The organism is Paraburkholderia sp. BR14374 (assembly GCF_040948685.1).
Taxonomy (GTDB): domain Bacteria; phylum Pseudomonadota; class Gammaproteobacteria; order Burkholderiales; family Burkholderiaceae; genus Paraburkholderia; species Paraburkholderia youngii.
In genome coordinates this window covers 56389-114059 of the sequence record NZ_JBFPKF010000021.1, presented here as the reverse complement: position 1 = coordinate 114059, position 57671 = coordinate 56389, and the positions used below count along the sequence as shown (strand labels likewise).

At 61.8% G+C, this 57671-nt stretch carries 46 protein-coding genes and 3 tRNA genes (2 of these 49 only partly in view); 25 read left to right on the top strand and 24 right to left on the bottom strand.

The window, feature by feature from the left end:
• The 6 genes in view from AB3X86_RS32260 to AB3X86_RS32235 are tightly spaced (at most 46 nt apart) and all read right to left on the bottom strand, a layout consistent with a single transcriptional unit that may run on beyond the window.
• Nucleotides 1-57, bottom strand: partial view of a glycosyltransferase family 4 protein gene (locus AB3X86_RS32260; RefSeq protein ID WP_368599094.1) — the 5' portion only. The gene continues 2364 nt to the left of window position 1, outside the view; the window shows 57 of its 2421 coding nt (coding positions 1-57); the start codon lies at nucleotides 55-57; the stop codon falls past the left edge of the window.
• A gap of 12 nt (nucleotides 58-69) precedes the next feature.
• Nucleotides 70-1101, bottom strand: coding sequence for a glycosyltransferase family 4 protein (locus AB3X86_RS32255; protein WP_368599093.1), 1032 nt, complete (start codon nucleotides 1099-1101; stop codon nucleotides 70-72).
• Nucleotides 1098-2423 carry a methyltransferase domain-containing protein gene (locus AB3X86_RS32250; RefSeq protein ID WP_368599092.1) on the bottom strand — a complete coding sequence of 442 codons (1326 nt, stop codon included), beginning with the start codon at nucleotides 2421-2423 and terminating at the stop codon, nucleotides 1098-1100. Before AB3X86_RS32250 ends, AB3X86_RS32255 begins: the two co-directional genes overlap by 4 nt.
• Nucleotides 2420-3673 (bottom strand): ABC transporter ATP-binding protein, encoded by a 1254-nt coding sequence (locus AB3X86_RS32245; RefSeq protein WP_368599091.1) that lies wholly within the window; start codon nucleotides 3671-3673, stop codon nucleotides 2420-2422. Before AB3X86_RS32245 ends, AB3X86_RS32250 begins: the two co-directional genes overlap by 4 nt.
• The gene (locus AB3X86_RS32240) at nucleotides 3670-4452 is read right to left on the bottom strand and encodes an ABC transporter permease (RefSeq protein ID WP_368599090.1); all 783 of its coding nucleotides are present in this window, start codon (nucleotides 4450-4452) and stop codon (nucleotides 3670-3672) included. The genes AB3X86_RS32245 and AB3X86_RS32240 overlap by 4 nt, the downstream gene beginning before the upstream one ends.
• 46 nt (nucleotides 4453-4498) lie before the next feature.
• Nucleotides 4499-5707: a glycosyltransferase family 4 protein gene (locus AB3X86_RS32235; protein ID WP_368599089.1), complete on the bottom strand. Its 1209-nt coding sequence runs from the start codon at nucleotides 5705-5707 to the stop codon at nucleotides 4499-4501.
• A gap of 206 nt (nucleotides 5708-5913) precedes the next feature.
• On the opposite strand from AB3X86_RS32235, the gene AB3X86_RS32230 reads away from it, so the two are divergent.
• The 12 genes from AB3X86_RS32230 to AB3X86_RS32175 all read left to right on the top strand — a co-directional run bounded on the left by AB3X86_RS32230 (nucleotide 5914) and on the right by AB3X86_RS32175 (nucleotide 19960).
• Nucleotides 5914-7752 (top strand): type I secretion system permease/ATPase, encoded by a 1839-nt coding sequence (locus AB3X86_RS32230; protein ID WP_368599088.1) that lies wholly within the window; start codon nucleotides 5914-5916, stop codon nucleotides 7750-7752.
• A gap of 14 nt (nucleotides 7753-7766) precedes the next feature.
• A complete protein-coding gene (locus AB3X86_RS32225) occupies nucleotides 7767-9131 on the top strand; it encodes an HlyD family type I secretion periplasmic adaptor subunit (protein WP_368599087.1) in 1365 nt (454 codons plus the stop codon).
• A gap of 1 nt (nucleotide 9132) precedes the next feature.
• Nucleotides 9133-10599 carry a TolC family outer membrane protein gene (locus tag AB3X86_RS32220; RefSeq protein ID WP_368599086.1) on the top strand — a complete coding sequence of 489 codons (1467 nt, stop codon included), beginning with the start codon at nucleotides 9133-9135 and terminating at the stop codon, nucleotides 10597-10599.
• A 190-nt stretch (nucleotides 10600-10789) separates the two neighbouring features.
• A complete protein-coding gene (locus tag AB3X86_RS32215) occupies nucleotides 10790-11182 on the top strand; it encodes a hypothetical protein (protein ID WP_368599085.1) in 393 nt (130 codons plus the stop codon).
• 441 nt (nucleotides 11183-11623) lie between these two features.
• The gene (locus AB3X86_RS32210) at nucleotides 11624-15034 is read left to right on the top strand and encodes a beta strand repeat-containing protein (protein ID WP_368599084.1); all 3411 of its coding nucleotides are present in this window, start codon (nucleotides 11624-11626) and stop codon (nucleotides 15032-15034) included.
• 220 nt (nucleotides 15035-15254) lie between these two features.
• Entirely contained in the window at nucleotides 15255-16226 is a 972-nt protein-coding gene (locus tag AB3X86_RS32205; RefSeq protein WP_368599083.1) for a hypothetical protein, read from the top strand.
• On the top strand, nucleotides 16223-17143 hold the full coding sequence (locus AB3X86_RS32200) for an acyltransferase family protein (RefSeq protein ID WP_368599082.1): 921 nt from the start codon (nucleotides 16223-16225) through the stop codon (nucleotides 17141-17143). The genes AB3X86_RS32205 and AB3X86_RS32200 overlap by 4 nt, the downstream gene beginning before the upstream one ends.
• 444 nt (nucleotides 17144-17587) lie before the next feature.
• The gene (locus tag AB3X86_RS32195) at nucleotides 17588-19156 is read left to right on the top strand and encodes a hypothetical protein (RefSeq protein ID WP_368599081.1); all 1569 of its coding nucleotides are present in this window, start codon (nucleotides 17588-17590) and stop codon (nucleotides 19154-19156) included.
• A 67-nt stretch (nucleotides 19157-19223) separates the two neighbouring features.
• A tRNA-Asn gene (locus AB3X86_RS32190) sits at nucleotides 19224-19299 on the top strand.
• Between the two features lie 3 nt (nucleotides 19300-19302).
• Nucleotides 19303-19378 (top strand) — tRNA-Gly (locus AB3X86_RS32185).
• 19 nt (nucleotides 19379-19397) lie between these two features.
• Nucleotides 19398-19472, top strand: a tRNA-Thr gene (locus AB3X86_RS32180).
• Nucleotides 19463-19960, top strand: a complete 498-nt coding sequence (locus AB3X86_RS32175; protein ID WP_368599080.1) for a hypothetical protein — start codon at nucleotides 19463-19465, stop codon at nucleotides 19958-19960. The genes AB3X86_RS32180 and AB3X86_RS32175 overlap by 10 nt, the downstream gene beginning before the upstream one ends.
• 6 nt (nucleotides 19961-19966) lie before the next feature.
• Here the strand turns inward: AB3X86_RS32175 and AB3X86_RS32170 are convergent, their stop codons facing one another.
• Both AB3X86_RS32170 and AB3X86_RS32165 read right to left on the bottom strand, forming a co-directional pair.
• Nucleotides 19967-20635 carry a Crp/Fnr family transcriptional regulator gene (locus AB3X86_RS32170; protein ID WP_368599079.1) on the bottom strand — a complete coding sequence of 223 codons (669 nt, stop codon included), beginning with the start codon at nucleotides 20633-20635 and terminating at the stop codon, nucleotides 19967-19969.
• Nucleotides 20636-20875: 240 nt separating this feature from the next.
• Nucleotides 20876-22639 carry a Rieske 2Fe-2S domain-containing protein gene (locus tag AB3X86_RS32165; RefSeq protein ID WP_368599078.1) on the bottom strand — a complete coding sequence of 588 codons (1764 nt, stop codon included), beginning with the start codon at nucleotides 22637-22639 and terminating at the stop codon, nucleotides 20876-20878.
• Nucleotides 22640-22907: 268 nt separating this feature from the next.
• Here AB3X86_RS32165 and AB3X86_RS32160 point away from each other — a divergent pair, with 268 nt between their 5' ends.
• Nucleotides 22908-23837, top strand: a complete 930-nt coding sequence (locus tag AB3X86_RS32160) for a Ku protein (RefSeq protein ID WP_176120492.1) — start codon at nucleotides 22908-22910, stop codon at nucleotides 23835-23837.
• Nucleotides 23834-24676: a tetratricopeptide repeat protein gene (locus AB3X86_RS32155; protein ID WP_368599077.1), complete on the top strand. Its 843-nt coding sequence runs from the start codon at nucleotides 23834-23836 to the stop codon at nucleotides 24674-24676. The genes AB3X86_RS32160 and AB3X86_RS32155 overlap by 4 nt, the downstream gene beginning before the upstream one ends.
• A gap of 28 nt (nucleotides 24677-24704) precedes the next feature.
• On the opposite strand, the gene AB3X86_RS32150 is transcribed toward AB3X86_RS32155, so the two are convergent.
• Together AB3X86_RS32150 and AB3X86_RS32145 are read right to left on the bottom strand one after the other, a co-directional pair.
• Nucleotides 24705-25850 (bottom strand): alpha-hydroxy acid oxidase, encoded by a 1146-nt coding sequence (locus AB3X86_RS32150; protein WP_368599076.1) that lies wholly within the window; start codon nucleotides 25848-25850, stop codon nucleotides 24705-24707.
• Nucleotides 25851-25903: 53 nt separating this feature from the next.
• On the bottom strand, nucleotides 25904-26356 hold the full coding sequence (locus AB3X86_RS32145) for a universal stress protein (RefSeq protein ID WP_176379765.1): 453 nt from the start codon (nucleotides 26354-26356) through the stop codon (nucleotides 25904-25906).
• A 680-nt stretch (nucleotides 26357-27036) separates the two neighbouring features.
• Here AB3X86_RS32145 and AB3X86_RS32140 point away from each other — a divergent pair.
• From AB3X86_RS32140 to AB3X86_RS32130, 3 genes are read left to right on the top strand one after another with little or no spacing between them, the layout of a single operon-like run.
• Nucleotides 27037-27810, top strand: a complete 774-nt coding sequence (locus AB3X86_RS32140; RefSeq protein ID WP_368367220.1) for an ATP-binding cassette domain-containing protein — start codon at nucleotides 27037-27039, stop codon at nucleotides 27808-27810.
• Nucleotides 27807-28847 (top strand): ABC transporter permease, encoded by a 1041-nt coding sequence (locus AB3X86_RS32135; RefSeq protein ID WP_312883569.1) that lies wholly within the window; start codon nucleotides 27807-27809, stop codon nucleotides 28845-28847. The genes AB3X86_RS32140 and AB3X86_RS32135 overlap by 4 nt, the downstream gene beginning before the upstream one ends.
• 29 nt (nucleotides 28848-28876) lie before the next feature.
• On the top strand, nucleotides 28877-29881 hold the full coding sequence (locus tag AB3X86_RS32130) for a substrate-binding domain-containing protein (RefSeq protein ID WP_176107395.1): 1005 nt from the start codon (nucleotides 28877-28879) through the stop codon (nucleotides 29879-29881).
• Between the two features lie 526 nt (nucleotides 29882-30407).
• Here the strand turns inward: AB3X86_RS32130 and AB3X86_RS32125 are convergent.
• Entirely contained in the window at nucleotides 30408-31418 is a 1011-nt protein-coding gene (locus tag AB3X86_RS32125; protein WP_368599075.1) for a dienelactone hydrolase family protein, read from the bottom strand.
• Nucleotides 31419-31822: 404 nt separating this feature from the next.
• Between AB3X86_RS32125 and AB3X86_RS32120 the strand changes: the two genes are divergently transcribed.
• Entirely contained in the window at nucleotides 31823-32296 is a 474-nt protein-coding gene (locus AB3X86_RS32120) for a carboxypeptidase regulatory-like domain-containing protein (RefSeq protein WP_176120497.1), read from the top strand.
• 63 nt (nucleotides 32297-32359) lie between these two features.
• On the opposite strand, the gene AB3X86_RS32115 is transcribed toward AB3X86_RS32120, so the two are convergent.
• The 7 genes from AB3X86_RS32115 to AB3X86_RS32085 all read right to left on the bottom strand — a co-directional run bounded on the left by AB3X86_RS32115 (nucleotide 32360) and on the right by AB3X86_RS32085 (nucleotide 43570).
• Complete coding sequence (locus tag AB3X86_RS32115; protein WP_368599098.1) at nucleotides 32360-34573, bottom strand: molybdopterin cofactor-binding domain-containing protein; 2214 nt, start codon at nucleotides 34571-34573, stop codon at nucleotides 32360-32362.
• Nucleotides 34574-34656: 83 nt separating this feature from the next.
• On the bottom strand, nucleotides 34657-35139 hold the full coding sequence (locus AB3X86_RS32110) for a (2Fe-2S)-binding protein (RefSeq protein WP_176120499.1): 483 nt from the start codon (nucleotides 35137-35139) through the stop codon (nucleotides 34657-34659).
• Entirely contained in the window at nucleotides 35136-36440 is a 1305-nt protein-coding gene (locus tag AB3X86_RS32105; protein WP_368599074.1) for a cytochrome c, read from the bottom strand. Before AB3X86_RS32105 ends, AB3X86_RS32110 begins: the two co-directional genes overlap by 4 nt.
• 106 nt (nucleotides 36441-36546) lie before the next feature.
• Nucleotides 36547-38136 carry an aspartate:alanine exchanger family transporter gene (locus AB3X86_RS32100; RefSeq protein ID WP_368599073.1) on the bottom strand — a complete coding sequence of 530 codons (1590 nt, stop codon included), beginning with the start codon at nucleotides 38134-38136 and terminating at the stop codon, nucleotides 36547-36549.
• 25 nt (nucleotides 38137-38161) lie between these two features.
• Complete coding sequence (ptsG, locus tag AB3X86_RS32095; RefSeq protein WP_368599072.1) at nucleotides 38162-39955, bottom strand: PTS glucose transporter subunit IIBC; 1794 nt, start codon at nucleotides 39953-39955, stop codon at nucleotides 38162-38164.
• Between the two features lie 22 nt (nucleotides 39956-39977).
• The gene (gene ptsP, locus AB3X86_RS32090) at nucleotides 39978-42524 is read right to left on the bottom strand and encodes a phosphoenolpyruvate--protein phosphotransferase (RefSeq protein ID WP_368599071.1); all 2547 of its coding nucleotides are present in this window, start codon (nucleotides 42522-42524) and stop codon (nucleotides 39978-39980) included.
• 827 nt (nucleotides 42525-43351) lie between these two features.
• Nucleotides 43352-43570, bottom strand: a complete 219-nt coding sequence (locus AB3X86_RS32085; RefSeq protein WP_368599070.1) for a hypothetical protein — start codon at nucleotides 43568-43570, stop codon at nucleotides 43352-43354.
• Between the two features lie 709 nt (nucleotides 43571-44279).
• Between AB3X86_RS32085 and AB3X86_RS32080 the strand changes: the two genes are divergently transcribed.
• Complete coding sequence (locus AB3X86_RS32080) at nucleotides 44280-45518, top strand: MFS transporter (RefSeq protein ID WP_368599069.1); 1239 nt, start codon at nucleotides 44280-44282, stop codon at nucleotides 45516-45518.
• A gap of 93 nt (nucleotides 45519-45611) precedes the next feature.
• On the opposite strand, the gene AB3X86_RS32075 is transcribed toward AB3X86_RS32080, so the two are convergent.
• The 3 genes from AB3X86_RS32075 to AB3X86_RS32065 form a co-directional block, all read right to left on the bottom strand.
• Nucleotides 45612-45950: a ribbon-helix-helix domain-containing protein gene (locus tag AB3X86_RS32075; protein WP_368599068.1), complete on the bottom strand. Its 339-nt coding sequence runs from the start codon at nucleotides 45948-45950 to the stop codon at nucleotides 45612-45614.
• Nucleotides 45951-46079: 129 nt separating this feature from the next.
• Complete coding sequence (locus tag AB3X86_RS32070; RefSeq protein ID WP_176368477.1) at nucleotides 46080-46658, bottom strand: DJ-1/PfpI family protein; 579 nt, start codon at nucleotides 46656-46658, stop codon at nucleotides 46080-46082.
• Between the two features lie 233 nt (nucleotides 46659-46891).
• On the bottom strand, nucleotides 46892-47365 hold the full coding sequence (locus AB3X86_RS32065; protein WP_368599067.1) for a MarR family winged helix-turn-helix transcriptional regulator: 474 nt from the start codon (nucleotides 47363-47365) through the stop codon (nucleotides 46892-46894).
• A gap of 235 nt (nucleotides 47366-47600) precedes the next feature.
• On the opposite strand from AB3X86_RS32065, the gene mhpT reads away from it, so the two are divergent.
• Nucleotides 47601-48830 (top strand): 3-(3-hydroxy-phenyl)propionate transporter MhpT, encoded by a 1230-nt coding sequence (mhpT, locus tag AB3X86_RS32060; RefSeq protein WP_368599066.1) that lies wholly within the window; start codon nucleotides 47601-47603, stop codon nucleotides 48828-48830.
• A 72-nt stretch (nucleotides 48831-48902) separates the two neighbouring features.
• On the opposite strand, the gene AB3X86_RS32055 is transcribed toward mhpT, so the two are convergent.
• Nucleotides 48903-49787: an amidohydrolase family protein gene (locus AB3X86_RS32055; RefSeq protein WP_176107411.1), complete on the bottom strand. Its 885-nt coding sequence runs from the start codon at nucleotides 49785-49787 to the stop codon at nucleotides 48903-48905.
• Between the two features lie 33 nt (nucleotides 49788-49820).
• A complete protein-coding gene (locus tag AB3X86_RS32050) occupies nucleotides 49821-50264 on the bottom strand; it encodes a MarR family winged helix-turn-helix transcriptional regulator (protein WP_368599065.1) in 444 nt (147 codons plus the stop codon).
• A 175-nt stretch (nucleotides 50265-50439) separates the two neighbouring features.
• Here AB3X86_RS32050 and AB3X86_RS32045 point away from each other — a divergent pair, with 175 nt between their 5' ends.
• The 5 genes from AB3X86_RS32045 to AB3X86_RS32025 all read left to right on the top strand — a co-directional run bounded on the left by AB3X86_RS32045 (nucleotide 50440) and on the right by AB3X86_RS32025 (nucleotide 57550).
• Nucleotides 50440-51267: a p-hydroxycinnamoyl CoA hydratase/lyase gene (locus AB3X86_RS32045; RefSeq protein WP_176107413.1), complete on the top strand. Its 828-nt coding sequence runs from the start codon at nucleotides 50440-50442 to the stop codon at nucleotides 51265-51267.
• Nucleotides 51268-51305: 38 nt separating this feature from the next.
• Nucleotides 51306-52757, top strand: a complete 1452-nt coding sequence (locus tag AB3X86_RS32040) for an aldehyde dehydrogenase (protein WP_176107414.1) — start codon at nucleotides 51306-51308, stop codon at nucleotides 52755-52757.
• A gap of 214 nt (nucleotides 52758-52971) precedes the next feature.
• Complete coding sequence (locus AB3X86_RS32035) at nucleotides 52972-54852, top strand: feruloyl-CoA synthase (RefSeq protein WP_368599064.1); 1881 nt, start codon at nucleotides 52972-52974, stop codon at nucleotides 54850-54852.
• Between the two features lie 17 nt (nucleotides 54853-54869).
• Nucleotides 54870-56654, top strand: a complete 1785-nt coding sequence (locus AB3X86_RS32030; protein WP_368599063.1) for an acyl-CoA dehydrogenase family protein — start codon at nucleotides 54870-54872, stop codon at nucleotides 56652-56654.
• Between the two features lie 143 nt (nucleotides 56655-56797).
• Nucleotides 56798-57550 (top strand): SDR family NAD(P)-dependent oxidoreductase, encoded by a 753-nt coding sequence (locus AB3X86_RS32025; protein ID WP_176120515.1) that lies wholly within the window; start codon nucleotides 56798-56800, stop codon nucleotides 57548-57550.
• Nucleotides 57551-57578: 28 nt separating this feature from the next.
• On the opposite strand, the gene ppk2 is transcribed toward AB3X86_RS32025, so the two are convergent.
• Nucleotides 57579-57671, bottom strand: partial view of a polyphosphate kinase 2 gene (gene ppk2 / locus AB3X86_RS32020; protein WP_368599062.1) — the 3' portion only. Its footprint extends 723 nt past the window's final position; the window shows 93 of its 816 coding nt (coding positions 724-816); the start codon falls outside the window, past its right edge — the gene reads right to left on this strand; the stop codon is at nucleotides 57579-57581.

The following is a 57671-nucleotide window of genomic DNA, read 5'->3' as shown; positions in this document are numbered from 1 at the left end:
CTCAGCGCCGCCAATCACAAAGGGGACCGGGCTCGGCGCGACAATCGCAATTCTCATGGGGAGATCAGGTTAGAGAGGTTGGGTAAGCTGCTCGATCACGCCGCGCCACGAGATGTTCGCCGCCCGGTAGGCTTCGAGGCCGCGCACGCCGGCGTCGGCTGCCTTGCGCGGATGTTGCGCGAGCCAGTCGAGGCGCTGGGCGAGCGCCTTGGCGTCGGGTGGCTCGATCCAGCCCGTTTCGCCGTCACGAACGAACTCCAGAGGTCCGCCGGAGTCGGTGCAGGTAATCACGGGTTTCGACGACAGCATCGCTTCGAGTGTGATGTATCCGTAGTCTTCATCGAAAACCGGAAACACCACGGCCAGCGCGCGTGCGTAAAAGGCGCGCTTTTCGGCCTCGGTCACATGTCCGATCAGCGCGACGCGGCTACCCACGTCATGTTGTTCGATGAGCCGGGCAAGCACCTCGCGCTGACCGCCGTCGCCTGCCAGCAGGATCTTCAGCGGCGAGTGCATATGACGCGCCGCTTCGATCAGCAACGATTGCCGCTTCAGCGTTTCCAGGCGACTCGGGAAAAATACATACGGCAAAGCCTGTTCGCAGCGGAACGATTCCGCGTCTGCCGGCGGATGATAGAGCGGCGTCGCTTCGATCCGGTTGAAGTCGCGCAAGCGTTCGGCGACACGCCGCGAATTCGCGAACACCAGGTTCGCGCTCGAGAGCGCGGCGTTGTCGAACGCGATCACCTGAGCGCGCAGCTGCTTGAGTTCAGCGGTTGCCTGCGCGGCATCGTACAGTTCATAAACCGCGCGATGCTGGTGCATGACCCATACCCGGTGATTCGGGTGGCTAATTCCATAGCCCGGAAATTGCAGGCTGATCACCTGATCGATCGTGACGCCGTTCGGGCGGATGAAGTCGAGCGACTGCGCGTGTTCCATCGCTCGCGCGATGTCCCGTTCCGGCGAAAAGCGAAAAGGCAGACGCAGCAGCTCCACCTCATGTCCCGCCTGTTGCAACTCACGGACCACGCCGGCAATGTGATACGAGGCGCCACCATGCATGAATGGCACCATGTTCGCGGTCACCAGAATCTTCACGCCGGCGCTCCTGCTGCGGTCCGTTTGCGTGCATACACCGCGAAGTCCTGCGGGCCGCAGAGATGGCCGTTGACGCGCTCGGTCAGCGGATCGTTGCCCGGCACCTTCGCTTCTTCCGGGTATGGGCTGCTGCGAATGATGTCGATCTCTTGGAAGTGGTGATACTTCAGCAGGAACGTAATCGCGCTCGGCGTTATCGGGTTGCGGTGCGTGAAGTCGTGATAGAACGTGTGACTGCCGACCAGTATGTTCTCCGGGTTCGGCGTTTCGAACAGGACCGAACCGCCTTCCACCAGCACCCGGTAGCTTTCCTGCACGAGCGCGAACAGATAGTCGAATGGCAGATGCTCGATGATATGAAAACCGGTGACTGCGGCGACCGAGCCTGTCGGCAAGCTGCGCAGGTACTTCAGCGCGTCCGTATTGCGGGCATCGAAGCCTTGCGCAACGCAGGCTTTGACCATGACCGGGTTGACGTCGATGCCGGTTGCGTCGTGGCCTCGCTCGCGCACATACGAGAGCCATTCGCCGCGACCGCAGCCGATATCCACGATCTGATGCGTGAGTCTGACCGCGCGCGGCACATTCGTCGCGAGCCAGTCGTCGTAGATCGCCAGCTTCGCGCGCACGCTCTCACGCGTGCCGCGATTGGCATCTTCGAATGCAAGGTAATAGGCGTCGATGATTTCCGGCGCCACTGTGTGGTCTTTTCGAAGCTGTTCCTGCAGATCGTGCACGCGTCGTGATAGTTCTTCGGACTGAGCAGATAGTTTTTCGGACTGCGCAGCCTGGCGCATGACCGCGCCGACGGTGTTTTCGAAACGGCCTCGCCACGCGACCAGTGAACGGGAGAGCAGGCGCCGCGCATAGACGCCGTCGGCGTATCGCCCGGCTCGTGACGCCAGCGCGCTGAGTCCCGCATGGCGCAGCACCTTCTGCGCGAGCGTCACGCCAATGGCGAGCCGGAGTCCCGGCACCTGCACGCCAGTGCGCCTCCCTTCTTCCGACATCCTCAGCTTCGCCAGCAGCACGAGCCGGCTGGCGCCGCTCTTCAGTTGACCGACGTAATTGGCCCGGCCCGCAGGATCGGACTCGCGGCGTAACACGAGCCGATAGGCGCCATCGACGAAAGCCTCGTCCTCGGCAATCATCAGCTGTTCGATCGATGCGGGAGCGCAAAGGCCGGCGACATCCAGTCCGGCTCCGGCGGGCGATACGGCATGCCCCAGCGCAGCCGTTGCAGTTGTGTCGCTCGGGCCGGCATGGGCAGCTGCTTCCGCCTTGACACGCGCAATCAGATTTTGAAGTACTGCGTTGGTCATGATTCTCGTAACGTGGGTTGTTCCAATTCCCGTACAGGGTATTGAGCAAATTGCGCTGGCACGTAGCACAGTCCTGAGAAGGGCACATGCTGAAAGCCGGCGATTTCGAAAGTCGCGGCGGCATCCCACCAGTGCTGGCAATCGTGCACGTGGGTGTCGTCCGAATGCAGGGCGACCGTGACCGAATATTTGCCAGGCGCGAAATTCAGCGGCAGCGAGAAGCGGCAACAAACGCCATTGCCGGCGGAGAAATGCGCTTCCTTGCGCAACAACGCGGTATTGGTGCCGAACACGTCCTGGCCAAAACGATCGCGAATCAGAATGCCGACTGATAGCTGGACATCCTGGTCCGACTCGCATTGGAGGTCGATCGTCACTTCTTCGCCGGACGCAAATCGCATGGCCGGTCCGAAGCGACCTGATAGCACCACGTTGCGCACGCGGGTGCGCAACGCACCGTATGATTCCGGCGTCGCCTGGTTGGCTTGCGGCGCGTCGCTATCGATGCCCGCAATCAGCCGGTAATAGATCTGCGCGGCTTCTTCCGGCAAACCGTCGTAGACGACTTCGCCGCCCGAAAGCAGGATGGCCCGATCGCATAGCAGCTTCACGGAGTTGATGTCGTGCGACACATACAGGATCGAGCCACCAGCGTCGCGAAACTCGCGAATGCGCTTCAGACACTTCTGTTGAAAGCGCGCGTCGCCGACCGCGAGCGCTTCGTCGACGATGAAGCACACCGGGTCCGCATGAATCGCTACCGAGAAGCCGAGTCGCATGATCATCCCGGACGAATAGGTACGCAGCGGTGCGTCGATGAACTCAGCCAGTTCGGAAAAGGCGACGATCGCGTCGAAACGTTGTTCGATCTCTTCGCTCGTCATGCCGATCAGCCGCGCATTCACCGCGATGTTCTCCCGACCCGACAGCTTGCCGTCGAACCCGGTGCCGAGTTCCAGCAGACCCGCAATTCGCCCCCGCCGCACGATCGATCCGGCATCGGGCAACAGCACGCCACTCACGAGCTTGAGCAAGGTCGATTTGCCCGCGCCGTTCTGGCCGAGCACGCCGATCGCCTCGCCCTGTCCCAGTGAGAACGAAACGTCCCGCAGCGCGGCATGCACGCGATGCCGCGGCTTGCGGGAAAAGCTTTCTATCAGGCGGTCAGCGGTGCGGTTGTAGATCTTGAAGCGCTTCGAGAGCCGATCGATCTCAAGAACTGGTGGACCGTTCTGCGCGTGTGTCGTCACAACGTATCCCTCAGTTCAGATTGCAGACGGGTCAATAGAAGGCGCCCCGCGAGCAGGCTGAGCACCGCGGCGCCGAACAGTGCGAGCAGTTCCTTCGGCTGCGGGTATTGATGCCATACGATGATCGCGTGCACCGAGTCGATGGCCCAGAAGATCGGACTGAATTGCAAGCCCTTCGCGGCCCAGGGTGGCAGGATCGAAGCGAGGTAGACGACCGGCGTGAGCCAGAATCCGAATTGCAGCACCACGTTGAGCACGTTCTTGATGTCGGGAATGAATACGTCGAGCGTACCGAGGACGATGCCAATGCCGTACGCGAACGCGCTCAGAAGCAGCGCAACGACCGGCAGCATCAGCCATTGCATGCCGATTGGATGACCGATGACGAGCAGGAACATCGCGAAGAACGCCATCGTGATCGCATATACCGCCCACTCGGCGAGCACGATATGCATGGGCATCACCCACAGATCGACGCTTATCTTGCGGATCAGATGCGCCTTCGAGCTATAGACTGGGGTGAGCCGGTTCAGCAGGTTCGCGAACAGGTTCCACGTGAGCAGGCCGCCGATCAGATAGACGGTGTACAGATAGGGATCGGCATCCGCGCCGATGCGCGTGCGCATGAATTGGGAAAACACCGTGCTGAACAGCACCACGAAGGTCAGCGGCTGAATCAGCAGCCAGGCGGCGCCCAGCGTATTTTCCCGATGCCGGTCGATGAGATCCTGACGCGACAGCAGGAGGACATGCGCGAGGCTTGTTCTTAATGTATGCATGAAACGGATTCGAGGTGGATGACGGCGCCCGTCGGAACCGGCTTTGTCAGGCGACGACCTGCCGGTAGACGGCGAGCGTTTCCTCGGCAGTGCGCTGCCAACTGAACGATTGCGCACGGGCGGTGCCGGCCGTGATCAACCGCTCACGCAACGCGCGATCGTCGATCAGCGCCTGCATCGCTTCGGTGAATCCTTCGACATCGGTCGGCTCGCGCATGATGCCGGCATCACCTGCCACTTCCCGAAGCGCGTCGGCCGTCGAGCACAATACCGGCACGCCAGCCGCCATGCCTTCGATAATGGGTAGCCCGAACCCTTCATAGACGGATACATAGACGATCGCGAGCGCGCCCGCGGTCAGCAGCGGAATGTCGTCGTCGGACACATAGCCGAGCTTGCGCACGGAGCCTTCACGCAAACCCGGTTCGAGTGCGCGGTGCAACCTGTCCGTCAGCCATCCTTCGATGCCGATCAGCACGAGCGGGAACTGGCGCCGGACCGCGGCCGGCAGGCGCGCATGCGCGGCCAGCGCGGTTTGCAGATTCTTGCGTGGCTCCAGCGTGCCCACGGCCGCGAAGTACTGGCCATGTGCGAGACCGTGGCGGCTCAGTACGTTACTGGTCGCTTCGGAGGAATACGGCTGGAAGCGCGTCGACACGCCGTTATACACGACCTTGATTTTCTCGGGCGCGACTGGAAAGCAAGCCTGTAATTCTTGCCGAACGAACTCCGATACCACGATGACCCGATCCGCGCGTTCGAGCGCGCGTGGAAAGTTCGCCCGCAATAGCGCGAGACGCTGGGCAGGGTGGTACTCCGGATAACGCACCCACGAGACATCGTGAGCGGTGATCACCGTCGGCCCGCGAAAGCGGAACGGAATGAAGTTCGGATCGTGATAGACCTGCGGAGCACGCCGCCGCCGGATGCCCGAATCGAAACGATACTGCTCGACGTGTGGCATGAAACGGTATGCGGAGGGCAAATACTTGCGCGCAAAACGTTTGGCACCGGCTGCCGCGATGGTGCGCCACGACTTCGTTGCTCGTGCATCTCCCGCGGCGGGCGCTGTCGTGCCGTTCTCATGCGACGAAGACCAGTGCGTGCCGTAAAAGAACCGCACGCTATGTCCCCGATGGACGAATTCGCGGGCCAGATTCGACGCGTACTGGCCAATACCTGTAAGCGGCGTGAGTAAAGCGCGCCCACCCATTGCGATGTCGAGCTGAGCGTCGGAATAGTTGTTGTCGAGCAAGGTACTGTCTGCAATAAGGATTCTGGGAGCAGCGCAAGTATCGGGTTTGTTTTCGCCAATAGATGTGACGGCCGTCACATTTCACACGCAATTGATCGAGCAGAATGAGCGCCTTCAGAACGGACCGACACACGGGGTGTCGGCCAAAGAATGACCACACTAGAAGTGAATCGAGAGGCGTTGCGAGACCGGCGTAACGAGCAAAGATGACCAGTAAAGTCAGAGTGCCGTCGAATGAAATCATTCAGGCGTTGTTAGGCTACCGCCGCGTGTTTCGCACGCTAGGCGCATTTAGCATGCTCATCAATCTGTTGATGCTCGTGCCGTCCATTTACATGCTGCAGGTATATGACCGCGTGCTGCCAAGCCGTAATGGCGTCACGCTGGCGATGCTGACGCTGATGATGCTCGGCATGTACGGGTTCTCGAGCGTGCTCGAATATGTGCGCAGCTTTATCGTGATCCGCATCGGCGGCAAGTTGGACATGCACTTGAACAGCCGCGTATATACCGCTGCGTTTGAAACGAATCTCAAACAGCAGGGCGTCAATGCGGGGCAGTCTCTCAATGACCTGACCACGATCCGGCAATTCGTGACCGGCAATGCGCTGTTCGCATTCTTTGATGCGCCGTGGTTCCCGATTTATCTGGCGGTTATCTTCATCTTCAATGTCTGGCTCGGCGTGTTTGCATTGGCAGGCTCGGCGATCCTGATAGCCCTAGCAATCGCCAACGAACGTGTTTCACGTCGTCCGCTGTTGGAGGCGACCAGCTTGTCGATTCGCTCCACGACACTCGCCACTGCGAATCTGCGCAATGCCGAGGTCATCGAGGCAATGGGCATGCTGCCCAACCTGATGGCGCGCTGGTCAGTCCTGAATGCGGGCTTTCTCTTGCGCCAGGCTGAAGCGAGTGAGAAAGCGGCGCTGGTCGGCAATGTCACGAAGTTCTTCAGGCTCTCATTGCAGTCCCTCGTACTGGGGATCGGCGCGCTGCTCGCGATCGACGGCAAGATTTCTCCGGGCATGATGATCGCGGGTTCGATCCTGATGGGCCGCGTATTGGGTCCGCTGGAAATGGTGATTTCGGTCTGGCGTCAGTGGAGCGGCGCTCGCAGTGCGTACGACCGCCTCGTCGAACTGCTGAAAAACAATCCGGTGCGCCGAATCGGCATGACGCTGCCGCCGCCGAACGGACGGCTGACGCTCGAAGGCGTGAGCGCAGCGCCGCCGGGGATCCGAGTGCCGGTGGTGCAGGGCCTGTCATTCACGATCGAGGCCGGCGATGTGGTCGGCGTGATCGGACCCAGCGCGTCCGGGAAGTCGACGCTCGCACGGCTGATGGTCGGCGTGTGGCCTGCCGCGGTCGGCACCGTGCGGTTGGACGGCGCGGACATCTATCAGTGGGACAAGGATCAGCTCGGACCGCACATCGGCTACCTGCCGCAAGACATCGAACTGTTCGGCGGATCGATCGCGGAAAACATTGCGCGCTTCGGGCAGATCGAATCGGAGAAGGTCATCGAGGCGGCGAAGCTCGCCGGGGTTCACGAGATGATTCTGCGCCTGCCGCAAGGCTATGACACCTTGGTTGGCGATCGCGGCGCTGGGCTCTCCGGTGGCCAGAAGCAACGCATCGGTCTGGCGCGTGCGCTGTATGGCAATCCGTCGTTCATCGTGCTGGACGAACCGAATTCGAACCTCGACGAAACCGGCGAGGCGGCGCTCAAGCTGGCGATCGAGCGCTTGCATGCAGCCGGCAAGACCGTCGTGCTGATTACGCATCGGACCAGCATCATTGCGGCTACGACCAAGCTGCTGCTGCTCGTCGAAGGCCAGCTCAGAATGTATGGGCCCACCGCGCATGTGCTGGCTGCGTTGCAGAATGCGCCCGCGAATACGGCGGCTGCGCAATCGGCTGCTGCAAGAACGACCGCCACGGCTCAACCTGCCGCGACGGCTCAATCGGCCGCCTCAAACCCGGCTTCGTCCAACCCTCATCAGCCATCCGACGCTCAAACAGCGGATGCGGATGCCACAGTCTGACCCGCAGATTTTCCATGGTTAATTCCACAAGCAAGAAAGCGGCGGCGCCTGCTATCGAGGTGCTCGGCACCGGATTGCCGCCGGTCGTCAATGTCGATGAATCGCGTTACGTCAAGTTTGGCTGGATCGTCGTACTGGTCGGCATCGTAGGCTCGTTGCTGTGGGCCGCATTCGCGCCCCTCAGCAAGGGCACAGAGGTTCAGGGAACGGTGGTGGTGGCCGGCAATCGCAAGACGATCCAGCACCCGACCGGTGGCATCATTCGCGAAATCCTCGTTCAGGATGGCGATCAGGTGAAGGCCGGGCAAGTGCTCGTCAGGATGAACGACGTGCAGACGCGCTCGCAGAACGCGACCATCCGCTCGCAGTACCTGACCGAGCTCGCCACCAAGGCGCGCCTCGTCGCGGAGGCGACCAATGCGAAGACCATCGCCTTCCCGCGTGAGTTGACGGATGGTATCGCCGCACACGACCAGGAGGCCGAGGCCGACGTGCAGCTGCAGGAGCAACTGCTGAGCGCGCGCCGGCTGGCACTGAAGGCGTCGATTGGCGCGCTGCAGGAGAGCATCGCCGGATACCAGGCGCAGCTGGCTGGCGAAAACGACGCGCATGCTCAACGGCTGCTCGAGCACCAGGCGCTGCAGGACCAGTTGACCGGCGTTCGTGAGCTGGCGATCGAAGGATATGTGCCGCGCAGCAAGCTGAAGGACCTCCAACGTCAGGAAGCCGTGCTGAACGGCGAGATCGCGCGCCAGGCGGGCACCGCCGGGGAATTGGCGAGCCAGTCGGCCGAGGCGCGTCTGCGTATCGCACAAGCGCAGGAAGACTATATGAAAGAGGTGCGCACGCAGTTGAGCGACGTGCAGCGTGACACCGAGGCATTGCGTAGCCGGCTGGACGAAAGCGAATTCAACCTTGCCAACAGCGAGGTCCGTTCCCCGGTTGACGGCACCGTCGTCGGGATGAGCGTCTTCACCGAAGGCGGCACGATCGGCCCCGGCGCGAAGCTGATGGATGTGGTGCCGACTGGCGAACCGCTGGAAGCGGAAGGGCACCTCGAGGTGAACCTGGTCGACAAGGTTCGCACGGGAATGCCGGTCGACATGATGTTCACCGCGTTCAACCAGAACACCACCCCGAGAGTGTCCGGCACGCTGACCTTTGTGTCCGCCGACCGCCTCGTGGACGAACACACCGGCGCACCTTACTACAGGGTGCGCGCCAAAGTGACCGAGCAGGGCATGAAACAGTTGCGCAAGCTGGATATCAAGCCGGGCATGCCGGTCGAGATATTCATCAATGCAGGTCAGCGTTCGATGCTGAGCTATCTGCTCAAGCCGATCTTCGATCGCGCACACACTGCATTCACGGAGGACTGAAGTGCAGCGCGTTTTTTCACTTCAGTCGTCTAACGCCGGTTCTACCGGCACCGCGCAGGCCGTTCCACGCCTGCGCACGTTATTGCTGGCGATGTCGGTTGGTGCCGCACTGATCGCGCCGCGTCCGGCGCTTGCGCTCGGCCTCGTCGATGCGTACGAAGCCGCGCTGGGCCATGACCCGATTCTCGCGGGCGCGGCGAAGCAGAAGGAAGCCGATGACGCGAATGTCGGGATTGGCCGCTCGTATCTGTTGCCCAACGTCTCGGCGAATTACGCGCGATACCGCGACATAACCGGTACGAAGAACATGGGTACGCCGTATGGGGACTATTCCACACATCAGGTCTACGGTGCCTATTCCGGAGGCGTTTCGCTGCGTCAGCCACTGATCAGTTTCGAAGGCATTGCGCGCTATCGCTACGGCAAGGCAACCGCGCTAGCCGGGGACGCGACGTTCGACGATAGCCGGCAGGATTTGTTAGTGCGCGTGTTAACTGCCTATACAGATACGGTCTTCGCGGAAGATCAGTTGTCGCTCGCGCTCGCGCAGAAAAGCGCGTTCGATGAACAGTACGCCGGCAATCAGGCGATGTTCAAAAACGGCGAGGGCACCCGCACGGATATTCTCGAAACGAAATCGAAGGCCGCGCTGGCAGAGGCAGATGTCGCCGATGCCCGCGATAGCCTGGATAACGCTGCGCATGCGCTTGAAGCGCTGACCGGTTTGCCGGCGTCGCTCGATGTCGCGGGTCTTGACCGTCTGAAGGACGACTTTCAACCGGTGTTGCCCGAGCCGCTCAGTTTCGATCATTGGCACGATATTGCGTTGGAAAACAACGCGCAGTTGATCGCTGGTCGACACTCAGTTGAAGCGGCGCAGCAAAAGATGAAGATCGTGCAGGCGGGCTTTTATCCGCGCGTGGATCTGGTGGCGAGCGTTGGCCAGAATCAGTCGACCCAGACCAATGCGATCGGTGCTCGCTATCTGACGAAATCGGTCGGTGTTGAAGTCACGATACCACTGTATTCCGGTGGACTCGTGCGCGCGTCGACCCAACAGGAGCAGGCTAATTACGAACGTGCGCAATTCGAATTGCAAGACAAGACCGACAAGGTGTTGCTCGACCTGCGCAAACAATACAACCAGTGCGTGAGCAGCATGACGCGCATCGACTCCCTCAAAAGCGCCGTCGAATCCGCGATGCTGCAGATCGTGGCGACCCGCAAAAGCGTTCAGGCGGGCGTGCGCACCAATGCCGACGTATTGACGGCTACACAGCAGCTGTATTCGGCCAAACGCGATCTGGCGCGCGCGCGTTATCAGTTCCTGCTGGCAGATCTGCAACTCAAACACGCTGCCGGGATATTGACCGAGCAGGATCTGGTGGAAATCGCGCAGTCGTTCGTTCCACCTGCCCAGGCGGCGCCGCTCGCTAATGCGGTGGTGCCGACAGCGCGGGTTCATTGATCGATACCGTGCGCCACGCCCGATCACGTGTGGGCGCGGCATTGGCGTGGCGGTTCTCTTTACCTGTTTTTACTTAAGGATTGTGCTGGCACGCACAATCTTGTTTGGGCATCTGCACTAAATTAGGTGGCATCGTGGTCCGGCAGCATTACCAATTGCCGAGTGCCGCGCAATCTCACCGAAACAGATCATGAAGCCCGATTCAATCACAAAGCGAAAGGCCACAAGCGGCAAAAGACTCGGTCTACGACGCTGGATCGTGGACTGGACCATCGAGCCGGCTGCGTCCTCAGGCCATATCAGCCTGTCGTTATACGTGGCGGGCGAGTCGGACGACAACGTTGGCGCGTCGACCACCCGGCATTTCCTGCTCCGACAGGATCGGTTAAGCGAATTGATCGATGCGCTGAACGGGACGCTGCAGCATTCAAATGCCAGCCGCCTGCTCGAAGAACAGGCGCGCGCAGCGGATCCTGCCGTGGGTAATGACGCGGACACTGTCGGGGAGTCTGCAGTAAGGGATCAGCCTGATTTGACGTCGAACCACTTCTCACTCGGCGCTTATGGCCTCGTGGGTAATTGACGGCAACGGGATGCGATTTCTTTAGAGTCGTGCTTGATTTTAACGTTTGCGTGTCGCATCCCGCAGTGTTGGCTGTTCCTTCCGTTTGGCAGGGCCGGTTCTAGCCGGAGAGGGGAAACAAGCGCTCATGCGCTACCGCGCCCAGCGCTCGTATTCTTTGCAAGGCTTCTTTAAAAGCTCTTTCCCGCATCAATTGCCTCTTTCTCAGGTCTGAGTTGCGCAGAAAAAAAGCAACTCTGTCGCCGAGTCTCCAACTATTTGCGCTTTTGTGCGCGCCATCACAATTCGCGAACAACCCGACGTTGAAAATCCCCCTGCGTTGTAGCTTTGTGGAAAACCGTCGGGTGATTCAAGTCCAACGAATCTGACGCGTCGACTCCCTAACGGCTCATGACGTATCACACATGTGTTGATATTCGTACTCTATCGGAGAAGAATCAAATGGCTGCAGCACAATATTACGAAGAAGTACAACAGGCGTATCTGGCTTATTATGGCCGCCCGGCTGACCCCGAGGGTCGGGAATACTGGGCAGTCCGGTTGGACAACGCCGGGGGCGACCTTAACTCGATCATCAACGCGTTCGGTAACTCGAATGAATCGACCGCCCTGTACGGCGGCTCGAACACGGCAGCGCAAATCGCCGCGATCTATCAGACGCTGTTCGGCCGTCAGCCTGACGCCGAAGGTCTGAACTTCTATCAACGCGGCATTATCAACGGCGATTTCACGCTGGCTTCCGTCGCGCTGAACATCTACTACGGTGCGACGGGCGACGACAAGGCTCAACTGGATGCCAAGTTGGCCTACGCTGAGGCATTCACGGATGCTGTGTCGGAATCGGTATCGGCGCAAATCGCCTACTCGGGCAAGACCGCTACGGACAATGCTCGTGCAGCTGTCGCAGCCGTGACCGACACGACTTCGGAAGGCACTGCAGCCGCGAACCTGGAGACGACGCTGTCGAACATCAATGCGGGTGCTGTTGGACAGACGGTTACGCTCACTACGGGTGTGGATACCGTCACGTTGACGGGCAACAACAATGTCGTGAACGCCACCGATGTTGCAGTTGGGCTCGGCACGCAAAACACGTGGAATGGTCTCGACAGCATTACCGGCACTGGTACGGGCAACACACTCAACGTAGCTACCGCGCTCGCTATCAACGGTGTGCCGGCAGGCGCAACTGTGAGCGGCGTTCAGACGCTCAACGTCATTGAGTCTGTCAATGCGCCCGTTACGCTGGATACCACCAAGGGTTTCACCGGCCTGACGAATTTGAATGTCACGTCAGCCGGCGGCGCAGTTACCCTGAATGCGGCAGCAACGAACAACGTGAGCGTCACGGAAGTACCGGCTAGCGGCATCGGAGCTGGTGCTGTCCACGTCGATGGCGGTAACAATGTCACGGTGAACTCGAACAACGCAGTTACCATTGGTCTCAAAACTGCTGCGGCCGGCACCGTCACGGTTACAGAGACGGGCGCGAACCATGGTGGCGCGATTCAAGTTGCCAGCGGCTCTGCGGTCAATGTGACGGCAACGGGCAACGACGTTGGCCATATCGAAATCGGCGACAACTCGGGCAATACGCCGACGTACGTGACCGGTGCAGTCAACGTAACCATTACGAACCAAGCCCTGGCTACTGCCGCCACCACTTATACCGCTAACGGAGCCGAAGTGTTCGGCGGTACGACGGTCAGCGTGACGCAAAATATCGCTGCCCCGAATGTTGCTGGCACGACCGGCACTCCGTACACGAACATCGGCGGCGACATCGACGTCTTCGGTAGCACGGCGACCACTTCGGTGACTGTGAACCAGTCTGCCGCCGTTAATGCCGTGGCAGGCGTCGCAGCAGGTCCCGGCGTCCCCGCTGTTGCGGCAGTTGGCGGCGTTGCAGACGGCTTTGTCTGGGTCGAGGACATCAACCAAGGCACAGCCAACCTCGGCACGATTACGTCGGTCGCGCTGAACAACTACAGCGCAGGTGCAGAGATTGACGACAATGCCCTTTCGACCCTGACGCTGTCGGGTAAGGGCGGTGGTGTTGCACTCGACAACGCGGGTCTGGCGGCAAAGAACGCCATCACGACGCTGACGGTAAATGCAAATGCGGTGACGGATACGGCTGGTATCACGGACCAGAACATCATCAAGACGCTCAACGTTGTTACTGGCGGCGACGCAGCTTCGAAGCTCGCGTTTGCGGACAAGGCCCTGCAAACGGTCAACGTGTCGGGCGCGCAGAACATTGCGCTGGACCTGAGCGGAGCAGCTGGCGTTTCGACAATCAATGTCAGCGGCGCTGCGGGGATTACCACTACCCTGAATAGCGCGGCAGAAAAGTTCACGTCGACCGGCACGGGCGACGACGTCCTGACCATCGCGAACGGCGTCGGCAACGCGGGCAAGGGCTACACGGGCAGCATCACGCTCGGCTCGGGCTCGAACACGCTGCTGGCAGCTGATTCGACGACCTTCATCGCTGATGGTTTGACGGTCGACGGCGGCTCGAGTGGTCACAACACCATCTCGGCTTCGCTGGTGGCCAACAGCCTCGGCGCGAGTATCCAGAACTTCCAGACGCTCGACGTCTCGGGCTATTCGGGTTCGCTCGATGCTTCGCTGCTTGGAAACGACGTTTCGGGTGTGGCAATCAGCTCGGGTAACGGTGGCGGTACGCTCAGCAACCTCGCAGCAAACGTGACCGTGACAGACACAAGCGACGGCGACACGAGCGCTATCGTGCTGACGCACGCTGGCACGTCGACGAACAGCCTTGCAGTGGCATTTGCCGACGCAACGGCAGCCAAAGTTGGCGCAGGAACGCAAGACCTTTCCATCACGTCGACCGGCGATTCTACGGTTACTGTTGTATCGGGTGGCGCAGCAGGTGTCGCGAATACCCTGAGCCTCACGGAAACCGACAACCATCTGACGACGCTGAAGATTTCGGGTGCAAACGCCCTGACTCTGAACCTCTCGACGGATACGGCCGATGTCGCATCGACTACTCTGACGGGCAACGTGGCTTCGTCGCTGACGACGATTGATGGTTCTGCTGCAACCGGCGCACTGTCGATTACGGCTGGTACCAGCGTAACGACCGGTACTGCCGGTGATTCCCTGACGTTCAAGGGCCTCGCCATTCACGGTGGCACCGGTGGCGACACCATCGAGAACGATGCTGCCAACGGCTCGATTATCGAAGGCGCGACGGCTGCAAACACCACTACGAACACGGCGCACAATGTGCTGACTGTGAAGGGTGCAAACGCTTCTATCGATGATTCGGCATCGGCTGCGAACGACGTCATCAGCTTGAAGGGTGCAAACGAAAGCGTGAAGCTGGGCACGGGCGACAGCAGCGTGACGGTGGCTGATGTTGCGTCCCATGCAGCTACCGGCGGCGACAGCTACGGTGCGGCGGTGACCTTCGGTTCGGGCTCGGACACCGTCACTGATAAGCTGCTGTTCGGTACTGGCACGGATACGGCGCATGCCAATGTGCTCACGCTGTCGGGCCACCTGAGCGGCAACGATGTGACGTTCGCCAACGCTGCAAGCATCACGCAGAGCGGCGCACTGGGTTCTGCATTCTCGTTCTCGGGCCAGACCACGTCGAACTTGACGTTCGCGCAGCTCGTCCAGCTCGCAGCAGGTGGCGCGTCGGCAACGGCGAACACGGTCTCGTGGTTCCAGTTCGGTGGCAACACCTACGTTGTTGACACGGGTGCAACGCCGACGACCACCGCGCAAGACCAGGTCATCAAGATTGCCGGTAACGTTGACCTGTCGCACGCCACAATCGACTCGACGACGCACGCTCTGCACTTCGCGTAAGCGGTTGTCGCTGGTTTAGTCCGGACCGATAGCACTCATCGGTCCGGGAGCCAGTGCATACGCAGAAGCTGACGGCTCCACAGCCGCCGGGCTTCGCCCCGCCCTCGAAAGATGGGCGGGGCTTTTCCTTTCTTGGATAAATAGGTGAAGTTTTCCGGCCTTCCCGACCGTGCCAGGCTACGCCTGCGACCAAGCAACAAAGAGAACACCTGCCCACGCCATGCAACTCCGGAATTTCATCGTCCTGCTGACGCTGGCCACCGCTTTTCCCTATGTCGCAGTACCGCTTCTGAATCTCGAACCGAGCGTCACCACCCTCGCCGAGCTTTTGGTACTGATCGAATTTGCAGGCGGCGGCGCACACGTCGCCGCTGGCTACTACTTCTTTCTGGAAAAGGAAGGCCGCTCCATCCTGCTTGCGCACTGGCCGCGAACCATCCTCGTGCCGCTGTGCATGGCGCTCGTCTACGGCATGATCTTCATGAAAGGCACGCCGGCGCTGAAAGCCGCCGCGCTGCTCTTCTATTTCATCTGGCAGACCTGGCACTACCAGCGCCAGAACTTCGGCGTCTCGAGCTTCATGATGCGCGCCGGCCAGCAACCACCGCTAAGAGGCAGCGAACGGCTGCCGATGCAGATGGCCGTCATTGCCGCCATCCTCGCGCTGGTCAAGCTCTACAACCTCGGTACCGACCTCGTGCAGCCGCCGGTAGTGCACGTCATCTGGATTGCCGCCGCGTGCCTGCAGGCTATCGCTATCGTGACCGCGCTGGCTGTCGCGCTCTCCATTCGCCATCAGCAGGGTGCAGCCCGCCGCATCACGGTCATCATGCTCGGCACGCTCTTCTACCTGCCAAGCTTCCTCTATAGCAACCCGATCAACGCCGTCCTCTCGTACGCGCTGGCCCACGGCCTGCAATATCTCGTCTTCATGGGCTATATCGGTGACCGTCAGGAGCGCCGGCTGAGCAGCTGGGCGCGGCTCATCGTGCTGGCGCTGGCTCTCGGCGCGCTGATGATCGTCATGCAGGCGCGTAACGGTCAGCCCGTTCGGGAGTTTGTTTTCGGTGTGTACCTGTCGGTTGTCATGACCCATTTCGTGATGGACGGCATCATGTGGCGCCTGCGCCACGCCCCGCAGCGGGCGTACATGGGACGTATCTTCTCGTTCATCTTCGCCCGGCCCGCATGACCGCAAACCGTTCGCCCGCCCCTCGGGTCGCCTGGCTCGAAGGTCTGCGGGGCGCAGCCACAGTCCAGGTCTTCCTGCTGCATTATCTGACTGCGTTTTTCCCTGGCGCCAATGATCGGAGCGACGCACCGTTTCACTTTGGCTGGGAGGCCTGGATCGCCCGGCCTTCTCCGCTGTTCTGGCTGTTCGACGGCTATTCGGCGGTGTATATATTCTTCCTGCTCAGCGGGACAGTGTTGACGTATTCGTTTCGGGCTTCGCCCCTGCAAATACCCCGGCAAGTCGTGCGGCGCGTCGCCCGCCTCATCGGGCCGGTATTCTTCGCGGCAGCGCTGGCGAGCCTCCTGTTCTCACTGTTCCCAGGCAGCCACGTCGCCGCAGGCGCCGTCACGGGTTCGACGAAGTGGCTCGCGACCATTGGCCCCGACCCGTTCTCGGTTAGCCACTTCGTGCGCGAAGTCGCCGTTGAATCGCTGTTCACCGGCTATCAGTGGAGCACGCTCTTTCCGCCGCTCGAACCGCACCTCGATACGATTGCTGGCTCTTTCAACGCGCCGCTGTGGACGCTGCACTGCGAGCTGTGGGGGTCTTTCCTCGTGATGGCGCTCGTGGCGACTCAACACGTGAGCCGCAAGCTTTATCGCGGGTTGCTGATCGCGACGCCAATCCTGTTCTGGAGCCATCCGCTAATGCTGTTCGTTGCGGGCCACCTGTTGGCGGACTTCGCCCAGCGTGAGCGCGATAAATCGGTATGGCGATCGCTCATGGCGGTAGCATCGCTAGCGCTCGGCGTCGCACTGTGCTGCACTCGCGACTGGCACGTGGTCAACAGCATCCGTCAATGGCTCACGCCGCTCGCGGTCCGGGGCGACGACCTGTTTCACTTCCAGAGCCAGCTCGGAGCCTTCTTCGTTTAACTTGCCGTACTCGCATCGGTTCGTCTGCAACGCTGGCTTTCGTCCCGGCCGTTCCTGCGCCTCGGCAGGCTTTCGTTCAGCGTCTACCTGGTGCACTTCCCCGTGCTCTTCACCGTCAGTTGCTCGATATTCCTGATGTTCTTGCCGCTCGGCTATGGAGTGGCCGTCGCAGTAGCGTGTGGGGTAGGAGTGGTTGTCACGGCGCTATTGGCACTCGCATTCGAGCGTTGGGTGGATGGCATCGCGGTCCAGTTCGCGCGAAATCTGGGCAGGGCGCGCACTGTGCGCGTACAACACGGTATCTAGAGTTATCGTGATTAGACTAGGGACCACTAACTGCGTCATTTCTGCATAACGAGATGCGCTAAAATTCCACGCCTTCCATTACGCATTGGCTTTTATTTAGTGCGCGACGAAACCTTGATCGCGTGCGCGTGCATTACGATGACTACTCAAATAAAAATCGAGTCCGAGGCCGAAATTCAACGTGACACGGGGGCTTTACGCGCGAACCTTGTTCGCGTGGCAATTCCGATATTCTCAATCCTGATGCTTTGGTTTGTGGCGAGAGGGGCGATTGTCGGCACGCTTTCTAACATGGAGCGGTTCAATGGTCACTTTGTGAGTGACGGTTTCAGTTGGACCGCACCGGACATCAACCTTCGGTTGCCGGCGGGCGCACCCACCGGCATGCTAACGATCGTCGGGAATGCAAATCACGATTTGGTCTTGAGCGTTTCCTGCCAGGGTTCGCCTGACTTCCAGATCAACGTTCAACGCGGGCTAATCCGGCAAACTCTCCCCCCAGTGTCCGCGTGTCGCGATGGTGCCATGCATATCCGGTCAGACTGGAGCTTTGTGCCTTCTCCGACTGGCGATAGCAGGAAACTGGCGTTTCAGGTCTACGAGGTACGGTCTGGCGGGAAGGTTATTCCCCTGGCTGATCTCGTCTCGGCCAGCAGTGGCATCTATGCGAAGGAAGCGGTTCGAGTCTCAACCGAGCCGGAGGATGTCCTGACTAACCGCGCGGATGCCGGCTGGTACAAGGGCATCGTGACTACCGGGTACAAGTACAACGGGGACAAGCACGATCAACAGAACGTCGCATGGCCATTTCTCTATCCATACTTGGCTAAGGCGGCCCAGACCGTCACCGGCCTCAAAGTAGAGGCAGTCTTGATAAATTTGAACGCGGCACTGTTGCTCGCGGCAATGTTTACGCTTTATGCGTTAGGCCGCATGAGTCGACTTTCGCAGTGGCAATCATTGCTCGCTCCCGCGTGGCTGGCCTTCAATCCGTTCGCGTTTTTTCTTGTCGGCGGCTTCAGCGAAACTCTGTTCGTCGCACTCGAGTTCGTTGGCCTCGTCTTCATGTTGAAGCGATGGTATTACGCCGCAGCAATCGCCGTCGCACTGATGTCAGCAACGCGCTTTGCCGGCGCCTTGGCCTACTTCTGGATCGCAGGTCTCATCATATTTGAGCCGTCGTTCAATACCAGAAAGCGCATCTTTATGCTCGCGTCCACGGCCGTATTGAGCAGCTTTGGTATCCTGGCTGACATCGCGGTCAAATGGAAAACGACGGGTTATCCGCTTGCCGCGTTTCAGGTGCGCGCAGCGTGGACGCCGAGTCGATTCGGGCCGTTCAAACTGTTTCTCCGACCTTTGGATCTAATGCATGGGGAGTACGTTTTCGCATGCATCCCGCTGATGGCGCTGGGGACATACGCGATTTACTGCGTCTGGGAAGCAACGCGCGATAAATATGACCGTAGGACGCTGCTTCTACTCTGTGGCGGCCTTTCAATGGCAATTTTGTCCATCGTCATCAGCGGAGACTTTCACGCCAATGGCCGGTATTTCCTGACGTTTGCGCCTGCGATCACTGGGATTTTGCGTGCTGACGGAGCCTCCACAAAATGCCAGCCTGTTCTTGGCATCGCCATGACCGTCGGCGCAGCATTTATGGTTTTCAACACCGTTCTCATTGAGATGGGGCTCCCTCCCAACTAAAAATATCTGTCACTGCTCCTTTTGCATGACCAATGTTGTACAATCCGGTCCGCTTCTTAAAGCCTGATCCCCGATAGCTCAGTCGGTAGAGCGCCGGACTGTTAATCCGTAGGTCCCTGGTTCGAGCCCAGGTCGGGGAGCCAAATGCGGGAGTAGCTCAGTTGGTAGAGCGCAACCTTGCCAAGGTTGAGGTCGCGAGTTCGAGCCTCGTCTCCCGCTCCAGCGTTACGTCATCTAGACGGCCCATGTGGCTCAGTGGTAGAGCACTCCCTTGGTAAGGGAGAGGTCGGCAGTTCGATCCTGCCCATGGGCACCATCAATCGTTCGCACCGGCAATCAATCTGCCGGCTTCTTCGCGATCAATCCCCACGCTCGCTTGTAGATGATCAGTCAGTCACATCGCTTGAGCGGCCGAGTTTTTCACACATCGGCGTCCATCGAAAGCCATCCCGCTTGACCAATGATGACCTGTTTGTGATTGCGATCACAGCTTCTCTCGAACGCTGGCGTATATTCTGCGCACTGACAGAAGCCCTTGGTATGCAACAGGTAAAGAGCGGTACGTCACACGACGAAGACGCACGAGATATGACGCTCGCAACGGTACAGCGATGGCGCATCGATTCGACGAGCCTGAACGTGACCGTCCATCTCGACGCGGACAGGTTTCCGGCGAGCCCCGTCGCACCGAATCAGCGTGGCTTCGTACTGGATGCGGAGCAGGCACGTCAGATGATCCGTGACCTGAGTGCGGCGGTGCTGGCACTGACCCAAAAACCGGTACGGATCTCTGCGCAACCCTGAGTCGCTTCAACTTGGCGTCTGGCCGGTTGCGAGGTGGTGCAACGCGACACGGTCCCGAATGCGGATCGCCTTGCCTTCCCGTTCGACAATCCCACGCTTTTCGAGCGACGTGATCACACGCGACACCGTCTCGCGGCTCACACCCGCCATGGCCGCAATCGTGACCTGACTGGGCAGTTCGACAAGCGGCGAATCGAAGGCCTGACTCTGGTTGATGGCCGCCTCGATCACGGCGGTCACACGCGCATCCGCACGCGGCTGGCTTCGCGAGCTGCGCGCCGCGAGTAGCGTTCTGGCGCGACTCGCGATCAGGTTATTCAGCGAGCGCGCCACGTCCGGGTCGCTGAGAAGCCGTCGGGCGTGCGCCCGGTCGAGCAGGCCGACGATACTGGCCTTCGTAGCAATTACATTGCCCACGGTCGGCGCGCAGTTGAGGATCGAAATCTCGCCCGTACACTCGTCGGGATTGACAACGTAGAGCGGGAGCTCGACACCATCCTCGGAGTATGTCGACACTCGGAGCTGTCCCTCGATGAGGAAGATCAGCGGCGACTCTATGGCCCCCTGATAGCAAACGTAATCGCCCTCCTTGACGTGTACAACCTTGGTGAGCCTGGTCGTGTTGCCGACTATTTCGCTTCGTGCCTCGCGAAGCAGAATTTGTTTTCTCAACATTATTCGAATTACGTATGCGACCTACTGAGATAGAGCAGAAAAACTCGGCACGGAGAATACCGGTAACTAAATGTAACGCAAACTAAAAGTAAGTAATGAAGAGAATGGGGCAGCCGCATAAGAAAAAATTGCTTGGTGTTTTCTGCGCGGCGCTGCGCCGCTTTTATGCGTGCTGCATGAACCCGCGGGGAGGTTCCTTTAAAACGTGTCCGGACGGACACCATTAGCGAGCTTGGCAGGTCAATGCAGTTCACTTCCCAGCATCAGCCGCCGCGCGATGTCGGCCGTCTGCAGCATCCCACGTTCAGTCGGTGAATGGGCCGCGAGATAGCGGACGACTGCAATGAGAATGTGCCGTCCTTCGGCAGTATTGCCCCATGCAGCAAACTGCCGAACGCCTGCCTCCAGCATCTGATAGGCATGAAAGCCGGCATCTTCACGCAACACGGCAAGCGCAAGCGTGGCAATGAGCGCCTGCGGCGGATGACCGAGCGTAAGATGGCGCGCCACCAGCTTCGCCGCAAGATCGACCTGACGCTGCCGATCGAAAGCGTCGAGCAAGGCCGTTCGGATCGTCCCCTCATCGGCAGGAAGGTCGTCGAGCGGATCATCGTCCTCGCCCGGGATGCGGGCGGGCGGAACGTTCAGATATCTCGCCAGGTAGAGCGCCATGGCTCCGTGCAGTACGCCGCGAACGCCGATGACTCGAGTGTCGAAGCTTGCGTCCCCGACACGCCTGAGAATCTGATGGAGCGCGTTGGCATGGGTAAACACATGATGCGCGGTCTCCCAGTCGGAGTACTCGTTGGCATTGCCGAAGCGGGCCACGCGCAACGCCGCTCCGTAAGCGAGGGCTTGTCCCAGGTCGGCAGACGCAGCGCCTGCGCGGATCGCCTCCTTCAGCGAGTCAATGATTCTCGCTGGATCGTCTGAAAGCAGTTCCCAGGCAAGCGCCGCGTGATCCGACCAGCCTTGCACGCTGCGCCCGGCAGCGAAGAGGTTCGAGATCTGGCTGGCCGCTTCGTCGCACATCGCGACGAGATCGAGGGGCTGGCGCCACGCGGTCGATTCCTCGGCACCCCGGGCGCTCACCATTTGGGCGATGACAGTGGGCAGCACAGCCGACGCGTGCTCCCAGCCGATCAGATCGAGGCATTCAAACGCCTTGTTGATGAAGTCGAGCAAATGCCCGGAGTCCGCGAAGGCCCGCTCCGTCCCGGCGGACAGCAACGCATCCGCGAGCACGGCGGGTGCGAGACCGGAGGCAATCGCAGTCAACAGCGTGCGCTCGGCCGCCTCGCGGTGGCGCACGTTGGTCCACAGGCTCAGCCAACGATCGAGCGTGGCGGGGTCCGGCCGGCTCGCAAGCGGCGTACGTTCGCGCCGCGGCGCCTCGCCGTTGCAGTCCGCCGCTACACGGCGCGCGCCGTGGAACAGGGCGAGATAGGTTTCGTCTGCGGGCAGCACGGACAACAGATTGCTGAGTGCTGTGAGTACCGTGAGACCAACGCCCCAGCCGTCACGGTTTTGCGCTCCGAACAGCGCGACCTGCCGCACGATATCGACCCTTGGCACATCGGCGGCGAGCTGGCCATGCACGGCTTTGGCGATGACAAGTCCAAGGTCATGTGTGAGGCCATCCGCAAGCCGTTGACGCCAGTGCGCGGCAGCATCGGGATGATCAGACCTGGTTGCGACCCAGACGTCGCCATTGCGTATTTGGACCGCGTAGCTGGGGACATCATCTGCCCAAAGGTCGAACGTGCAGCCGCTTTCCAGATCGAAGCGGGCATGGTGCCAGTGACAGGTCAGGATGCCGTCTTCGACAGTGCCTCGCTCGAGCGGGAATCCCATGTGCGGGCATCGATTATCAACGGCACAGACACGCTCGCGGTCGCAGATCACGACGATCGGGCCATGTCTACCCTGGACAATGCACCGCCCTTTCGCTCGCAGTTCTTTGAGGCTTCCAGCGAGCACGAATTCTTCGTCCCGGGGATCCATGTGCGAGCCTCCCGCGTTAGTCCTACAGGCCTTTCAGATGCGACCGCTTCCCCCAAACATAAGCATACTCTCCGGACAAAATGCCAAAGGCGCGGGCAGCGGGCCCAGATCTATACCGATAGGCACAACCTATGCTTTGCGATCTCACCGGGCGTTAGCGCCTTAAAACGCCGTAGAATTCCCCAAGCACAATTCACCTCGTAGTTCACCTTCGTGCGATCCAACCGAGTTTGTGCGACCAGCGGTCGCCGGTTATCGGGAGACAGTCATGGCTGCGCGTTCAATTGCGTCTCTGACGCTTTCCTTCGGTCTGGTATCCATTCCGGTCAAGCTCTACTCGGCAACGGACAGTGCTTCAGGTGTGGGATTCCATCTCCTGACGCCTGACGGCGGGCGGGTCAAACAGCAGTACATCTCCGAGGCGACAGGCGAGGTCGTGGCGCGAGCCGACATGAAGAAAGGCTATGAGTTTGAGAAAGGCCAGTTCGTCGTTTTCACGCCAGACGAACTGAAAGCGCTCGAGGAAGGCGCAACGCATGTCGTTGAGATTGTCTCCTTCGTGCCGGAGAGGTCGGTAGACCCGCTGTATTACGACAAGGCTTATTTCATCGCGCCAGACAAGCGCGGCGGCAAACCGTACAGTCTGCTTCAGCAGGCGATGCGCGAAAGCGAACGGTGCGCGCTCGCAAAATGGTCATACAAAGGGAAGACGCGCATCGTCCAGATTCGCTCAGCCGAAGATGGCATGGTGTTTCAGCAACTGTTGTTCGCGGACGAGGTTCGCTCGCTGAGCGAATTGCACATCGAGCATGTTGCAGTGACCGGCACCGAGCTGCAGCTCGCGCTGCAAATAATCGACCAGGTTTCCGAAGACTCGTATGACCCAACGGCATACGAAGATGAGGAGAAGAAGCGGATTCTGGCAGCGATCGACCAGAAAATCGCCGGCAAGCAGATCGTGTCTCCGGCCGAACCGGGCATGGAGTCGGGCGCCGAAGTGATTGACCTGATGGAAGCCCTTCGTGCGAGCCTTGGCCGCAACAAGACCAAACAGGCCGCGTCCGCAAAAGCCGCGCCCGTAAAAAAGGCGCCCGCAGCCGCTTCCGATGAGCTCGCATCCAAACCGAGGCGACCGGCGAAGAGGGCGCCCGCCAAGGTTGAAGAAGCGGCTCCGGCCAAGGTTCGGGCGCGCAAGTGAAAAGGCGCAATGCCTCGCACGACTACTCGTTGCGCAGTCTCCAGTCGCTGCTGGGTGTCTCACGACGAGTGCTGTCCGGCCTGATAGACGCTGGATTCGTGCAACCGTCGCGTGGTCGTCGTAACGAGCTCCGGTTCACGTTCCGCGACGTCGTGTTGTTGCGCACAGCTTTCCAGCTTCAGTCGGCCAAAATCGCGTCACGCAAAATTCTGCGAGCGCTTGCGCGGCTCAAAGCGGAATTGCCTGAAGAGCTTCCACTGACCGGCATCCGCATCACGGCTGTCGGTGACTCGGTGGTCGTCAAGACAGGTGAATCGCAATGGGATGCGACCTCGGGCCAGCTTCTGCTCGATCTGGAAGTGGCGCCTGTCAAGGGCGAAGTGGCGTTCCTCGACGCTGCGCCCCGGAACATCGTTGGCCGGGAAAAGCAAACCGAGGAGTGGTTTGCTCTTGCGGAGGAACTTACCGATAGCGACGTCATCGGTGCTGAGCAGGCCTATAAAAAGGTGCTCGAGTTATCGCCGACTCCGCACTACGACGCTTATAACAACCTGGGCGTCCTGCTTTGCGAGGTCGGGATGAAGTACGACGAGGCATTGTCCGTCTTTGACCGGGCGCTGGAGCATTTTCCGCAGGACGCTCTGTTGCACTTCAATCGCGCGGTCGCTCTGGAAGAACTGCAGCGCTACGACGCAGCGGTGCAAGCCTATGAACGATGCATCGAGCTCAACCCCACTCATGCCGACGCTCACTTCAATATTGCACGCCTGAGCGAGATCCGAGGCGACAAGCAGGGACTTCTGAGGCACCTGAGTGCGTATCGACGTCTCAGCAGGTGACGCGCACTCAACTGCTTTGCGGGGCAGGCTATCGAAAGCGAAGACTTTCGCGAGAAAGCTCGCTCACCGAGCTACATCCCATCAACTTCATGCCCCGCTCTAACTCTGTTCTCATCAAGGCCAGCGCCCGCTCAACGCCAGCCTGCCCAGCCGCTGCCAGCGGGAACAAATAGTAACGTCCGACGCCAACGGCTTTGGCCCCTAGAGCCAGAGCCTTCAGAACATGGGTTCCGCGTTGCACACCTCCATCCATGATGACGTCCAGCTTGTCGCCCACCGCATCTGCAACCTCCGCAAGCTGATCGAACGCGGCTCTCGATCCATCCAGCTGCCTGCCGCCATGATTGGACAGCACGATGCCGGTACAGCCAATTGCGGCCGCACGCTTCGCGTCCTCGACAGACATCACGCCCTTGAGGCAAAACTGGCCATCCCAGTCCCGGACCATCTCGGCGACGTCGTCCCAGTTCATCGAAGGGTCCAACATTTCCGTGAAGTAGCGGCCAATCGACATCGCACCGCCGCCAAAGTCGACGTGGGTCTCCAGTTGCGGCATGGAAAAGCGCTCATGCGTGACGTAGTTCAGAACCCATTTGGGCTTCAGCGCGAATTGAAGCATACCGCTAAAGGTGAGTCTGAAAGGGATGGTGAAGCCTGTACGCAGGTCGCGCTCGCGGTTTCCACCAGTGATACTGTCGACCGTCAGCATCATCACATCGATGCCAGTCTCTTTGGCGCGTTGCATCATTGCTCGGTTTAAACCGCGGTCCTTATGGAAGTAGAACTGGTACACCTGCGGTGTCGGGAACGCTTTGCGCAACTCTTCCATGCTGACCGTGCCGAGCGAAGAAACGCCGAACATCGTTCCGTACTTCGACGCCGCGGCGGCCACTGCGCGTTCGCCTTCATGGTGAAAAAGGCGTTGCAGTGCGGTCGGGGAACAATACACAGGCATCGCCAGCCGCTGGCCGAGCACTTGCACCGAGAGATCCACGTCACCGACTCCCCGCAACACATTGGGTACCAGGTCACATTGCTGGAAGCTCTCGGTGTTCCGGCGATAGGTCACTTCGTCGTCGGCGGCGCCATCGATGTAGTTAAAGATCGGGCCCGGCAGTCTGAGCCGTGCCAGTTCACGGAAGTCGTGAAAGTTATGGCAATCGCTTATTTGCATATTGCGAGGCAGCCGCCGATTTGGCCTCCTGGAAGACCAAACTTCGGGGACGGTCAATTCTCATGCCGCGTTTTTTTCATCGTCGCCGGATCGCGCACGATGGTGACCGCGCATGGCGCGTAGGCGAGCACCTGGCGGGCGACCGAGCCGATCAGCCAGCGATCGAACGGCGTATGTCCCCGATGCCCCACCACGAGATGATCGATAGCATGCCGCTCCGCATACAGCACGATCTCTTTCGCCGGCGGCCCGACCACGAGATCGAACTCCACGGCCCCGTTCGAAGCGGCGAGCTTCGCCTTCACGTCGTCGAGGATCTCGTTGGCATGGCGCACTTCCAGCTCGATCAGATTTTTTCGCTCGACTTCGATCGCGCCCCAGTCCGGCGTGCGCGCGACGACGAGCACATGCAAGCGCGCGTCGAAACGCTTGGCCAGATCGACCGCGAAAGTCACGGCATATTGCGCGGATGCCGAGCCGTCATAACCTACCAGCACGTTCTGCATGATCTGCTCCTGTGCGGTTCCCACCGGGTCGCGGCTTCGTCTGACGAAATCCATCGGGCCGTTTGCGTGAACCGCGAACTCTCCCCGACTTCGCGGCGTCGGCGCGAAAGCATGTGCGATCCACTCGCGAACCTGCCGCGTGGATCGTCACGCGGACGGCGTCGGCACCTGCGGTGTTGAATCAGTTGTCGTCGCTTCTGGACGGGAGGTGCTCGTGAGGCTCGGGCTCTGCCGCGTCCGCATTAGGAAGGTCGTCTGGGGCCGGTTTTTGCGAACCCTTCGGACCGGGATGGCCAGTCGTGCCGGCGGAAGATTGCGCGGGGTCGCGAGAGATGCCGGTCGGCTCAGCGGATGGATTGGAGGTCATGATGTGCTCCTACGCTGATGAATGCAGCTTCTATCATCATAGTCCCCTGGCCAGTTTGAGTGATAGACGCTGTGACACCCGCGCTGTCACGCCGCCGGCACTTTCTAGCCACGGTCGGGCGATTCTTGAACTAGACTTTAAATCTTGCTGAATTGCATAGACAGTTTCAATGTAAGTTGATGCGGCGATCGATAAGCAAAAAGGAAGGTTTTATGGCTATCGTCGTACACAACATCCCTGTGGTTTCTTCGAGCTGGGGCGTAGCGTGACGGCGAGCGATGCCGCGCCCGCTACGAGCGCCTGGCGACATATCGTGCGCGCGCAGGGCATCAGCCTGTCCTACGGCAAGATACGCGCGCTGTCCGGCATCGACCTCGCCATTGGGCGCAACGAGATCGTCGGCCTGATCGGCGACAACGGCGCGGGCAAATCGACGCTTATCAAGGTGCTGACCGGTGTCGTGCGGCCGAGCACGGGCAAGCTGTTCATCCGCGACGAGGAGGTCGACTGGAGCCGCTTTTCCGTGCGCGAGGCGCACCGATTGCGCTTCGAGACGGTCTATCAGGAAAAATCGCTGGGCGAGAAGCAGCCGCTGTGGCGTAATTTTTTTGTCGGCCGGCAAATCACCAACCGGTTCGGTTTCATCAATGTCGCCGAACAACGGCGCATCGCCAACGAAATCTTGAAGCACCAGCTCGGTTTCCGCGGCGTGGGGATCGACGCGGATTCGTTGATTGCGAAACTCTCCGGTGGCGAGCGCCAGGGCATCGCGATCGGACGGGCAATGTATTTCGAAAGCGATCTGATCATCCTCGATGAACCGACGGTGGCGCTTGCCATCAGCGAGGTGCGCAAGGTTCTCGACTTTGTGCGTTCGATCAAGGAATCCGGCCGCGCTTGCATCTACATCGAACATAACCTTGCCCATGTGCACGAGCTCGCCGATCGACTGGTCGTGCTCGATCGTGGCCGGATCGTCGCGGAATTCAAGTCCGGTGAGATGAGCCTCGAGGAACTCACCCGGTTCCTGATTTCGCTACAGCAGAGCGGGCACGGGCCGGCGCCGGTTGCGGGGACACGAACGTGAGCGATCCGATTAAAGAAAAACGGCCGGCGCGGTTAGTGTTTTTTCGCCTGCCAGCTTTTGCTCGCGTGGAGGGATTGCCGAGCGTGGTCGTGTTTGCGTTGGTGGTCGGCCTGTTCATGGCGACCGCACCGCGGGTCTTTTTAGGCTGGCCAATCTACTTCTCCTTCCTGACCACCGTGCCGCCGCTGGTGGTGTTGGCGATCGGGCTGACTCTGGTGATTGCGGCCGGCGAGATCGATCTGTCGTTCCCGTCGGTAATGGCATTCGCCGGCTTTCTGTTCGCCTGGTGCGTGAACACCACCGGATCAGCGTGGCTTGCCGTTATTGCGGCGTTGGCTGGCGGCGCGCTGGTCGGCGTGGTGAACGGGGTGCTGGTCGCGGTGGTCGGTGTGCCGTCGATCATCGTGACGATTGGCACGCAGTTCCTCTGGGCCGGTGTTGCTTCGATTCTTTCCGGCGGGCTTTCCAATGCGCTACAGCAACTCGCCAGTGGTTCGGCTTATGCAGTATTCGCGGGCACGCTGTTCGACGTGGTCCCGATGCAGGCGCTCTGGGCGCTCGGGCTCGCAATATTCATGTGGTTCATCCTCAATCGCCACCGTTTCGGCGAGCACGTGCTGTTCATCGGAGACAACCGCAACGTGGCGAAGGTCGTGGGCATCAACGTGCCGCGTGAGACGGTGAAACTGTTCACGCTGATGGGGGTGCTGGCCGGATTCGCAACGGTTCTGCTCACGCTCGAGAATCTGAACTACTTCTCGACCCAGGGGCAAGGCTACCTGCTGCCGGCGCTGGCCGGTGTGTTCATCGGCGGAACCTCGGTGTTCGGTGGCACGGCGACGATCGTGGGTACGTTCTTCGGCACCTTCGTGATTGGCATGCTGGAGGCGGGAATCGTTGCGACAGGTATCGCCGGCTTCTGGGTGCAGGCGATCGAAGGAGTGGTGTTCATCGTCGCCGTGATCCTGCATCTGTTGGTCGAGAATCCCGCCAGGCTGCGTGTATTGCGCGAAAAACTCAGGTTTGGCGGGAGATAAAGCCGTTAAATCAGGAGATAGGAGCAGAAATGATCAAGATCATGACGGGATTCCTGCTAGGGGCGAGCGTTGTTGCGTTCGGCCTCGCGCCAACCGCCGGTGCCACCGAGCCGACCACGACGGGGCCGCTCGGCGCCGGTATGACGATGTATATGCAGATGGGCGGAAACCCCGGCGACGGCGCGACGCTGCCACGTCAGACCGGCGCTGCGGACGCGGGACATGCCCTCGGCATCAAGGTGATCGAGCAGTTTTCGGCCTGGAGTCCGGAGACGATGCTTGCGCAGTTTCGCCAGGCGATGGCGGCGCATCCGACGTGTATCGGCATCATGGGCCATCCTGGCGATCCAGCCTTCGCACCACTGATCAAACAGGCTGTAGACCAGGGCATCATCGTTACCGTCGGCAATACGCCGCTGCCGGAAAACCAGAAGCTCTACGACGCGAAGGGCTTCGGCTATGCCGGCGTCGAACTCTACATCGGCGGGCAGATCACTGCTCAGGCGATGCTCAACGCCGGGCTCAAGAAGGGCGACGAGGCGCTCGAATATGGCGTCTTCAACGAGAGTGTGCGCAGCCAGTCTGACCGTGGCCTTTCCGAGACGCTGGAAAAGGCCGGTGTGAAGGTGACGAGGCTCAATATCTCACCGCAGGTGGATGCCGACTCATCGCTCGCCGTGCCGATCCTGGTCGCCTTTATCCAGGCGCACCCTGATCTGAAGGCGATCGGCACACAGCACGGTGGCGTGACCGGGTTCATTCCGCAGGCGCTCCAGCAGGCTGGCAAGAAGCCGGGGCAAATCATCGTGGGCGGCATCGATCTGGCGCCCGCCACGATTTCCGGCTTGCAGAACAAGTACCTCACTGCGACGCTCGACCAGCAGCTTTATCTGCAGGGCTTCCTGCCGGTTACGCAATGCGTGCTCTCGGCTGCCTATCATTTCGCGGGACTGACCATCAACACCGGCGCAGGTGTGCAGACACCCGCGACGATCGACTCGCTGATTCCGCTGATCAAGCGCGGGATCCGCTAGGAACTCGTCCCCTCCAGACGCGGACCGGTTACCTCTGCGCACCGTGTCCGCGAGCATCAAGAAGGTGCGGTTGAGCTTCACGTTCTGGTCGATGCCACTGATGAACACCGGACGGCCCGTACGCGAGCGTCCGTGAAGCCGCCCCAGAAGATTTGGTTAATTGTCCGGAAGTGAATCGGGATCCTCTACGCTGCATTGTAGAGTTCACGATTCAATGACGTTTGCGACGCCAACTGGTTGCCAAAACCACCTTGTCAAGCGGCGTCTTGTCGATGTCTCTTTGCGAAAAGACATTCGAAAGGTAAAGCGAACTCTCCGCACACCTGGGCGGACGAATTGAAATAGCGGCCCAAAAATGGGAGCCGGGAAAGCAGCGAGTGTTATGGCTATTGCAGCGCCGATGTGCGCTTCATACTTGAAACGCGCATAAGGACGGATTGAAAGTGAAACTGGCTCTCGTCACGGAACGGCCGTTGGTTGAAGCTTAGGATAGCCTCGGAGTTCGCAAACGAACCGGCCTTCCGGGTCACCGAGCGGGCGCGCCAAGTTTGAGCGTGCCCGTCACGAACTCGCGGACTGTCTTCCTGGCATTGATCGCGGCCTTTTCGTCGTACGCGAGGGTCGCTCCATACTCGACGCAGGGATCGCTGTAAGTAAAAAGCTGGCCAGTCGCTGCGTCCATGATTTGGCCGTTCTGTGCTTCGCTCAGTTGACAGCTTCTTATGGTCTGCGCCTTGGCGAGAACGATTGGCTTCTCCGCGGCTTTCCAGTCGAACATATGCTGGGCGCCCGAGTACTCGACGAACTTGATGTCTTTTCCCTTGGCGCGCAGTCTTTCGACGTATGCGCGGCATGACGCGACCGGAGCAAACTCATCTGCACTGCCATGAAAAACGAGCACGGGCTTGTCGTCGAAATCGTCATCGGCTCTAAAGGCCGTGTTGCAGTTCGGATAGAACGCTATGTACCCGGCGAAGCCCTTGCCGGAAGTGGAGCCGTGCAATTGTTGAAACCGTTTGAGATCAGCATATAACGCTGGTTGTCCGCCGCGTGATTCGCCCATCAGTATCACCCGCTCCGGATCGACTCTTGGATGCTTCTGGAGCAGGTCGAGTGCGCGATACGCGTCCTCGAGCTGCACGAGCCGGCCCAGTTGCCCCTGGTCGTTGAGCGTGCTGACGATACCGCGCCCCGCGAAACTGTCGACGACGAACGTGGCGACGCCCATCGCAAGGAATTCCTGCTGCCAGTCGGTGATTCCGCTGTTGATGCCGCCCGATGGATGAAGCATGACGATCGCAGGAAGACGATCCGAACCCGCCTTGGGTAGGCTCAGCACCCCCGCAACGGTGACCGGCTTGCCCGGTTCGTGTCCGCGGAGGAACTGTTCGTCGGTGAGTGTGACCGACTGCAGCGGTAGAACCTCTGTCCGCACTACCTGGGCAGCGATTGAAGCGGGAAAGGCCGCAGCCACACTTATCGATGCGACCAGGCATAGGTGCCGCAGACCAGCACCGGATTGCGCGAGTAATGACATGGCGACATCCTCCTGACCGCAACGGCGCGTCGGCCCAATAACGTCCCTTTGAACATAGACGATTGAATGGGCTTCTCAAGATCGAGGCGGCGCCTAGCTCCGGCGTTCTGAAGAATGTCTTATAAGTTCTGGTCTGGGACTGGCTCAAACATTGCTGACCGATGCCGTGGACCAGTCGCGCGGTATGCATGGCAGTGACCCATTGGCGTATCTACACTCTGCTACGCGCCCTATGTCGTATTATTCGTGATGAGTCCGCTGCTGACCGTGGTCGTGAGGTGCCCTCGCTCGTGGCCGGCCCCCGGCGCGCGATGCGTTTCCAACCTGGTGCAAGCGTTCTTCCACCCGACGAACCGGGCACGCACTCCAACCGGCAGTCGGCAATACTGTAAGGAGCAGTCACGATGAAAATGCAACGAAACGCTCCCCGGATCGCGTCGACCCTGCTCGCCGCGGCGTTCACACTGGTTCAGGCAGGCGTCGCGGTCGCGCAGACGGCTGCTCCGCAGAGCGCCAGCGAGATCCACAGGACCGGCATGCCACCGACGCAGCAGCAGGGCGACATATCGTTCGTGACCGGCGGAGTTGGTCGCGACGAGTCGACCGCGCTGCGGCAGGCACGCAGGCAGTGGCCGCTGTCTCTGCAGTTCACGGGACCCGGTGCGAGCTATGTGGCCGACGTCCAGGTGCAGATCGCCAAAGGCGGCGCTTCCGTGTTCGAGGCCACGTCGAAGGGGCCGTACATGCTCGTGCGGCTGCCTCAAGGGCGTTATACGATCAGCGCCACTTACAGCGGCGTGACCAGAAAGCAGACGGTGAACGTCCGCGGCAATGGCAGCGCGCGCGCGACGTTCTCGTTTCCGTCCGGCGGCCACTGAGCGCAGTCCCGGCGCCGCGCCGAAGATCGCGCGGCGCGTTCGTTTGTTAACGCGAAAGCCCCCTCACGCCTCGAGCATCTTCTTGCCGTTCGCCCCGAGCAACGGCAAGTCGCGGATCCGCACACCCGTCGCGTCGTCGATCGCGTTCGCTAGCGCCGCGGCGGCCGGGCCTTGCGCCGCTTCTCCGACACCCAGGAATGGCAAGCCAGGCCGGTCGATCAACAGCACGTCCACGCGTTTGGGTACGGACGAGAAGCGCATGATCGGATAGGTGCTCCAGTCATAGCTCGTGATGCGTTGCGGATCGAATTGCGTTTCTTCATAGAGCGTCCAGCTCGCGGTTTGCAAAATGCCGCCTTCGATCTGATTGCGCACCCCGTCCGGATTCACGATCTGTCCGCAATCGACGGCTGCGACGACGCGCTCGATGCTGAGCTCGCCGGTATCGCGCATCACCGTCACGTCCATCGCGACGGCAAAGTAGGCCATCAGGTTCTTGTATTGGGCAAACGCAAAGCCGGTACCGTGTGAACGCGGGCTAGCGTCGCCCGTTAGCGCGCTGTGAGCATGCCAGCCGAATTGATCGGCTACGGCGCGAATCACGCCATGTGCGCGCGGATCATCGAGATGTTTGAGGCGAAACGCAACGGGATCGGCGTGCGCGGCTCTGGCGAGCTCGTCGATGAAGCTCTCGATCGCGAACACGTTCATGTGCGCGCCGAGCGAACGCATCGCGGAGACGCGGATCGGCATCGTGGGCACGAAATGATGCTGCACGTGCAGGCTGGGCACGCGGTAGAGCGGAATGCTGTTGCGGTCGCCTCCGCCTTCCGGCATCGGAATCGGCTTCGGCGGCGCGGGGGTGAACGGCTGCGCAAGGAGCTGCGCGGGCAGCAGGCGGCCCGCATTCTCGATGCGGTTGTTATGCGTATTGCTCCATAGCTCGTAACGCCAGTCGGCAATCATGCCTGCCGCATCGAGCGTTGCCTTTGCGTCGACTGTCATGGCCGGGCCGAACGGCTCCCACATGTGTTCCTGTTCGCGCATCAATTGCACCCGCACCGGGCGACCAGGCAGCTCGCGTGCGATCAGGGCGGCGTCGGCCGCGACATCGTCCGCGCCGTTGTGTCCGTAGCAGCCCGAACCTTCCACATGCACGCAGCGCACCTTGCCGGGCGGCATCGCGAGCATTTCGGCGATGCCGGCATGCAGCGGATAGACGCCTTGCGTATGCGTCCAAACGGTCATCACATCGTTGTCGAGTCGCGCGACCGCGCACGATGGCCCAATCGAGCCATGCGTCAGATACGGCCTCGAATAGCGCGCCCGCAGCGTCGCCATCGGTGCGGCCGCGCCGGTCGCCGCGCCCCGATCGGCCACCGCGATTTCCTGTGCAGGCAGGCTCATCAGCAACGCATGGACGTTCGCCGGATCGGGCAGCGGCGGCCCCGGCCGCCACTGCGCGGCGAGCGCCAGCTCACGCATCGCGAGGATCGCGCGCCATTCGTCGTCGGCGGCCACCGCGAGGTAGTTGCCGTTGCGCACGACCTTGACGACCCCGGGCAACGCCTCGACGCGCCCGCTATCGAATGCAACGAGGCTCGCGCCATAAGCCGGCGGCCGCACGACGCGGGCATGCAGCATGCCGGGCAGCCGCAGGTCCTGAACATAGCTCGCGCCGCCCGTCACCTTGCCCGGGATATCGACGCGCGGCAGCATATGGCCAATCAGCGCGTAGGCCGATGGCGGCTTTCTCGGCGCGTCGGGCTGGGCGTTCTGATGCAGGTCCGCGTGTTGCACGGCTTCGCCATAGCTCACGCGTCTTCCGTCGGCGGCAATGACGGCGCCGTCGCGTGTCGTCAGGGTCGCTGCGTCGAGGCCCAACTGCGAGGCCGCGCTCGCGACCAGCAGCGCGCGCACCTGAGCCGCGGCGTTGAGGATCGCGGTGCCGCTGTCGGCCATCGTGTGACTGCCGGCGGTGTAGCCTTCGTTCGGCGTTCTGGTGGTGTCGGCGGTGATCAGCTCGATCGCATCAGGCGCGAGATCCAGCTCTTCCGCGGCGACCTGCAGCAGCGCGGTGCGAATGCCCGTGCCAAGCTCCGCTTTGCCCGTGAATACGCTCACGCGACCGTCGGGGGCGACCTTGATCCACGCATCGAGCAACGGCGTGGTCTTGAGACTGCCCGGCAGCTTCGGGGCGCTCGCGTTGAAGATGCCCGCTTCGGTGGTGGTTTGCGCGAGCGCGGTCATGACTGGCACGATCGCGAAGCTCACCATCAGCGAGCCGCCAACGAGGAAGCGGCGCCGCGCGGGGTCATCCGGACCGCTGCCGTGGGCGGCGGACAATGGGCGGCCGTCGCTCACGATTGCGCTCCCCCGCCCGTACGCGGCGAACCGCTCGCGACTTGCCGGATCGCCGCGAGAATGCGCATGTGCGTGCCGCAGCGGCACAGGTTCGGCTGCATGTAGCGGCGGATCTGTTCATCGCTTGGGTGCGGGACTCGGTCCAGCAGCGTCTGCGCTCGCATGATCATGCCGGCGATGCAATAGCCGCATTGCGCGGCCTGTTCGTCGATGAAGGCTTGCTGAAGTGGTCCAGGATGTTGCGCGCTGCCGAGTCCTTCGACGGTTCGCACTGGCCGCTCGCCCACGGCCACGACCGGCATGAGGCACGAGAACACCGGTTCGCCGCCGACGCTGACCGTGCATGCGCCGCATTGACCGAGACCGCAGCCGAACTTCGCGCCGTCGAGCTGCAATTCGTTGCGCAGCACATAGAGCAGCGGCGTGGACGGGTCTACATCGACCGTCTGACTGACGCCGTTGACGTTGAGTGTGATCATCGTGGCAGGCCGTCCCTGCGAAATTGCGCGACCGCACGGGCGTCGAGCGTGGGCCACGCGTCGCGCGCGGTGAAGCGTTCGCGCGTGTAGTTGGCGAGCTCCGCTATCTGCGCATCCGTGAAGGTGTTGGCAAATGATGGCATGTAGGGCTCGCTATCGCTTTCGTGCCAGTCGATGCCATCGAGGATGAAACGGACCATGTTGCGAGGGCTGTCGGCGTTGACGGCCGTGGAAAGGGACAGCGACGGTCGAGCGCCCCCGTTCGACATCGGCGCGCCTTCGGCATGGCACGATGCGCAGGCCGCGGCGAACAGATTCGCGCCGCCGCCGGGCGCGGGGGACACGGGCGCGGAGGTAGCGGAGGGCGAGGCGACCGGATGCTCCGCCGCGCCTCGGCCCCCGGATGGCAACGCCAGCAGATACGCGGCCATCGCCTCGACGTCGGAGGCGGATGCGTCGGCGAGCGTGCGCGTGACGGGGCGCATCGGACCCGCCGCCGCGCCATGGGCGCTGGCGAGGCCCGTGCGCAGATAGCCGACGAGCTGAGCCTGCGTCCAGGGCGTGGGGCGTGAAGCGAGGTCCGTCAGCGCGGGCGCGTCCCATCCGTCGATCGTGCCGCCTTGCAGCGCGTGGTCGCGGCGCTCGGCGCCGAAGCGGTCGAGCGGCGTGTGGCACGCACCGCAATGACCGAGGCTTTCGACCAGATAACGCCCGCGTGCGAGCTCCGGCGCTCCGGTCGGCGACGGTGCGGCTTCGCTGCCGGTATGCAGGTAAAGAAGGTTCCACACGGCGATCAGGGGCCTGAAGCCGAACGGGAAGATCAGCTCGTTGTGCGGCGCAGGCGCGTTGACCGGAGCGCGACTCATCAGCCATGCATACAGCGAGCCGATATCGGCATCGCTCAGGTGCGTGAAGTGGGGATATGGGAACGCGGGGTAGAGCAGATGGCCGTCGCTGGACACGCCGCGCCGCATCGCACGTTCGAACGCGTCGAGCGTCCAGCCTCCGATGCCCGTTTCGTTGTCCGGGGTGATGTTGGTCGAGTAAATGATGCCAAAAGGTGTTTGCAGCGGCAGTCCGCCCGCGAGGGGCTGGCCGCCCGTCGCGGTGTGGCACGTGACGCAATTGCCAATGGCCGCGAGCTTCGCGCCGCGCGCCGCGGCCGCGGTATCGCTGTCGGCCACTATCGGCGCAGTGACGGCACCCGGCGCGGGCTCCCGTGCATGCGCAGTGGGGCCGTGCGCGGCCATGAGGGCGCCCAGAACAACGGCCACGCCCGCACTTGCCACCCGTCCTTTCATCTGGCCTCCATCGCCGGACCGTCCGCGCATCGTTGCAGAATGCGTCGCGGCTCTAAATCGAGCAAGCCGCGTTCCCGATAGCGGCGGGTCGCGATAACGGCTTCTTCTAGCCGGCAGCGACCGCGATGGCGATCTGCACGAACAGCACCTTGACGATGGTCATCGACGGAAAAATCATCGCGTACATGACGTCGGGCTGATCCGTCGGCGCGATGCGATTGGCGAAGGCGAGAATCGCGGGATTGCCGGTTGCGCCGCAGATCACGCCGACCGATGTATCGAAAGACAGTCTGAAGATCCACAGACAGCACACAGCCGTGACGCCGACGAGTACCAGCAGCGTGATCACGCCATAAAGCAGCAGCAGCGGTCCGGCGGTGCCCACGGTCGCAACGAACTTCGGTCCGCAAGACAGGCCCACCTGCGCGAGAAAAATCGTCAGCCCGAGATTGCGCAGCACGAGATTGGCGGAGAGCGGCATCACCCACACGAAAGGTCCGCTGCGGCGAACCTTGCCGAGGCACAGTGCGACCAGTAGCAACGCCGCGAGACCCAGGCTGAACGCGCCGAGACCGGGCGCGCGCAGCGGGATCGCACCGACCAGCAGCCCCGCTGCCGCGCCGATGCCCAGACAGATGAAACTCAGCTCGGCCGTGCCCTTGATCGAATCGCCGAAGAACGCGCGGACCGTCGCCCGATGCGCGTTGTCGACGAGCAGACCGACGCGGTCGCCTGCCTCGAGAATCAGATCCGGGGTCGACAGCAGATCGGTATCACCGCGCCGCACGTGCGCGATCGCGCAGTTCACGCCGTCCGGATAGCGCAGATTGCCGAGCGCCGTGCCGACGACCGCCGGGCTAGACGCGAACACGCGCAGATAGTCGAGGTCTTCGCGATGACTCGAAATACGCCCGGGCTGCGACTCGCCGCATAGTGCGGTTGCTTCGTCGAGCGGGCGGCGCTCGGTGGCGGTGGCAAGAAGGACGTCGTCGGCGCGCAGCGTGAAGTCGTCGCTGGGCAACTGATTGTGATGCGCGCGCCGCACGGCCGCTATCGCCACGCCGGCAGGCAGGCGGGTCGAGAGCTCCGACAGCCGGAGACCGAAGAGACTGGCATTGCGCAATGCGATTTCCGCGGTCTCCAGCACCTTCGCGGTCGGCTTCGGTATTTTGGCTTTCAGGGCCGCGTTCAGCGCATAGAGGAACAGGATCGGCCCAGCCACGCCGAATGGATAGGTGACGCTATAAGCCACGGCGGCATTGCTGCTTTTCATCGATGCGATGGCAACCTGCAGGCTCGCCGTGCTGGTGCCGCTGCCCGCGAACATGCCGAGCGCATCGGCGAGCGTGATGCCGAAGTGGATGAAGGCGCACGCCACCAGACCCGCAGCGATAACACCCAGACAGGCGGCCGCGTTGGCCTTCATGCCTTCCCGGCTCGTCAGTCCGCGGAAGAACTGCGCGCCGTACTGAATGCCGATGCCATACAGAAACAGCAGCAGACCGAGCGTGCCAAGCAACGCCGGCGGCGCGGATTTCGGCGCGAACGCGCCGAGCCCGAGTCCAACGAACAGCACGGCCCCCGAGCCCAGAGCCACGCCCTTGATAGTGATTTCGCCGACCAAGTAGCCGAGCGCAATGGTCAGAAAAAGCGCGAGCAGCGGCTGAGTTTCGATGAAAGTTCTGACTGCTTCCATACCGCCCCCTATGTACGCGTCGCTCCTATCGCATTGCGCCTGCGAGGCTGCCCGAGCCGAGACCCACGATCAGATCGAGTGCACCGTTCTTCAATGCTTGCGTGGCGGCCACGCCCGCCGCTTTCAAGCCGGCCGCGTCGATGCGCGACGCATCCAATAGCTCGACACGCAACCGCGTGGCCGCCAGCGCGTCGAGCTTCAGGATGTTGGCCGCGCCGCCCAGCGCCGCACGAATCTTTTCCGCGCGCTCCGTTTCCTGCGCAGAGTGTTGCGCCGAGGTGGCCACGGCCGCTGGAGCCGCGGCAGTCGCGGCTGCTGCGCCTTCCACGCCGGGTGCGCCAGCCGCCGGCAGATCCGCTTCTGTGCCCGCTGTCTTCAGATAGTCCTGCATGTCGGTTTTCATGTTCTCCGACAACGGCCCGAAGATCGCCTGCACGCCGTTGCCCACGCGCACCACACCCGCCGCACCGAGCGCCTTGAGCTTGTGTTCGTCGACGCGCGCCGGGTCCTTCACGGAGATGCGCAGCCGCGTGATGCAAGCGTCGAGACTGGTGATATTGGAGCGGCCGCCAAAGGCGAGCACGAGTTCGCGCGAGCGTCCGCCCGCGCCGCTCGCGGCGACCGCCACGGTATCCGCCGTGTCGTCCTCGCGGCCGGGTGTCTTGAGGTTGAAGCGCGTGATGACGAAGCGGAACACGCCGTAATAGATCACCGCGTAAATTGGACCGAGAATGAAAACGTACCAGGCGTGCGTGGCCTTTCCGCCGATCAGGTTGAACATCAGAAAATCGATGCCGCCTTGCGAGAACGTGAAGCCCATGCGCATGCCCAAGGTGTTCGCCACGAACTGCGCCGACGCCGCGAGGCATGCGTGAATCAGATACAGCACCGGCGCGACGAACAGGAACGCGAATTCGATTGGCTCGGTGATGCCGGTGAGAAAAGAAGTCAGCGCGGCCGACACCATCATGCCGCCGACAGCAACCTTCTTCTCCGGCTTCGCGCAATGCCAGATCGCGATCGCCGCGGCCGGCAGGCCGAACATCTTGAACAGGAACGCCCCCGCGAGAATGCCGGCGGTGGGGTCGCCCGCGAAATAGCGGGTGATGTCGCCGTGAACCTCCTTGCCGGTCGTCGGGTCGACGAAGCTGCCCATTTCGAAGAAGAACGGCACGTTCCAGATGTGATGCAGACCGAACGGAATCAGCAGACGTTCGACGAAACCGTAGACCGTCGCGGCGGTGCGCGGGTCCGAAACCGCCGCCCAATGCGAGAAAGCCTTGATTGCGCTGCCGATCGGCGGCCACACGAAGGACAGGATCGCGCCGAGCACGATCGAGCCGATCGCGGTCACGATGGGCACGAAGCGCTTGCCGGCGAAGAAGCCGAGATACGGCGGCAACGTGATCCGGTAGTAGCGGTTGAACATCCAGGCCGCAAGACCACCGGCGAGGATGCCGCCGAACACGCCGGTCTGGATCGACGGAATGCCCATGATCGTGTCGGTTTCGATGCCCTGTATTTTCGCGGTCACACCCAGCGTGGCCGTCATCACCAGATACCCGATCGTTGCGGCGATACCCGAGACGCCATCGTTCTCGGTGAAGCCGAGCGCGACGCCGATCGCGAAGATCAGCGGCAGATTGGCGAAGATCACGTCGCCCGCGTTCTTCATCAGCGCGAGCACGACGGTCGGCACGTAACCGTGGAAGTCGGTGGCGCCGAGACCGAGCAGCAAGCCGGCCACCGGGAGCACGGCGACGGGCAGCATCAGCGATTTGCCGATCTTCTGCAAGACTCCGAACGCATGCGAGAACATGGCTGATCTCCTGTTGATCGGCTCAGTCGGCAAAGCGCGACAGATGCGCGCGGACTTCCGCGGCGGTGCCCAGACGCAGCACCTCGGCGGCGAGCTTCTTTGCTTCGTCGGTCGCGATGCGTGCAAGCTGGGCCTTGATCGAACCGACCGCCGGAATACTTACCGAAAGCTCGTCGATGCCAAGGCCGACGAGCACCGGCACCGCCATCGCATCCGACGCGATGCCGCCGCAAATGCCGACCCATTTGCCGTGCTGATGCGCACCGTCGACCGTCATGCCGATCAGACGCAACACCGCCGGGTGCAGCGCGTCGGCCTGCTTTGCGAGTTGCGGATGGCCCCGGTCCATCGCGAGTGTGTATTGCGTGAGGTCGTTCGTGCCGATCGAGAAGAAGTCGACTTCGCGTGCGAGTGGCTCGGCGATCAGCGCGGCCGCCGGGACTTCGATCATGACGCCCACTTTCACGCTCGCCGCGCGATCGCCGGCTTCTTCGAGCAGGATTTTGCGCGCCGCCCGCACTTCCTCGACCGTCGTGATCATCGGGAACATCACGTGCAGATTGCCGAGCGGCGCCGCGCGCAGGATCGCGCGCAGTTGGGTGCGGAAGATGTCGGGACGCTCGAGGCTCACGCGCACACCGCGCAGGCCGAGAAACGGGTTGTCTTCCTTCGGCAGCGGCATATATGACAGCGGTTTGTCGCCGCCGACATCGAGCGTGCGGACCACGAGCGTGCGCTCGCGGCCAAGCGCTTCGGCGACGGCGCAATATTCGGTGGCCTGTTCGTCTTCGCTTGGCGCGGTGTCGCGCGCGTCGAACAGGAACTCGGAACGCAACAGTCCGACGCCTTCCGCACCGCCAGCGACCGCGTCGCGCGCTTCCTGCGCATTGCGGATGTTCGCGACGACTTCGACGCGGTGGCCGTCGGCGGTCATTGCGAGTCTGCTTGCCGCGAGCTTTTCGTCTTCGCGTTTGGCGGCCTGGCGCCTGATGCGTTCGCGCGCCTTTTCCAGTTCCTCGGCGCTCGGATTGCGCCGCAAGGTGCCGCGCGAACCGTCGAGCACGACGGGCGTGCCGTCGGCGAGTTGCAGCGCGCGCGCGTCGATACCGCAGATCGCCGGAATGCCGAGCGAGCGCGCGAGGATCGCGACGTGGCTCGTCGCGCCGCCGGTCGTCGTGCAAAAGCCGAGCACCTTGCTGCGATCGAGCGACGTGGTGTCGGACGGCGACAGTTCCTCGGCGATCAGGATCGACTCTTCCGGCACGTCGATCTGCGCCTGCTTCACGCCGGCGAGCAGCGCGAGCACACGGCGGCCGACGTCGCGGATATCGCCGGCGCGTTCGCGCAGCAACGGATTGTCGAGCTTTTCGAGCATGCTTGCCTGGTTCTGGAACGCATCGCGCCACGCGAACCCCGCGCCCTTTCCCTCGCTGATGCTGCTGATGGCGGCGTCGTTCAGGTCGGGATCGTCCAGCAGTTCGAGATGCGCGTCGAGAATCTGCGCTTTCGACGGATCGGCGAGCGTCGCCTTGAGCCCCTCGATCTGCTGACGCGCCTGATGCTGCGCCGCTTCGAGTTGCGCCCGTTCGCGTTGCGGCGACTCGCCCGCTTCGTTCACCTCGATCACTTGCTGGCGGAACTGCACGATCTTGCCGACCGAAAGCCCCGGCGAAGCGGAGACGCCGATGAATTCGTTGGCGTCGGCGGGAGCCGCCTCGCTCGGTGCCGGCACTGGCGCAGCCGGCGCGCTTGACGCGGCCGCCGCGGGTGCGGGCGCATCGCCGGGCTTTTCGCCCGATCCCTCGGCAAGCAGTCGCGCGACGGTGCTGGCCGCCTCCGCCGCGTCGGGACCGCGGGCCTCGACGCGCAGCTTGTCGCCGAACTTCGTTGCGAGCCCCATGAGCGCGACGACGGACTTGGCATTTGCGCTGGCGTCGCCGCGCAGCAAGCGGATCTCGGACTTGAATTTCTTCGCCTCGACCGCGACGACCGCGGCGGGCCGCGCATGCAGGCCCGCCGGATTCGGCAGCGTGATCTCGCCGGAGAGGATCGCGCCGGTGACGCTGGCCGTATCTTTGTTCTCCACGCTGCCGACCAGTTCGACGTACAGCGCGACGTCGGTGCCGGCGACGACGAGCCCTTTCGCGGGAACGTATCGCGTGACGAGATCGCCGTTGGCGATGACCATTTGCGTGAGCAGGCTGGTTGCTTTTGCGCCGATCACGATCGGGTCGAAGCGGATCAGCGGCGTGCCCGCCGCGACGGTGTCGCCTTCCTTGACCAACGGCATGAAGCCCTCGCCGCGCAGCAACACGGTGTCGAGCCCGATGTGCAGCAGCACTTGCAGACCGTTGTCGCCGGTGATCGTTGCGGCGTGGCACGAGCTGTGGAGTTGCGTGACCTTGCCGGCAAGCGGCGATAGCAGTTCATCCGAGGTCGGATCGATCGATACGCCATCGCCGACCATCTTCTGGGCAAAGACCGGATCGGGCACGCTGTCGAGAGGAACCAGTACGCCCGACAGTGGCGCCATCAACTCGATGCGCTGAGGACGCTGAGGAGCTTTCATCGCCAAGACTCCTTGTACATTGACGCTCGCCTGCGGTGGTTCGACTCGAGCCGCGTGAGCGCGACATTCATCCGTGCGGTCGGCACCATTGCCGGTTACGCCGCTCACCCACTTGTGAGCGGCGCACGTTACAAAAGCTCGGTGACAGAAACTCGGGAAACCCAACTAGGTCGCGCACGTCGCCCGTATGCGCAAACTGCTGCTTACCCCTCGATGCGATTGCTCTCACCGGAAAGACTCGGCAGTCTGATTTCGTTTGCGCGCGACATGTCGGCTTTCAGGATGGTTGCCGCCCACGCAGCCTCGAGCGGGGGTGGGCGGAGAAACGTCGGGCGCGCTGCGACGGCGTTGTTTGCGTGTGTCGGCCGCCTCGCGCCTGTGGGCGCCCGGCTTGCACCGTGGTCCCGGGAAAAGAACCCGGAAAGCGCTCTGAAAGAGAGCATATGTTACTGAGCGCAGATTGCAAGACGAGACGATTTCGGAAGGGGATTTTCCGAATTTTTCTAATTCCAGGCGGAAGACCGGCACGGCAATTATTAACTGGCGCGTCGCGCGGTTTTTACTTCTCTGTTTTATTCGCTTAGCGAAAGGCAGCGTCTGCTTTCATCTGCAACGACATTCACCGTATCGAACTCGACAAGCAATTCCGCGCCCAATTAGGCGGTTACGGATGCAATCGGCATATTGGGGCGGTTTTCTTTCCCGAAATACGTGCATTGAATTTGTTGATCAGGTCCATATGGAGCAAAACGGAATTGTTACGCTGACGGGGGGTGCCAAGTGAGCTTTAAGGTACCTTCAGAGCGCAGACTTGCCGTTTAGATGCGTTATTCCGGTCGTTTCTGCGGCTCTTGCGTGACCGACGACATGAGCGGCACTAATTCGGGTTTGTATCGAGCCAGGCAGTTGAGGATGGCGACACCGAAACGGCGAGCGATTTCGTCGTCAATCTTGTTGCCAAAGTCTGACAACAGAATGGGGACGACCGTCCCGGTCAAAAGTGGCTGGAGAGCCGCCTCGTCAATCATCTGAATGGTCAGTTCCATGTCCTCAGGAACGAAGCCGACAACGATTGATTTAGGTGGCTGGGGTGAGCGTGGAGTGTTCATATTGCTTGAGTGAATCCCATGCAAATGTTGTAGTTGTAGCGCGCACGGTCCATGCACGCCTGGACTGTTCCGTATTCGCCCATTGGCTTCCCGATAGCCCAACACAAATTGTGATCGTCTTCCCATCGTTGCATGCACTCGGTCTTTTCGGCCGGAGAAAGCCGAAAGGAGGCCGCTTCCTGGTTGATGTCATTAGGGCAAGATTGGAAGTACTCGAATGGCGTATGGAGCGTGCAACTGCGGTGGGCTCCCACTTTCAAATCAATCGCCATCCGTCTCCCAAGTACTGATCAGGCCAGTCGGTATAACTATCACGGAGCCCTATTGGACACGGCGAAAACCGAAGTCTCAAGCGGCCGCGAACACTGCAATACCGACTTGGCGGCCCGATGCAAGCACTTCGGCGCGACTTACGAGATTTTCTAACATCGTGGAAGACTGTCAACGAAACGCATCACGCCGCTGATGACGAACGCTTTCGTGCTGGCGCATATGAAAGAGGCTACGCGGTCGTTTCGGCCGTTAGCGGAATATCGTCGCCCGCGCATTGTTCAGCCACACCTTCTAGTCTTTTCATCGGACGACTCTTTTTCCAACGTGAGACCCCGCCTAAAGTGTCAGGCTTCAATCTGGCATCAGGGTCATCATGCACATCGATACACCTACGACTTCTGCGTCCCTGCAAGGGAATTCAACGTCCGCAGGTCAATGGCTATCCGTCATCGCTGTTGCGGTAAGCGCGTTCGCGTTCGTCACGGCCGAGTTTTTGCCCGTCGGGCTGTTGCCACAGATCGCACACGACCTCGGCGTGTCGACTGGTGTCGCTGGTCTGATGGTCACCACGCCCGGCGTAATGGCCGCAATATTGGCGCCGACGCTGATCGTCAGCGCGGGCCGCATGGACCGCCGGTACGTTTTCCTGCTCCTCACCGCGGTACTGTTGATCTCGAACATCGTATGCGCCATCGCCCCGAATCTCGCGATCATGCTCGTAGGACGGGCTTTGCTCGGCGGCGCGCTGGGTGGCTTCTGGACTCTGGCGACGGCGGCCGCACCTCGACTCGTGCAAGCAAAGGATGCCGCCAAAGCAACCGCGACCATTCTGACCGGCGTGACCTGCGCAACCGTGATCGGCGTGCCGCTCGGGACGTTCATCGCGTCGTTTGCATCGTGGCGCCTGGCGTTCGCCGCGACCGCGGGCCTCGTGTCGCTCGCCTTGCTGGCGCAGGCGTTCCTCGTGCCTTCGTTGCCGTCGGCATCGGCATTGCGGATCGCCGATTTCAAAGCACTGCTTCGCCGGCCTCATACGAGGCTGAGCATGGTGATGGTCGCGCTCGTCTTCGGCGCGCATTTCTCGACCTACACGTACATTGCTCCGCTGCTCGAACACGACTTCTCGTTGAGCGCCATCACACTGTTGCTGTTCGGATTCGGTCTGATCGGCTTCTTCTCGAATGCATTGGCGTCGATGGTGATTTCGGACCACCTGAAGAAATCCGTCGCCGCGATGGTTCTGCTGCTATTGGGCGCGATGTCGTCGATGTTGCTGCTCGAGCATTCGCCGATCGGCGAGACTGCGGGGATGCTGCTGTGGGGAATCGCGTTCGGAGCGCTGCCGCTTTGCTTCAGCGTATGGATTCAGCGCAGCACGACAGACCTGCCCGAAGCGGGCTCGGCGCTGTTCGTCAGCATCATCCAGGTCGCGATTGCGGCGGGTTCGGCAGTGGGAGGCACTATTGTCGACCGCGCGGGAATTCACGCTGACTTCACGCTGGGACTTGGACTCTCACTGCTCGGTCTCGTGACACTGCAACGGCTTGCTGTGCTGGAACGACCGGCCGCTGTGTCTTCTCTGGATTGCGCATGCGATGCGTCGGTTGACTGACGCAACGGAACAAAAACAGAACAAATACGGCGCGAGACCGCACTCGCGATACCGGGCCGAGGCGACGCCGCGGCCCGGCAGGCGACGAATCCGTCACACAGCCGTCTTCACGACTCTGGGTTGAAACGGGGCGTTGAGCTGCACGTCGCCAGCGGCCTCGTTGCGGGCAGCGCTCGTCGACAGATAGCGCAAACAGCACACGCGCAGAAACGACGCGAAATTCAACGGCTCTTCGCCGCGCAACGCGATCAGTTCGTCGTGAAGCTTCACGATGAACTGGGTCGTCGTCACGTCCTCGCGGTTGGCGATTTCCTGAAGCACGTCCCAGAAGAGATTTTCGAGCCTCACCGTGGTCACGACGCCGTGAATGCGCAGCGCGCGCGTACGCGACTCGTAGAGGATCGGATCAGCGTTGACATAGACGTTGCACATACGATCAGCCTTTCTCGCAAGTGATGACGTCGCAGGACGCGAAGCGCGCGGTGCGGTCGCTCATGCCGTCGTGATCGAGCGTAACACGGTTGCTCGCCCGCGATGCCGCGCTTCGGTCCTGGCGCTCCTTCAATGCGCGATGCGCGTGCCGAGCAGCGCAAGGAATTGCGCGATCCAGTTCACATGCGAGGTCCAGGCGGGTGCGGTGACGAAGTTCTCGTCGGTGATCGCGTCGGGCCAGTCGAGCGCCACGTACTCCGCGCCCGCCAGCTTCACCTCGGGCGCGCAGGCCGGATACGCGGAGATGCGCCGGCCTTCGATCACGCCCGCCGCAGCAAGCAGTTGCGCGCCGTGGCAGACCGCGGCAATCGGTTTCTTCGCTTCGGCGAATTGGCGCACCCAGCCAATCACCTTGTCGTTGAGCCGCAGATACTCGGGGGCGCGGCCGCCGGGCACGAGCAGCGCGTCATATTTCGCGGGGTCCACCGATGCGAAGTCGGTGTTCAGCGTGAAGTTATGTCCGCGCTTTTCGGTGTAGGTCTGATCGCCTTCGAAGTCGTGGATCGCGGTGCGAATCGCGTCGCCGGCGCGCTTGTCGGGCGCAACCACATCCACCTTATGACCGACCGCCCCCAGTGCCTGAAACGGCACCATCAGCTCATAGTCTTCGACGAAATCACCGGCGATGATAAGAATGCGCTTTGACATGCTTCGTGTCCTCTCGAATCGGGTTGGGAAAGGCGAGGCGGACGCGTTATCGCGGTGTGCGCAAAGCGGCCGTTGACAAGCAATATAGCGATCGACGCAGTGGGCGGGGTAATACGCGGCTAAATGCCGACCAGGGATTTCACCGAGCTGAACGCAATTCAGCCCTCAGGCGAAAGAAAAAGAGTCGCGCTCGATTCGAGCGCGTCCACTCTTTTGTCATTGGAAAGGTCCATTCAACCACGCAGATTCGACACACATCGCTGCAGCACCTTGCGCAGCGTATCGACCGGGATTTCCGTTACTCCGTCCAGCATGGACGCTTCGAGCGTGTCGATCGCCGAATCGCATTCCTTCAGTACCCGGCGCCCTTCGTCGGTCAGAAACAGATGAATCAGCCGGCCGTGCGTAGGATGTCCAGCGCGTCCAACCCAACCGTTGGCCTCCATCGTCTTGACAACTTCGTTGGCCGACTGCGGCGTGATGAACGAGCGTTCCGCGAGTTTAGCGTTGGTCATCGCGCCGCTGGCGCTGATTACGGAGAGCGCGGTGAATTGAGGCAAGGTCAGCCCGAATTCACCCAGCACATCGATCAAACTGCGTTTGAGCAGGCGGTCCAGTTGGCCGACCACATAGGAAACGCGGGCAGGTGGCGCACCGGTTTTCGTTGAACCGGCCTGTTTGGCAACGGGCGTTCGCCGCTTCTCCATTGTCTTGGTCATTATCAGGTTAGCTTAGGTGTTTCTACCAGGCATATCATATTCTACTTTCAATATCAGGTGTCCTGAGACTAGACTCATCACTAATTCCGGGGGTGCTGTGGGAAGGGTTCTGATAAGTGACGCAAAGATCATTGTCAGAAATCTTCTCCTTCCCATGGCCGCTTCGTCGAACGACGAAGCGTAGCTGGCCACTGGTAATTCAATCAAAGGTCAAGGAGACGTCATGTCAAGTGTTGCTAATCGGTCGAGTGCCGTGGGCTCCAGTACTGCACTAACGTTGGCATTGTGCTTTCTCGTCGCGGTGCTGGAGGGTATCGACCTGCAGTCCACCGGCGTTGCGGCGCCTCGGATGGCGCACGAGTTCGGCTTGTCGGTCGGCCAGTTGGGGCTCGCTTTCAGCGCCGGCATGTTGGGGCTTTTGCCGGGCGCGATGATCGGCGGCAGACTCGCCGACCGGATCGGCCGCAAGCGCGTTCTAATGATCTCAATGGCGGTATTCGGCATCTTCTCGATTGCGACCGCGCAGGTCTGGAGCTTCGAAAGTCTGCTGATTGCTCGCCTGCTGACGGGCATCGGGCTCGGCGGCGCGATGCCGAACCTGATCGCGTTGTCTTCCGAGGCGGTCGATCCGCGTCACCGCAACACGGCGGTCAGTGTCATGTATTGCGGTATGCCGGTCGGCGGCGCGCTTGCCGCATTGATCGCCGTGCTGAGCGCGGGTGCTACTGCATGGCGTCATATCTTCTACGTAGGCGGAGTCGGACCGCTGCTCATCATTCCGCTGCTGATCGCGTTGCTGCCTGAGTCACGCGAATTCGCCGCCGAGTCGCGGGAATCGAATGAAGCGGACAAACCGCTGCTTTCGACGCGCGCAGTCCTGTTCGGCGAGGGGCGCGCCGCGGCGACGATCGGTATCTGGATCAGTTTCTTCTGTACGCTGATCGTTCTTTATTTCCTGCTGAACTGGTTGCCTTCCTTGACCGTGGGGCGCGGCATGAGTCGTTCGCAGGCCGGGATTGCACAGATCTTTTTCAACGTCGGCAGCGTGATTGGCGTGCTCGGCATCGGTCTGCTGATGGATCGCTTCAGACAAGGCCTGTCGGTCACGGCAATCTATGCGTGCATCGTCGGTGCGTTGGTCGCGCTTTCGCAGGTAGCCAGCATCGAGACGTTATCCGTTGCCGTGCTGTTCGCCGGCATGGGCGTCGTCGGCGCGCAGTCGATGCTGTATGCGCTGTCCGCCACGAGCTATCCGACCAGCGTGCGGGGTACGGGCGTCGGCGCCGCGGTGGCGGTGGGACGCGTCGGTTCGATCGTCGGCCCCGCCGCCGCAGGGCAATTGCTGTCGATGGGAAAAAGCTCGGCCCTCGTTATCGGCGCGAGCGTGCCGGTGACCATCATCGCGGCGATTACGGCATTGCTCGTCATTCGGTCCAACGCCGCGAAACGCTAAGTATTCGTTGATGGATCGAGATGGCCCGGCGCTTTCGCGCCGGGCCGTTTTTCATGCGTCATTCGCGATTCGTCATGCGTCGGCCCGCAAACCCAGCAAGCTGACGGCATTCTCTTTCAGAATGAGCGGCTTCACTTCGGGCTTGATGTCGAGCGTGTCGAAGTCCTCCAGCCAGCGGTCCGGCCGGATCAGCGGGAAGTCGGACGCGAACAGCACCTTGTTGCGCAACAGCGTATTCGCATACTTGACCAGCTCGGGCGAAAAGTACTTCGGCGACCAGCCCGACAGATCGATATACACGTTCGGCTTATGCAGCGCGATCGACAGCGCCTGCTCCTGCCACGGCCAGGACGGATGCGCGATCACGATCTTCATGTCTGGAAAGTCGACGGCCACATCGTCGAGATAGATCGGCTCCGAATACTTGAGGCGCAAGCCGCCGCCACCACGCATGCCCGAGCCCATGCCCGAATGTCCGCTGTGAAAGACCGCCGGCAGGCCGTACTCGGCGATCACTTCATATAGCGGGTACGCCATGCGGTCGTTGGCGAAAAAGCCCTGCATCGTAGGGTGAAACTTGAAGCCGCGCACGCCGTGCTCGTCGATGAGCCGCCGTGCTTCGCGCGCGCCGAACTTGCCTTTATGCGGATCGATGCTGGCGAACGCGATCATGATGTCGGCGTTGTTCTGCGCGAACTGCGCGACCTCTTCGTTCGAAATGCGACGGCGCCCGACGTTCGCTTCGCAGTCGACGGTAAACATCACGAAGCCGATCTTGCGCTCCCGATAGTGCTCGATCGTTTCGGGAATGGTCGGGCGGCGCCCTTGTTTGAGCACGGTGCCGAAGTACTTGTCGGCGGCTTCGTCGAATTCTTTGGCAAACAGGTCTGGCGGTTGACAGCACGACACCTCGGCATGCACGTGGGTGTCGATGGCCTTCAGTTGATCGATATTCAATGGCGTCTCCTATGTGTAATCAAGGCTGATGCGTCAGGCTGCGCGAAGATTGCGCACGCACGTCAACAGCAGGTCCTTCAGCATCTGTGAACCGTGTTCATCGATTTCGCCAAGCATCGATTGCTCGACCCTGTCGGCGGCACCGTCGCACTGATCCAGCAGTGTTTCGCCGGCCTGCGTCAGCGACAGCAGCCCGACGCGACGGTTGAACGGATCGGCCACGCGCGTGACCCATCCGTTCGCTTCCATCGATTTGACGACCGCGCTGGCCGCTTGCGGCGTGATCAACGAGCGCTGCGCGAGCTGCGCGTTCGACGAACGCGCGCGCGCCCGCAGCACCGACAGCGCCGTGTATTGCGGCAACGTCAGACCGTGCGACGCGAGCGCTTCGGAAAGCTGCCGCGTGAGAAACTTGTCGAGCTGCCCGGCCAGGTAGGTCAGACGCACCGGAGCGGCAGCATGCGTTCGATCCCGCACGCTGCGCCGCACCGTGGCGGCTGGCGTGGTTTCGGACCCTGACGGCTTTCTCTTGATCGTCGGCATAGGCGGTTAGGGGTTTGTACCAAGACCTCTACATTGTACTTTACTTATCAGGTCGCCTGATATTAAATTGAGCTCAGGCCGCGAGGGCGGCATTGATACGGAGATGCAGATGAGTTACGAAGGACGCTGGAAAACGGTCAAGGTCGCGGTGGAAGGCGGAATCGCCTGGGTCACGTTCAATCGTCCGGAAAAGCGCAACGCGATGAGCCCGACGCTGAACAAGGAAATGATCGACGTTCTCGAGACGCTCGAACTCGACGCCGAAGCCCAGGTTCTCGTGCTGACCGGCGAGGGCAGCGCGTGGACGGCCGGCATGGACCTGAAGGAATATTTCCGCGAAGTGGATGCGGGTCCGGACGTGCTGCAGGAGCGGATTCGCCGCGACGCGAGCCGCTGGCAATGGCAATTGCTGCGCATGTACTCGAAGCCGACCATCGCGATGGTCAACGGCTGGTGCTTCGGCGGCGGCTTCTCGCCGCTCGTCGCCTGCGATCTGGCGATCGCAGCGGACGAAGCCGTGTTCGGCCTGTCCGAAATCAACTGGGGCATTCCGCCGGGCAACCTCGTGAGCAAGGCGATGGCCGATACTGTCGGGCATCGTGAAGCGCTGTACTACATCATGACGGGCGACACCTTCACGGGTCCGCAAGCCGCGAAGATGGGTCTCGTGAACAAGAGCGTGCCGCTCGCGCAACTGCGCGACGAAACGATCGCTCTCGCGGCGAAACTGCTGAATAAGAACCCGGTCGTGCTGCGCAACGCGAAGCATGGCTTCAAGCGTTCGCGCGAACTCACGTGGGAGCAGAACGAAGACTACCTGTACGCGAAGCTCGACCAGGCGAATTATCGCGATCCGGAAGGCGGCCGCGAACAGGGCCTGAAGCAGTTCCTCGACGACAAGAGCATCAAGCCGGGCTTGCAGACCTACAAGCGCTAAGCGGCGCACTTCACCGCTACGACTGAGGAGACGAACACATGCATCAAACGAACCTGTTGATTGGCGGCGCGAAACGTGCCGCGTCGAACGGCAAGACTTTCGAGCGCATCAATCCCGCGACGGGCGCGGTGGCCACCCGGGCTGCCGCGGCCACCGTCGAGGACGCCGATGCGGCCGTCGCCGCCGCGGCGCGCGCGTTCCCGGCATGGGCGGCGCTCACGCCGACGGAACGGCGCAAACGCCTGCTCGCCGCCGCCGACCGCATGGACGCGCGCACGGCCGAGTTCATCGCGATCGGCGCGGCCGAAACGGGGGCGATGGCGAACTGGTACGGCTTTAACGTGATGCTCGCGGCCAACATGCTGCGCGAAGCCGCGGCGATGACGACACAGATCGACGGTGCGGTGATTCCTTCGGACGTGCCGGGCAGCCTCGCGATGGCCGTGCGTCAGCCGTGCGGCGTCGTGCTCGGCATGGCGCCGTGGAACGCGCCCGTGATTCTCGCGACGCGTGCGCTCGCGATGCCGCTCGCGTGCGGCAACACGGTCGTGCTGAAGGCGTCGGAAGGGTGTCCCGGCGTGCATGCGCTGATCGGCGAAGTGCTGAACGACGCGGGTCTCGGCGAAGGCGTCGTCAACGTGCTCACGCATGCGCCGGAAGATGCGCCCGCGATCGTCGAGCGTCTGGTCGCGAATCCCGCCGTGAAGCGCGTGAATTTCACCGGATCGACGCGGGTCGGCCGCATCGTCGCCGAGCTTTCGGCGCGCCATCTGAAACCCGCGCTGCTCGAACTGGGCGGCAAGGCGCCGGTGCTCGTGCTCGACGACGCGGACCTCGACGCCGCGGTCGAAGGTATCGCGTTCGGCGCGTTCTTCAATCAAGGCCAGATCTGCATGTCGACGGAACGCGTGATCGTCGATCGCAAGGTTGCCGATGCGTTCGTCGAGAAGCTCGTCGCGAAAGCGCGCACGCTGAAGGCAGGCGATCCGACCCAGCCGGGCTCGATTCTCGGCACGCTGGAGAGCGAAGCCGCCGCGCGGCGCATTCGCGCGCTCGTCGAAGATGCCCGCGAAAAGGGTGCGAATCTGCCGCTCGGTTGCGAGGTGAACGGCGCGATCATGCAGCCGGTGATCGTCGAGAACGTTACCCGCGAGATGAAGCTCTATGCCGACGAATCGTTCGGGCCGGTGGTGACGGTACAGCGCGTGGACGGCGACGAAGAGGCGCTGACGGTCGCCAACGATAGCGAGTACGGCTTGTCGGCGGCCGTGTTCAGCCGCGATATTGCGCGTGCGATGAACGTCGCGAAACGCATCGAGTCGGGCATCTGCCACATCAACGGCCCGACCGTGCACGACGAGGCGCAAATGCCGTTCGGCGGCGTGAAGGCTAGCGGTTATGGGCGCTTCGGCAGCAAGGCGTCGATTCCCGAGTTTACCGAGTTGCGCTGGATCACGGTGCAGACGAGCCCGCGTCATTATCCGATCTAGGCGTCGGCTCCCGGCCGCAATGCCCTACGGGTAGGAAAAGCGATACAACCAACATGGGACCAGAGTAAGCACTAAAGCGCTAACTCTGGTCGACCGCGATAGATCGCATGGGACCAGAGTAAGCGCTAGCGCTAACTCTGCTCGACCGCGATAGATCGCATGGGACCAGAGTAAGCGCTAAAGCGCTAACTCTGGTCGACATAGGAGACAGGTTTTGGAATCGGAGCACAGCCACGCAAGCTCTCTGGCGACCGGATACCGGAGCGTCGCCATCGGAGCGCCTTCCTCGCGGATCGAGAAACGCGGCGACTGCTGGTACCTCGAGTCACTTGAACCTCTGGGCCCGTTTCCGGAGCGCTTTACCGACCGCTTGCTGAGCGGCGCACGCGCGCATCCCGACCGGCTGCTCGTCGCGCGACGCGATGCCAATGGCGCGTGGCAAGGCATCACATATGCGCAAATGCTCGAGCGCGCGCGTGCGATCGGGCAGGCGCTGCTCGATCGCGATCTCAGCGCCGAGCGCCCGTTGGTGATCCTGTCGGGCAACAGCGTCGAACATATGCAGCTCGCACTCGGCGCGATGTGGGCCGGTATCGCTTATGCACCGGTGTCGCCGGCCTATTCGTTGATGTCGGGCGATTACGGAAAGCTGCGCCATGTCCTCGAACTGCTCAAACCGGGTCTGGTCTACGCGGACGATATCGGTGCATATACAACCGCGCTCGATGCCGCGCTGGATAGCGAAGTCGAACGTGTCAGCGCGGCGCCCGCGCCGAACGCGTCCAGGGTGACGCGCTTGGACGCATTGCTCGACACCGTCCCGCGCGACGTCGACGCGGCCAACGCGCGCGTGAATGGCGACACGATTGCGAAGTTCCTGTTCACGTCCGGCTCGACGAACCTGCCGAAAGCCGTGCCGACCACGCATCGCATGCTGGGCGCAAACCAGCAGATGCTGCTCGAAACCTTTCCGCAGTTCGGCATCGAGCCGCCGGTCCTCGTCGACTGGCTGCCGTGGAATCACACGTTCGGCGGCAGCCACAACGTCGGCATCGTGCTGTACAACGGTGGCACGCTCTATATCGACGACGGCAAACCTATCGCCGGCAAATTCGACGAGACGCTGCGCAATCTGCGTGAGATCGCGCCGACCATCTACTTCAACGTGCCGAAGGGTTGGGAAGAACTGACCATCGCGCTGGAAAAGGATGCGGTGTTGCGCGAGCGGTTTTTCTCGCGCGTGAAGATGTATTTCTTCGCGGGCGCCGGTCTGTCGCAGGCGGCGTGGGAGCGTCTCGAACGCGTGACGCTCGAACATTGCGGAGAACGCATCCGCATCATGGCCGGGCTCGGCATGACCGAAACCGCCCCGTCGTGTCTGTTCACGACGGGACCCGTATCGTGCGCCGGCTATATCGGCTTGCCGCCGCCGGGGTGCCAGGCCAAGATCGCGCCCGTCGACGGCAAATTCGAAGCGCGCTTTCGCGGCCCTCACGTGATGGGCGGTTACTGGCGCGCATCGCCGGCGCATCAGAGCAGCGTGTTCGACGACGAAGGCTACTACCGCACCGGCGACGCCGTGCGTTTCGTCGACCCGCAACGTCCGGAACTGGGCCTGATGTTCGATGGCCGCATTGCGGAAGACTTCAAGCTGGCGTCGGGAACCTTCGTCAGCGTTGGGCCGATGCGCGCGCGCATCATCAGCGAAGGGGCGCCCTACGTTCAGGATGCGGTCATTACGGGGATGAACCGTGACGAAGTCGGCGTGATGATTTTTCCGCGCCTCGACGCGTGTCGCGCATTGGCGGGTTCGCCCGCGGATGCGAGCGCGGAGGAGGTGCTCAACACGGCCGCCGTGCGCGATTTCTTCAGCGAACTCGTCGCGCGGCTGAATCGGAGTGCGACGGGCAGTGCGTCGTTCATTGCCCGCATGCACCTGCTGAGCGTGCCGCCGTCGCTCGACCTGGGCGAGATCACCGACAAAGGCTCGATCAATCAGCGCGCCGTGCTCCAGCACCGCGCCGCTCTCGTGGAAGCCATGCACGAAGCCGACGCAGCCGACGCGACGGTGATCCATGCGCGCAAAGGCAGCTAGTCCGGGGACACGAAGAAATGACGTTGACTTATAAGGCGCCGCTGCGCGACATGCGCTTCGCGATCGACGAGTGGCTCGACGCCGCGTCGTGGTGGCGCGACGTGCCCGACTGGCAGGACCTTGACTCGCAGACGGCGCAGCAGGTGCTGGAGGAAGCGGCGCGTTTCGTCGAGGAGCGCATCGCGCCGCTGAACGCGAGCGCGGATCTCGAAGGATGTCGTTTCGATGCGGGCAAGGTGACGACGCCCGCGGGCTTTCGCGAGTCCTACGCGGAGTTCGTCGAAGCGGGTTGGCCGACGCTGTCGCTCGACGCCGAGCACGGCGGACAGGGCCTGCCGCAGCTTCTCGACGTCGCACTGCAGGAAATGCTCGCGGGCGCCAATCATGCGTGGTTGATGTCCCCTGGGCTCACGCACGGCGCGACTGCCTGCTTGCAGACGCATGGCAGCGAGCGCGTGAAAACAGAGTTGCTGCCGAAAGTCGCGAGTGGCGAGTGGCTATCGACGATGTGTCTGACCGAGCCCCAGGCCGGCAGCGATGTCGGCCTGATCCGTTCGCGTGCGACAGAAGCACCGGGCACCGACGGGTATTTCATCGACGGCAGCAAGATCTTCATCAGCGGCGGCGCGCACGACCTGACGGAGAACATCGTTCATCTGGTGCTCGCCCGTTTGCCCGATGCGCCATCCGGTACGAAAGGGTTGTCACTGTTCGTCGTGCCGGAATGGCTCGAAGACGGGGACGGTGGGCGCTCGCGCAATGGTGTCCATTGCGAAGGCATCGAAAAGAAAATGGGCCTGAAGGGCAGCCCGACCTGCACGATGCGCTTCGAACGCGCTTTCGGTTGGCTCGTCGGGGAGCCGCATCGCGGCCTGGCTTGCCTGTTCGTGATGATGAATGCGGCGCGCCTGCAGGTCGCGATGCAAGGCCTCGGGCATGCGCACACCGCGTGGCAACGCGCGCATGCTTACGCGCAGGAACGCGCGCAGATGCGCGCGGTCAGCGTGCCGCCCGGCGTGACTGTCGCGGCGGGGCAGGCTGCGCCGATCGCGTTTCATCCGGCCATGCGACGGATTCTGATGGAGCTGCGGGCGATCGTCGAAGGCGAGCGCGCAATCGGTTACTGGACCGCGCATTGGCTCGACATCGCCGCGCATCATGCCGATGCCGAGGAGCGAGACCGGGCGGCGCAGCTCGCATCGTTGCTCACGCCGGTTGCGAAGGCGTTTTTTACGGTCAATGGATTCGACGCCGCATCGAAGGCATTGCAGGTGTTCGGCGGTTACGGCTACATCCACGAGTACGGCATCGAACAGACGTTGCGCGATAGCCGCGTGTCGATGTTGTACGAAGGCACCAACGAGATTCAGGCGATCGATCTGCTGGTTCGGAAGGTGCTGCCGGACGGGGCTGGAGCCCTCGATATGCTGCTTCGTCACGTGCGCGCCGAAGCGCGGTTGTGCCAGGAGTCCGATCCGCTGGTTCGTTCTGCGGGTGCGAAGCTCGAACAACTCGCGGAGATAGTCGGGAACACGACGCGGGTGATCAAGGCACGCCATGCGCAAGACCCGGAGACGGCCTACCGCGTCGCGGACGACTATCTCGCGATGCTTGGCTGGATGCTGCTGGCGTTCGCGTGGGCGCGCACGCTGCGAATTGCGACGCCGCAATGCGAGGCCGAAGCGTTCTACGTGGAAAAGCGCGACACGGGCCGCTTCTTCTTCGACTACCCGCTCGCGGCCTTCGCTTATCGCCGCAGCCTCGTTGAAGCCGGTTGCGAGGCAGCGCTGCCCTACGTTTGAAAGTCAGCGGCAGCTCGACAACTCCGACGAGTCGATTCGTCAGCCGATCCGACGAAAGTCGCCTAAGCTGATGACACCATGCATGCATGTACTTGGTGCCGTGAAGCCTGTCGTGCCACGGCTACGACCCAAAGGAGAGTGCGATGACTGAAGCTGTCGGAAACGCGGCGAACGCGCGTGTCGCGTGGATTGCCGGAGTGGGCGCGAGCGCCGGGCTAGGGGCCGCGCTCGCGCGTCGTTTTGCTCGCGAGGGTCTGCGCGTCGCGGTGACGGGCCGTTCGCGCGATCGGCTCGATACGATCGTCGACGAAATCCGGCGTGCCGGAGGGCAAGCCGATGCGTTGCCCGGCGACGTGACGAGCGAAAGCGAACTCGCCGCGATTGCGCGCCAGCTCGCCGGCCACGGCACGCTCGAAGTCGCGATTTTCAATGCTGCCGGCGCAACGCGTGGACCGACGCTCGAATTGAGCGCCGAGCAGTTCGAGGCGGCATGGCGTGTGATCACCCTTGGTGGTTTTCTGTTCGCTCGAGCGTCGTTGCCGGCGTTACTGGCAGCAGGACGAGGCTCGCTGCTGTTCACGGGCGCCACCGCGTCGCTGCGCGGGCGGCCGCCGTTTGCCGCATTCGCCGCGGCCAAAGCCGGCTTGCGCTCGCTCACGCAGAGCCTCGCGCGCGAGTTCGGGCCGCGCAATATTCATGTAGCGCACGTGGTGGTGGATGGCGGCATCGACGGCGAACGTCTGCGCACGTCCGCGCCGCAATACGTGGCCGAACGCGGCCCGGACGGCCTGCTGAACCCCGACGACATCGCCGAAGCATACTGGCACCTGCATCAGCAGGGACGCAGCGCGTGGTCGCAGGAAATCGACCTGCGCCCGTTCAACGAGTCGTTCTAGCGAGGTAAGGCGAACTACACCTGCCTGATCAATACCGCTCGGCCACGTATTTAAACGGATAGTCTGGCTCCTTATAGCCGTCCGGCTTTTGCCGTTTCGGCAGCGAGACCTTCTTGCGGGC

Bases quoted from the DNA above. Each gene is read 5' to 3' on its own strand.
- AB3X86_RS32250 (WP_368599092.1), bottom strand. From the start codon at position 2,423: ATGACCAACGCAGTACTTCAAAATCTGATTGCGCGTGTCAAGGCGGAA.
- AB3X86_RS32240 (WP_368599090.1), bottom strand. From the start codon at position 4,452: ATGCATACATTAAGAACAAGCCTCGCGCATGTCCTCCTGCTGTCGCGT.
- AB3X86_RS32230 (WP_368599088.1), top strand. From the start codon at position 5,914: ATGACCAGTAAAGTCAGAGTGCCGTCGAATGAAATCATTCAGGCGTTG.
- AB3X86_RS32225 (WP_368599087.1), top strand. From the start codon at position 7,767: ATGGTTAATTCCACAAGCAAGAAAGCGGCGGCGCCTGCTATCGAGGTG.
- AB3X86_RS32215 (WP_368599085.1), top strand. From the start codon at position 10,790: ATGAAGCCCGATTCAATCACAAAGCGAAAGGCCACAAGCGGCAAAAGA.
- AB3X86_RS32210 (WP_368599084.1), top strand. From the start codon at position 11,624: ATGGCTGCAGCACAATATTACGAAGAAGTACAACAGGCGTATCTGGCT.
- AB3X86_RS32205 (WP_368599083.1), top strand. From the start codon at position 15,255: ATGCAACTCCGGAATTTCATCGTCCTGCTGACGCTGGCCACCGCTTTT.
- AB3X86_RS32200 (WP_368599082.1), top strand. From the start codon at position 16,223: ATGACCGCAAACCGTTCGCCCGCCCCTCGGGTCGCCTGGCTCGAAGGT.
- AB3X86_RS32195 (WP_368599081.1), top strand. From the start codon at position 17,588: ATGACTACTCAAATAAAAATCGAGTCCGAGGCCGAAATTCAACGTGAC.
- AB3X86_RS32175 (WP_368599080.1), top strand. From the start codon at position 19,463: ATGGGCACCATCAATCGTTCGCACCGGCAATCAATCTGCCGGCTTCTT.
- AB3X86_RS32170 (WP_368599079.1), bottom strand. From the start codon at position 20,635: ATGTTGAGAAAACAAATTCTGCTTCGCGAGGCACGAAGCGAAATAGTC.
- AB3X86_RS32165 (WP_368599078.1), bottom strand. From the start codon at position 22,639: ATGGATCCCCGGGACGAAGAATTCGTGCTCGCTGGAAGCCTCAAAGAA.
- AB3X86_RS32160 (WP_176120492.1), top strand. From the start codon at position 22,908: ATGGCTGCGCGTTCAATTGCGTCTCTGACGCTTTCCTTCGGTCTGGTA.
- AB3X86_RS32150 (WP_368599076.1), bottom strand. From the start codon at position 25,850: ATGCAAATAAGCGATTGCCATAACTTTCACGACTTCCGTGAACTGGCA.
- AB3X86_RS32145 (WP_176379765.1), bottom strand. From the start codon at position 26,356: ATGCAGAACGTGCTGGTAGGTTATGACGGCTCGGCATCCGCGCAATAT.
- AB3X86_RS32130 (WP_176107395.1), top strand. From the start codon at position 28,877: ATGATCAAGATCATGACGGGATTCCTGCTAGGGGCGAGCGTTGTTGCG.
- AB3X86_RS32125 (WP_368599075.1), bottom strand. From the start codon at position 31,418: ATGTCATTACTCGCGCAATCCGGTGCTGGTCTGCGGCACCTATGCCTG.
- AB3X86_RS32120 (WP_176120497.1), top strand. From the start codon at position 31,823: ATGAAAATGCAACGAAACGCTCCCCGGATCGCGTCGACCCTGCTCGCC.
- AB3X86_RS32115 (WP_368599098.1), bottom strand. From the start codon at position 34,573: ATGGTGAGCTTCGCGATCGTGCCAGTCATGACCGCGCTCGCGCAAACC.
- AB3X86_RS32110 (WP_176120499.1), bottom strand. From the start codon at position 35,139: ATGATCACACTCAACGTCAACGGCGTCAGTCAGACGGTCGATGTAGAC.
- AB3X86_RS32105 (WP_368599074.1), bottom strand. From the start codon at position 36,440: ATGAAAGGACGGGTGGCAAGTGCGGGCGTGGCCGTTGTTCTGGGCGCC.
- AB3X86_RS32100 (WP_368599073.1), bottom strand. From the start codon at position 38,136: ATGGAAGCAGTCAGAACTTTCATCGAAACTCAGCCGCTGCTCGCGCTT.
- ptsG (WP_368599072.1), bottom strand. From the start codon at position 39,955: ATGTTCTCGCATGCGTTCGGAGTCTTGCAGAAGATCGGCAAATCGCTG.
- ptsP (WP_368599071.1), bottom strand. From the start codon at position 42,524: ATGAAAGCTCCTCAGCGTCCTCAGCGCATCGAGTTGATGGCGCCACTG.
- AB3X86_RS32085 (WP_368599070.1), bottom strand. From the start codon at position 43,570: ATGGAACTGACCATTCAGATGATTGACGAGGCGGCTCTCCAGCCACTT.
- AB3X86_RS32080 (WP_368599069.1), top strand. From the start codon at position 44,280: ATGCACATCGATACACCTACGACTTCTGCGTCCCTGCAAGGGAATTCA.
- AB3X86_RS32075 (WP_368599068.1), bottom strand. From the start codon at position 45,950: ATGTGCAACGTCTATGTCAACGCTGATCCGATCCTCTACGAGTCGCGT.
- AB3X86_RS32070 (WP_176368477.1), bottom strand. From the start codon at position 46,658: ATGTCAAAGCGCATTCTTATCATCGCCGGTGATTTCGTCGAAGACTAT.
- AB3X86_RS32065 (WP_368599067.1), bottom strand. From the start codon at position 47,365: ATGGAGAAGCGGCGAACGCCCGTTGCCAAACAGGCCGGTTCAACGAAA.
- mhpT (WP_368599066.1), top strand. From the start codon at position 47,601: ATGTCAAGTGTTGCTAATCGGTCGAGTGCCGTGGGCTCCAGTACTGCA.
- AB3X86_RS32045 (WP_176107413.1), top strand. From the start codon at position 50,440: ATGAGTTACGAAGGACGCTGGAAAACGGTCAAGGTCGCGGTGGAAGGC.
- AB3X86_RS32040 (WP_176107414.1), top strand. From the start codon at position 51,306: ATGCATCAAACGAACCTGTTGATTGGCGGCGCGAAACGTGCCGCGTCG.
- AB3X86_RS32030 (WP_368599063.1), top strand. From the start codon at position 54,870: ATGACGTTGACTTATAAGGCGCCGCTGCGCGACATGCGCTTCGCGATC.
- AB3X86_RS32025 (WP_176120515.1), top strand. From the start codon at position 56,798: ATGACTGAAGCTGTCGGAAACGCGGCGAACGCGCGTGTCGCGTGGATT.